This window comes from Citrobacter sp. RHB20-C16 (assembly GCF_013890155.1).
GTDB classification, from domain to species: domain Bacteria; phylum Pseudomonadota; class Gammaproteobacteria; order Enterobacterales; family Enterobacteriaceae; genus Citrobacter_A; species Citrobacter_A amalonaticus.
In genome coordinates this window covers 630,836-688,506 of sequence record NZ_CP057630.1, presented here as the reverse complement: position 1 = coordinate 688,506, position 57,671 = coordinate 630,836, and the positions used below count along the sequence as shown (strand labels likewise).

The 57,671-nt window shown below is 49.9% G+C and carries 53 protein-coding genes and 1 other RNA gene (2 of these 54 running past the window's edge); 33 read left to right on the top strand and 21 right to left on the bottom strand.

Features of this window, described 5'->3' with window-relative positions:
* The 3 genes in view from HVX64_RS03335 to ptuB are tightly spaced (at most 2 nt apart) and all read left to right on the top strand, a layout consistent with a single transcriptional unit that may run on beyond the window.
* Positions 1–530, top strand: the 3' portion of a protein-coding gene (locus tag HVX64_RS03335) for a retron St85 family RNA-directed DNA polymerase (protein ID WP_057950972.1). Its footprint begins 403 nt before the window's first position; the window shows 530 of its 933 coding nt (coding positions 404–933); the start codon falls outside the window, past its left edge; it ends in the stop codon at positions 528–530.
* Positions 527–2,182 carry a retron Ec78 anti-phage system effector ATPase PtuA gene (ptuA, locus tag HVX64_RS03330; RefSeq protein ID WP_181825233.1) on the top strand — a complete coding sequence of 552 codons (1,656 nt, stop codon included), beginning with the start codon at positions 527–529 and terminating at the stop codon, positions 2,180–2,182. Before HVX64_RS03335 ends, ptuA begins: the two co-directional genes overlap by 4 nt.
* A gap of 2 nt (positions 2,183–2,184) precedes the next feature.
* Complete coding sequence (gene ptuB / locus HVX64_RS03325; RefSeq protein ID WP_181825232.1) at positions 2,185–2,832, top strand: retron Ec78 anti-phage system effector HNH endonuclease PtuB; 648 nt, start codon at positions 2,185–2,187, stop codon at positions 2,830–2,832.
* Between the two features lie 297 nt (positions 2,833–3,129).
* On the opposite strand, the gene HVX64_RS03320 is transcribed toward ptuB, so the two are convergent.
* On the bottom strand, positions 3,130–4,446 hold the full coding sequence (locus HVX64_RS03320; protein ID WP_181825231.1) for a site-specific integrase: 1,317 nt from the start codon (positions 4,444–4,446) through the stop codon (positions 3,130–3,132).
* Between the two features lie 460 nt (positions 4,447–4,906).
* Between HVX64_RS03320 and HVX64_RS03315 the strand changes: the two genes are divergently transcribed.
* From HVX64_RS03315 to HVX64_RS03285, 7 genes are all read left to right on the top strand, one after another.
* Positions 4,907–5,533, top strand: a complete 627-nt coding sequence (locus tag HVX64_RS03315) for a hypothetical protein (RefSeq protein ID WP_052443889.1) — start codon at positions 4,907–4,909, stop codon at positions 5,531–5,533.
* A 419-nt stretch (positions 5,534–5,952) separates the two neighbouring features.
* On the top strand, positions 5,953–6,351 hold the full coding sequence (locus HVX64_RS03310; RefSeq protein ID WP_044255789.1) for a DUF1090 domain-containing protein: 399 nt from the start codon (positions 5,953–5,955) through the stop codon (positions 6,349–6,351).
* A gap of 574 nt (positions 6,352–6,925) precedes the next feature.
* Positions 6,926–7,462 (top strand): fimbrial protein, encoded by a 537-nt coding sequence (locus HVX64_RS03305; RefSeq protein WP_044255791.1) that lies wholly within the window; start codon positions 6,926–6,928, stop codon positions 7,460–7,462.
* Between the two features lie 111 nt (positions 7,463–7,573).
* Positions 7,574–8,257: a fimbria/pilus periplasmic chaperone gene (locus HVX64_RS03300; RefSeq protein WP_044255793.1), complete on the top strand. Its 684-nt coding sequence runs from the start codon at positions 7,574–7,576 to the stop codon at positions 8,255–8,257.
* 44 nt (positions 8,258–8,301) lie between these two features.
* The gene (locus HVX64_RS03295) at positions 8,302–10,899 is read left to right on the top strand and encodes a fimbria/pilus outer membrane usher protein (RefSeq protein ID WP_052443891.1); all 2,598 of its coding nucleotides are present in this window, start codon (positions 8,302–8,304) and stop codon (positions 10,897–10,899) included.
* Positions 10,899–11,411, top strand: coding sequence for a fimbrial protein (locus HVX64_RS03290; RefSeq protein ID WP_052443892.1), 513 nt, complete (start codon positions 10,899–10,901; stop codon positions 11,409–11,411). Before HVX64_RS03295 ends, HVX64_RS03290 begins: the two co-directional genes overlap by 1 nt.
* Positions 11,412–11,496: 85 nt before the next feature.
* Positions 11,497–12,513, top strand: coding sequence for a fimbrial protein (locus tag HVX64_RS03285; RefSeq protein WP_052443893.1), 1,017 nt, complete (start codon positions 11,497–11,499; stop codon positions 12,511–12,513).
* Positions 12,514–12,632: 119 nt separating this feature from the next.
* On the opposite strand, the gene HVX64_RS03280 is transcribed toward HVX64_RS03285, so the two are convergent.
* A complete protein-coding gene (locus HVX64_RS03280; protein WP_156135237.1) occupies positions 12,633–13,145 on the bottom strand; it encodes a LuxR family transcriptional regulator in 513 nt (170 codons plus the stop codon).
* 553 nt (positions 13,146–13,698) lie between these two features.
* On the opposite strand from HVX64_RS03280, the gene HVX64_RS03275 reads away from it, so the two are divergent.
* A complete protein-coding gene (locus HVX64_RS03275; RefSeq protein WP_052443894.1) occupies positions 13,699–14,604 on the top strand; it encodes a winged helix-turn-helix domain-containing protein in 906 nt (301 codons plus the stop codon).
* A 1-nt stretch (position 14,605) separates the two neighbouring features.
* The gene (locus HVX64_RS03270) at positions 14,606–15,064 is read left to right on the top strand and encodes a hypothetical protein (RefSeq protein ID WP_044255796.1); all 459 of its coding nucleotides are present in this window, start codon (positions 14,606–14,608) and stop codon (positions 15,062–15,064) included.
* A 211-nt stretch (positions 15,065–15,275) separates the two neighbouring features.
* Here the strand turns inward: HVX64_RS03270 and HVX64_RS03265 are convergent, their stop codons facing one another.
* Positions 15,276–15,614 (bottom strand): DUF1889 family protein, encoded by a 339-nt coding sequence (locus HVX64_RS03265; protein ID WP_071888470.1) that lies wholly within the window; start codon positions 15,612–15,614, stop codon positions 15,276–15,278.
* Positions 15,615–15,699: 85 nt separating this feature from the next.
* Positions 15,700–16,464 (bottom strand): siderophore-interacting protein, encoded by a 765-nt coding sequence (locus HVX64_RS03260; protein WP_156135238.1) that lies wholly within the window; start codon positions 16,462–16,464, stop codon positions 15,700–15,702.
* Positions 16,465–16,692: 228 nt separating this feature from the next.
* Here HVX64_RS03260 and HVX64_RS03255 point away from each other — a divergent pair, with 228 nt between their 5' ends.
* Positions 16,693–17,250 carry a PadR family transcriptional regulator gene (locus HVX64_RS03255; RefSeq protein ID WP_044255802.1) on the top strand — a complete coding sequence of 186 codons (558 nt, stop codon included), beginning with the start codon at positions 16,693–16,695 and terminating at the stop codon, positions 17,248–17,250.
* Here the strand turns inward: HVX64_RS03255 and HVX64_RS03250 are convergent.
* Positions 17,247–18,812 (bottom strand): methyl-accepting chemotaxis protein, encoded by a 1,566-nt coding sequence (locus HVX64_RS03250; protein ID WP_042998212.1) that lies wholly within the window; start codon positions 18,810–18,812, stop codon positions 17,247–17,249. The genes HVX64_RS03255 and HVX64_RS03250 overlap by 4 nt on opposite strands.
* 311 nt (positions 18,813–19,123) lie before the next feature.
* Positions 19,124–20,644 (bottom strand): PAS domain-containing methyl-accepting chemotaxis protein, encoded by a 1,521-nt coding sequence (locus HVX64_RS03245; RefSeq protein WP_044255805.1) that lies wholly within the window; start codon positions 20,642–20,644, stop codon positions 19,124–19,126.
* Between the two features lie 430 nt (positions 20,645–21,074).
* On the opposite strand from HVX64_RS03245, the gene ygjG reads away from it, so the two are divergent.
* Both ygjG and HVX64_RS03235 read left to right on the top strand, forming a co-directional pair.
* Positions 21,075–22,454 carry a putrescine aminotransferase gene (gene ygjG / locus HVX64_RS03240; protein ID WP_172740562.1) on the top strand — a complete coding sequence of 460 codons (1,380 nt, stop codon included), beginning with the start codon at positions 21,075–21,077 and terminating at the stop codon, positions 22,452–22,454.
* 176 nt (positions 22,455–22,630) lie between these two features.
* Positions 22,631–24,649 carry an NADPH-dependent 2,4-dienoyl-CoA reductase gene (locus HVX64_RS03235; protein ID WP_042998215.1) on the top strand — a complete coding sequence of 673 codons (2,019 nt, stop codon included), beginning with the start codon at positions 22,631–22,633 and terminating at the stop codon, positions 24,647–24,649.
* A 45-nt stretch (positions 24,650–24,694) separates the two neighbouring features.
* Here HVX64_RS03235 and rlmG read toward each other — a convergent pair whose 3' ends face one another.
* Positions 24,695–25,831 carry a 23S rRNA (guanine(1835)-N(2))-methyltransferase RlmG gene (gene rlmG, locus HVX64_RS03230; RefSeq protein ID WP_044255811.1) on the bottom strand — a complete coding sequence of 379 codons (1,137 nt, stop codon included), beginning with the start codon at positions 25,829–25,831 and terminating at the stop codon, positions 24,695–24,697.
* A gap of 83 nt (positions 25,832–25,914) precedes the next feature.
* Here rlmG and HVX64_RS03225 point away from each other — a divergent pair, with 83 nt between their 5' ends.
* The 4 genes from HVX64_RS03225 to sstT all read left to right on the top strand — a co-directional run bounded on the left by HVX64_RS03225 (position 25,915) and on the right by sstT (position 30,220).
* On the top strand, positions 25,915–26,418 hold the full coding sequence (locus HVX64_RS03225; protein WP_044255814.1) for a M48 family metallopeptidase: 504 nt from the start codon (positions 25,915–25,917) through the stop codon (positions 26,416–26,418).
* Positions 26,419–26,487: 69 nt separating this feature from the next.
* Positions 26,488–27,486, top strand: coding sequence for a Gfo/Idh/MocA family oxidoreductase (locus HVX64_RS03220; protein ID WP_044255817.1), 999 nt, complete (start codon positions 26,488–26,490; stop codon positions 27,484–27,486).
* A gap of 271 nt (positions 27,487–27,757) precedes the next feature.
* On the top strand, positions 27,758–28,723 hold the full coding sequence (locus tag HVX64_RS03215; protein WP_042998219.1) for a TerC family protein: 966 nt from the start codon (positions 27,758–27,760) through the stop codon (positions 28,721–28,723).
* A gap of 252 nt (positions 28,724–28,975) precedes the next feature.
* Positions 28,976–30,220: a serine/threonine transporter SstT gene (gene sstT, locus HVX64_RS03210; RefSeq protein ID WP_042998220.1), complete on the top strand. Its 1,245-nt coding sequence runs from the start codon at positions 28,976–28,978 to the stop codon at positions 30,218–30,220.
* A gap of 16 nt (positions 30,221–30,236) precedes the next feature.
* Here sstT and HVX64_RS03205 read toward each other — a convergent pair whose 3' ends face one another.
* The 3 genes from HVX64_RS03205 to uxaC all read right to left on the bottom strand — a co-directional run bounded on the left by HVX64_RS03205 (position 30,237) and on the right by uxaC (position 33,804).
* Positions 30,237–30,791 carry a YgjV family protein gene (locus HVX64_RS03205; RefSeq protein ID WP_044256070.1) on the bottom strand — a complete coding sequence of 185 codons (555 nt, stop codon included), beginning with the start codon at positions 30,789–30,791 and terminating at the stop codon, positions 30,237–30,239.
* Positions 30,792–30,889: 98 nt separating this feature from the next.
* Positions 30,890–32,377, bottom strand: coding sequence for an altronate dehydratase family protein (locus HVX64_RS03200; protein WP_042998221.1), 1,488 nt, complete (start codon positions 32,375–32,377; stop codon positions 30,890–30,892).
* A 14-nt stretch (positions 32,378–32,391) separates the two neighbouring features.
* The gene (gene uxaC, locus HVX64_RS03195; protein WP_044255820.1) at positions 32,392–33,804 is read right to left on the bottom strand and encodes a glucuronate isomerase; all 1,413 of its coding nucleotides are present in this window, start codon (positions 33,802–33,804) and stop codon (positions 32,392–32,394) included.
* 470 nt (positions 33,805–34,274) lie between these two features.
* Between uxaC and exuT the strand changes: the two genes are divergently transcribed.
* The 12 genes from exuT (at position 34,275) to HVX64_RS03135 (ending at position 42,220) form a co-directional block, all read left to right on the top strand.
* Positions 34,275–35,576 carry a hexuronate transporter ExuT gene (exuT, locus tag HVX64_RS03190; RefSeq protein ID WP_042998223.1) on the top strand — a complete coding sequence of 434 codons (1,302 nt, stop codon included), beginning with the start codon at positions 34,275–34,277 and terminating at the stop codon, positions 35,574–35,576.
* Positions 35,577–35,713: 137 nt separating this feature from the next.
* Positions 35,714–36,490: a transcriptional regulator ExuR gene (gene exuR, locus HVX64_RS03185; protein ID WP_042998224.1), complete on the top strand. Its 777-nt coding sequence runs from the start codon at positions 35,714–35,716 to the stop codon at positions 36,488–36,490.
* A 338-nt stretch (positions 36,491–36,828) separates the two neighbouring features.
* Positions 36,829–37,491: a DedA family general envelope maintenance protein YqjA gene (gene yqjA / locus HVX64_RS03180; protein WP_042998225.1), complete on the top strand. Its 663-nt coding sequence runs from the start codon at positions 36,829–36,831 to the stop codon at positions 37,489–37,491.
* A gap of 3 nt (positions 37,492–37,494) precedes the next feature.
* Positions 37,495–37,878, top strand: coding sequence for an EnvZ/OmpR regulon moderator MzrA (mzrA, locus tag HVX64_RS03175; RefSeq protein ID WP_042998226.1), 384 nt, complete (start codon positions 37,495–37,497; stop codon positions 37,876–37,878).
* Between the two features lie 148 nt (positions 37,879–38,026).
* Positions 38,027–38,395, top strand: a complete 369-nt coding sequence (locus HVX64_RS03170) for a DUF1090 domain-containing protein (protein WP_042998227.1) — start codon at positions 38,027–38,029, stop codon at positions 38,393–38,395.
* A gap of 33 nt (positions 38,396–38,428) precedes the next feature.
* Complete coding sequence (locus tag HVX64_RS03165; RefSeq protein WP_042998228.1) at positions 38,429–38,734, top strand: YqjD family protein; 306 nt, start codon at positions 38,429–38,431, stop codon at positions 38,732–38,734.
* Positions 38,735–38,736: 2 nt separating this feature from the next.
* Entirely contained in the window at positions 38,737–39,141 is a 405-nt protein-coding gene (locus tag HVX64_RS03160; protein ID WP_043001753.1) for a phage holin family protein, read from the top strand.
* On the top strand, positions 39,131–39,424 hold the full coding sequence (locus HVX64_RS03155) for a YqjK-like family protein (RefSeq protein WP_042998229.1): 294 nt from the start codon (positions 39,131–39,133) through the stop codon (positions 39,422–39,424). Before HVX64_RS03160 ends, HVX64_RS03155 begins: the two co-directional genes overlap by 11 nt.
* Positions 39,425–39,698: 274 nt before the next feature.
* Positions 39,699–40,091: a DoxX family protein gene (locus HVX64_RS03150; protein WP_042998230.1), complete on the top strand. Its 393-nt coding sequence runs from the start codon at positions 39,699–39,701 to the stop codon at positions 40,089–40,091.
* Positions 40,092–40,158: 67 nt separating this feature from the next.
* Positions 40,159–41,148 carry a glutathione S-transferase family protein gene (locus HVX64_RS03145; RefSeq protein ID WP_042998231.1) on the top strand — a complete coding sequence of 330 codons (990 nt, stop codon included), beginning with the start codon at positions 40,159–40,161 and terminating at the stop codon, positions 41,146–41,148.
* 123 nt (positions 41,149–41,271) lie between these two features.
* On the top strand, positions 41,272–41,637 hold the full coding sequence (locus tag HVX64_RS03140; protein ID WP_044255823.1) for a DUF805 domain-containing protein: 366 nt from the start codon (positions 41,272–41,274) through the stop codon (positions 41,635–41,637).
* A 223-nt stretch (positions 41,638–41,860) separates the two neighbouring features.
* Positions 41,861–42,220, top strand: coding sequence for a DUF805 domain-containing protein (locus HVX64_RS03135; protein ID WP_044255826.1), 360 nt, complete (start codon positions 41,861–41,863; stop codon positions 42,218–42,220).
* Positions 42,221–42,270: 50 nt separating this feature from the next.
* Here HVX64_RS03135 and yhaJ read toward each other — a convergent pair whose 3' ends face one another.
* Positions 42,271–43,167: a DNA-binding transcriptional regulator YhaJ gene (yhaJ, locus tag HVX64_RS03130; RefSeq protein WP_044255829.1), complete on the bottom strand. Its 897-nt coding sequence runs from the start codon at positions 43,165–43,167 to the stop codon at positions 42,271–42,273.
* Between the two features lie 104 nt (positions 43,168–43,271).
* Between yhaJ and HVX64_RS03125 the strand changes: the two genes are divergently transcribed.
* Together HVX64_RS03125 and HVX64_RS03120 are read left to right on the top strand one after the other, a co-directional pair.
* On the top strand, positions 43,272–43,973 hold the full coding sequence (locus HVX64_RS03125) for a pirin family protein (protein WP_042998235.1): 702 nt from the start codon (positions 43,272–43,274) through the stop codon (positions 43,971–43,973).
* A gap of 19 nt (positions 43,974–43,992) precedes the next feature.
* Positions 43,993–44,154 (top strand): hypothetical protein, encoded by a 162-nt coding sequence (locus HVX64_RS03120; RefSeq protein WP_164566090.1) that lies wholly within the window; start codon positions 43,993–43,995, stop codon positions 44,152–44,154.
* 92 nt (positions 44,155–44,246) lie between these two features.
* Here HVX64_RS03120 and HVX64_RS03115 read toward each other — a convergent pair whose 3' ends face one another.
* From HVX64_RS03115 to garK, 10 genes are all read right to left on the bottom strand, one after another.
* Positions 44,247–45,560 carry a serine dehydratase subunit alpha family protein gene (locus HVX64_RS03115; RefSeq protein WP_044255832.1) on the bottom strand — a complete coding sequence of 438 codons (1,314 nt, stop codon included), beginning with the start codon at positions 45,558–45,560 and terminating at the stop codon, positions 44,247–44,249.
* Positions 45,561–45,581: 21 nt separating this feature from the next.
* Positions 45,582–46,913 carry an amino acid permease gene (locus tag HVX64_RS03110; RefSeq protein WP_042998237.1) on the bottom strand — a complete coding sequence of 444 codons (1,332 nt, stop codon included), beginning with the start codon at positions 46,911–46,913 and terminating at the stop codon, positions 45,582–45,584.
* A 320-nt stretch (positions 46,914–47,233) separates the two neighbouring features.
* Complete coding sequence (gene tdcG, locus HVX64_RS03105) at positions 47,234–48,598, bottom strand: L-serine ammonia-lyase (protein WP_044255834.1); 1,365 nt, start codon at positions 48,596–48,598, stop codon at positions 47,234–47,236.
* Between the two features lie 85 nt (positions 48,599–48,683).
* A complete protein-coding gene (gene tdcE, locus HVX64_RS03100) occupies positions 48,684–50,978 on the bottom strand; it encodes a 2-ketobutyrate formate-lyase/pyruvate formate-lyase (RefSeq protein WP_044255838.1) in 2,295 nt (764 codons plus the stop codon).
* A gap of 33 nt (positions 50,979–51,011) precedes the next feature.
* Positions 51,012–52,220, bottom strand: coding sequence for a propionate kinase (tdcD, locus tag HVX64_RS03095; RefSeq protein ID WP_044255841.1), 1,209 nt, complete (start codon positions 52,218–52,220; stop codon positions 51,012–51,014).
* Positions 52,221–52,251: 31 nt separating this feature from the next.
* The gene (gene tdcC, locus HVX64_RS03090; protein WP_042998241.1) at positions 52,252–53,583 is read right to left on the bottom strand and encodes a threonine/serine transporter TdcC; all 1,332 of its coding nucleotides are present in this window, start codon (positions 53,581–53,583) and stop codon (positions 52,252–52,254) included.
* A gap of 34 nt (positions 53,584–53,617) precedes the next feature.
* Positions 53,618–54,607 carry a bifunctional threonine ammonia-lyase/L-serine ammonia-lyase TdcB gene (gene tdcB, locus HVX64_RS03085; protein WP_042998242.1) on the bottom strand — a complete coding sequence of 330 codons (990 nt, stop codon included), beginning with the start codon at positions 54,605–54,607 and terminating at the stop codon, positions 53,618–53,620.
* Between the two features lie 99 nt (positions 54,608–54,706).
* Positions 54,707–55,645: a transcriptional regulator TdcA gene (tdcA, locus tag HVX64_RS03080; protein WP_044255844.1), complete on the bottom strand. Its 939-nt coding sequence runs from the start codon at positions 55,643–55,645 to the stop codon at positions 54,707–54,709.
* A 1,027-nt stretch (positions 55,646–56,672) separates the two neighbouring features.
* Positions 56,673–57,049: RNase P RNA component class A (rnpB, locus tag HVX64_RS03075), an RNA gene on the bottom strand.
* Between the two features lie 32 nt (positions 57,050–57,081).
* Positions 57,082–57,671 carry the 3' portion of a glycerate 2-kinase gene (gene garK, locus HVX64_RS03070; protein WP_044255847.1) on the bottom strand. The gene runs 556 nt beyond the window's last position, so 590 of the gene's 1,146 nt are visible here — the last part of the coding sequence; its start codon lies beyond the right edge, outside the window; its stop codon occupies positions 57,082–57,084.

Here is a 57,671-nt window from a genome sequence, read left to right as displayed (position 1 = left end):
TCTTCTGGAAGCCTACAAAACGCAGTACACGGTTGGTGCTAAGCGTTGGCGCGCCTTCTTCCCCAATTATCTCGAATTTTTGCCTTTATGAATTCGACAAGCTCATACACGAAATCTGTCGAAGTTTGGATATTGTCTACACACGTTATGCGGATGATCTGACGTTTTCTTGTAACGTCCGAGATGTACTTGGCTCTATTCCTTCCATGATCGAAACTCTTTTAAATAAGCTTTTCAAAAAAAAGTTAAGGCTTAATCGTGGAAAAACCATTTTTTCCTCTATGGCACATAACCGCCATGTTACGGGCGTCACTCTTAATAACGAAGGCAAAATTTCTTTAGGCCGTGAACGCAAGAGGTTCATCAAGCATCTCATTAACCAGTACCGATATGGATTGATAGATGAATCTGACAAGGCCTATCTTGTTGGTCTACTGGCTTTTGCGAACCATATTGAGCCTGAGTTTATTATCAGAATGAACAATAAATACTCAACAGAAACGATGGATCGTTTAAGGAGGCATCTGTGACAAAACAACTGGAACGTAAAGCCAAAGGTGGGAGTTTACTCTCCGCCTTTGAACTTTATCAGCAAGAGAAAAATAATAACCTTCATGACCTAAATAATAAATCTGACCAATGGTTCGAGCTATGCTGGAATTACCTACAACAACCAGCCCACGATGGTAACCTCGATATATATCATCCTGAAAATCAGTTTTGCCTACGTTCAATGTCATTTACGGATTTCCGCCGATTTCCACAACTTGATATCAACTTTGAAGAAGACCTGACCATTATCATCGGTAATAATGGACAGGGTAAAACCAGTATTCTTTATGCTATTGCCAAAACTCTAAGCTGGTTCACAGCAAATATCCTCAAAGAAGATAGCAGCGGACAAAGGCTTAACGAATACTCGGATATCAGGAACGATTCAGATAACAATTTCTCGGATGTCAGTTCTAATTTCTTTTTTGGAAAAGGCCTTAAGAACATTTCCATTAGACTTTCACGCTCAACTCTTGGCGCATCTGAGCGTAGAGAGAGCATCATCAAACCTGCTAAGGAGGTTGCTGATGTCTGGCGGATTATCAATGAGAGGAGAATGGTTAATCTTCCTATTTTTGCACTCTACTCTGTTGAACGATCGCATCCTTTTAGCAAGCCAGCAAAAGAGAGCATTGAAAAACGAGAAGATCGTTTCGATGCATACAATCACGCCTTGACCGGCGCTGGACGCTTCGATCATTTTGTTGAATGGTTCATCTATCTTCACAAAAGAGCCGAAGCTCAAGGGGCATCGGCAATCGAACTGCTTGAAGAGCAGGTTAATCATCTGAAACAGTCAGTGGAAAATGGGCTGACTTCCATGGTACCACTCTTAGAAGAAACACAAAAAAAACTGCTTACGGCTCAGATGAGAAAAGAATCTCTCCAATCGGTTAACATGCTAACTGAGACGGCCCAAATGGATATTGTGTCCAGAGCTATTACCACTGTTGTCCCCAGCATAAGCCGAATCTGGGTTGAGACCGCATCAGGTGCGGACATTATCAAAGTTACCAACGATCTCCAGGATGTCACCATTGAACAGCTATCTGATGGGCAGAGGGTGTTTCTGGCTCTGGTAGCTGATCTCGCGCGGCGCATGATTATGCTTAATCCATTGTTAAAAAATCCACTTGAAGGCAGAGGTATCGTCTTAATTGATGAGATTGAACTGCATCTTCATCCGAAATGGCAGCAAGAAGTTATCATCGTTTTACGCACCGTATTCCCTAATATTCAGTTTGTCATCACCACTCATAGCCCAATAGTGTTATCCACTACTGAGATCCGCTGTATTCGAGAGTTCAAGCAAAACAGTGAAAGTGGAGAACTATTTCTTGACTCACCTCCAATTCAGACCAAAGGAAGTGAAAACTCAGAAATTCTTGAGCAAGTTATGGGAGTTTTGTCGACCCCGCCGAACATTGCAGAGTCTTATCTTGTCAGTAACTTTGAGAAATCAATTATTGATGATAGTGAGGAGTTGAGTGCCGAATCACGTCGCCTTTACAACAAAATCATTTCTCATTTTGGTCAGCATAGTTCTGAACTAAAAAAAGCAGACAGCTTGATACGCCTTCACCGCATGAAGAACAAAATCAACAAAGCCAAACGCGAGAAGGATAATTAAGGATGAAATCACTCAATCGCACCGCAGGCCCGGCGCATTTGCATCAGTTTAGGGCAGGACGCGATCCTTGGATGTCTGTTGAGCAAAGCAATATCTGGCCGCATCTGTTGGAAATGCAAGGTGAATTTTGTGCATATTGCGAGTGCAGTCTCAATCGAAAGCACATTGAACACTTTAGGCCCAGAGGGAAATTCCCCGCATTAACCTTTGCATGGGGCAATTTATTCGGATCTTGTGGCGACAGTTCAAAAACAGGAGGTTGGCAACGTTGCGGGATTTTCAAAGATAATGGTGCAGGGAATTACAATCCGGATCACCTCATCAAACCTGATGATGATAATCCTGACGATTATCTTTTATTTCTGACAACAGGGCATGTGGTTCCAGCCAAAGATATCTCCGGCACCAAATTATTAAAAGCACAAGAAACTATCCGTGTGTTTAATCTCAACGGAGATCCTTCGCTACTCGGCAGCAGGAAAAAAGCATTAAATTATATTATGGAAGAGGTAATACTTCTTCATGAGTCGTATGAAGATCTTGGGGACGAACTATGGCGTGAAATGCGTGACCAAGAAGTTCAAACGCTTGGGAGCAAAGAATTCAGCACTGCATTAAAACACGCATGGCTTCATAACAGTGAATATTAAATACAGCACCAAAGCAATACTTAACTAACTGATTAATAACATCATTATTTTTCCAAACATAACCAGATTGACGGGTCTACATCACATAAGAGAAATCTAAGGGGGTGAGATATACGCCCCTTCCCATTCGTAACTTACTGAATCATAGGAACCATCAACACATTTAAAGTTACTAACCTCCATTAAATTGTATTAGCCCAAGCCAGACTTCGCTTATTGCTTCTCGTCAACTACTACCCAACTTATTAACAAGAACTAGCCACCTGATACCACTCTTCTGCTGATTTTGACAAACTTTTACCTCCGTCCAAACAAGTTCACAACGTTGTTTTCCTGCTGCCGTTGATAGTTATTAACCCGATCTTCCCAGATCTCAAGCGCCCTGCGCTTTTCAGTCAGATAATCATAGCGGTCATAGTGTTTCGAGCTGACGTCATTTAAAGCGTGATTCTGAATGCGGTCACGGATCTCTTTACTGATCCCCGCCTCCCCCATCAGCGTTTTACAGGTCCGGCGTAAATCTCGCGCCGTGAAAACTTTAAACTCAGGATTAAAAGCCCGAAAATACATGATGGAACGGGCCAGGCTATCGGTACGTACCGGGCGCTCACCGTTGGTTGATAGCGGGAAAATATACGGACTGTTACTTTCCTTAGTCAGCTCTTTCACTGAGGCTAATTCTTGTAATGCCGATTCAGTCAGCGGGATCAGATGCTCGCGCTTGTTTTTCGATACATCAGCTATAACCAGTAACGTCTTTTGCTGCCAGTCAATCGCGCTCCACTGGCTGGCAATCATTTCAAACGGACGCTGCCCGCCAGCATAAACACAGAAGCGGATTAGATGCTGCATCAGCGGCCCAACGTTGGTGGCCTCTGCGAACTGCTCCATGACAAAACGCAACTCTTCCAGCGTTAACCATGTATCACCCACTTTTTCCGCCGAGGACTGCTTCGGTATGGCCGATACCGGATTAACTTCAAGCCCGAACGTAATGCCCACGTTGGTATTCATCGGATCGTTATCGGCTTTAAGCCCGTAGTTGAATGCCGCCATCAGGTAGGAACGAATTCGGTTCGCATGGACCACCGCATCACGCTGGATAATGCCTGAGAGGATGGTTTTGATCTGCAGAGGTGTTACATCCTTCGCTTTGGTTTCCCGAGAGATAACCGTGTAGCACTCTTTTTCAAGACGCTTCAGGACATCGGCCCAGGTCCGCTTATTGTCGAGCTTCATCTTGTTAACGTAGCCATGCACCAGTTCTTCAAACGATCCTTGAGAACGATGGATCTGCATGATGTGCTGTTCGGCTAGGCGCTGTTGCTCAAGCTCTTGCTGCGGCTCTTTTCCTTCAACAAGCCAGGCTCCGTACTTTTTCGCCAGCTCGTTAGCCGTCACCAGTTTCATCTCAGGCCAGATGCCTAACTGAATGAATTTTTCTTTCTTTCCTTTCTCAACGTAGTAACGGAAATAAAAAACCTTGCTGCCTGAAGGCTGAACCTTAACGCCAAGCCTGCCAGTACCACGTTGAGCACTGTTGCTCCACACGTAGTACGACGTACTTTTTGTCTTCAATCCACGTATAGCAGTCTCGGTAAGATTAGCGGCCATGAGGTTACCTTTCTAAGGATAAGCGTTACCTGACCCGATGCCCATTTTGGGTCAGGTAATGGGTCAGGTAACGATAGTACAATGGGGAGACGAGACAACCAATCAGAAACAAAAACAACATCATAACTAATTGATTATAGACAATTAAAAATACAATAAGCGTCAATAGCGAACGATTAGAAACATGCCGATTTTATGACTCATAATCGCTTGGTCGCTGGTTCAAGTCCAGCAGGGGCCACCAAATTTTAGATTTAAAATCATATAATTAAGCCACTTGAAAGAGTGGCTTTTTTGTTGGCAGTGGTCAGTATCCCCTTTTTGTCCCCTCACTTGCCCCCACAGTCATCTATCCCTTAGTTGTTAGCACTTCACCGAACCATGACGATTGAACGCTTTGCGCTTTTTTTACATACTGTTTCAATCTCATTTGCCAAAAATTTTTAGTCAGGATGACAATATGACTTCGTACAATGAACTGAAAGAATGTATCCGCCTTGAAGTCATTGGCCATGACAAATCCTTTTCATGGCGTAAAGCGTTACTTCGTACCCGACGCAACCAGAAGAAGCACTTCCTGTTCTGGTGGCGTATTGCTTCATGGCTCTATGGCCAGAATAGTCAGTTCAAAAAGCGCATTGCCCGCAGGATTGAAAACCGCCTCAAGTACCGGCACAGCGTTGATATTTCTCTGTCATGCAAAATCGGCAAGGGTTTAAACATTGCTCATCTGAACGGTATTGTCATTACTGACAATTGCGTGATTGGTGATTTCGCCGACCTGAAGCAAGGCATCACCATAGGGTTACGCACCGACAGTGCCGACGCGATGATACTCATTGGTGATCATGTTGATATTGGCTGTAACTCGTCCATTCTGGGCGGCAAGGTTACGATCGGAAACAATGTCACCATTGGAGCGCATTCACTGGTGCTTCAGAACATCCCCAGCGACACCGTTTATAAAAATAAGATCACGCCGGTGTATACATCCAAACTACCGCAGCCGGAATATCAGGAAAAGCAGCCATTTGTCACAAGTAATGCGATAAAGGTATCGCCTCGTGCCGCAGAAGCAGTGCTGTAATTTCTCTGAACAAATTTCAGTTGAGAAGATTTCATAAATTTACCCGCAGCCCACGCCAACTCTGCCAGTAAATCAATGGCTTTCAGCATCAGGATTGATACTCTCACGGCCATCAGTACCGACAGCAACCCTGACTGCATAGTCTGGATAACGGGGTAATTCAAAAACAGATTTCATAGAACCTGAATAAACCATCTCCTTTTATAAAAAAACGGCATTGCTTTATGTGAACCAATCGATATATATCGCGCAGAACTCTCTGAATCACGATAAGTAAAAAACAAAAACCATTATCAAAGAATTATCTCAATAGTATTATGTAAAATAGTCAGATTATTCTCGAGATATATCTCATTTTAATTGTTTGCTCACAACCTTATAATTCACCACAATATTTATACACAATAAGGGACAGCTTAATGCTATTTTTTAAAGGAAATACAGGTCTATTCTTTGCTGCTATACCTTTGCTAATGTGTTTTCCCCAAAACGTGACTGCAGGAGACCTGACTGGCTGTAGCGCCAAGAAACAGAAGATTCAAACGCAGATTAGCTATGCAAAAGCGCATCACAACACCCATCGGCTTTACGGATTAGAGAGAGCACTCAGGAGAGTCGAAGATCATTGTACTGATGAATCCTTGCGAAAAGATCGTCAACAGAAAATCAGAGAAAAGCAGCATAAAGTCAGTGAACGAAAGTTTGAACTGAAAGACGCAGAGCAAACCGGGGATCCGAAGAAAATCGCCAAAAAACGAAAAAAACTTGAACAAGCGCAAGAAGAACTCACTGAGGTTCAGGCAGCGTTGTCGAGGTAACCTTTATTTCAGCGAGAGCCCCCCTTCCGCCACGGCCAGGCCAAAGAGAAAGATATCGTAAACGCTAAATCTGACGGCTGAATATCTTCAGCTGGAAGGTTTTGCTTTCGCTGAAATAACGTTATCGCCTAAAAATCTGGGCATCAACTGCTTTACGAAGAATAATCGTGATAATTTTTAAATCATTGTGATTAATTAATTGTAAAAAATCATCATAAACACCTTATATTTTAATAAATTACTGCCAGCACCACTTAAAAATAGGATTATTCCGGACAACCTCGAGAGGCGTCTTATATTCATTCCCCTTTTACTGCTTTACTATAACCACCATAGGAAATGCCATAGCCTTTATTTCATAGTGTGCTTATTCAATAGTATTCCAGATACATCAACAGTTAATTTTATAACTGACAAGGTTAGTTCTCACTAGTTAACAACGTCCTGAGAACTTAGTAAGTCATATGATTTAAAAAATCACTGAGCAGCTATCGCTGTCCGCAGGAAATTAATCAATTTTGATCTAAATCATCTATTTTCATTATATTGAATTAATTAAAAAAGGAATTATTCCATGGTAAAAAAAAGCATTCTTCATACATTAATCGCCTCCTCTGCTTTAACCTTTGCAATAACCACTGCATATGCGCTTCCTGTCACCGGTGGCACAATTAATTTTACGGGCAAAGTTGTCGATGCCAGTTGTACCGTCTCAGCTGGCAGCAGCACCCAGACAATTACTATGGAACCGGTAAGCACAACCCGACTGAAAGTCGTCGGTGATACGGCCAATCCTACGGATGTGCCAATCGTCCTTGAAGAATGTAACACTAATACATCAAACACGGTACAGGTTCTTTTCTCAGGCAACAGCGTTTCCGGTGACTCGACGGTATTATCTTTAACTGATAATGGAAACTCAGCAAAACAGGTTGGGATCAAATTATATGATAGCGAGAACAATGAAATTAAGCTTGATGAAATGACCAGTCCATTCAGCTTAACAACTGGAGAAACAACTCTAAACTTCACTGCAAAATATTATGCTTTAGGTCAGGCAGAGGCTGGCGATGTAAATGCGACGGCAACTTTTACCATGATTTATCCTTAATCTGTCATTGTTTAAAACCTCAGTATCAATTAAGGGCATATTTATGCCCTTAATTGAATAGCAAGCCGCCAGTCTGAAAGATATTTTTCTTACAGTAAAAGGGAGCGTAATTTGAAAAGGTTTTTTTCACTGCTAGTTATAACTGCGTCTTTGCTCTTACTCGCCACCAGCTCTTCATTTGCCGGCGGCGTCGGGCTTGGCGTAACCCGTCTTGTTTATCCTTCAGAGGCCAGGCAAGTCTCTCTTTCCGTAAGAAACACAAATGAGAATATGGCGTTTCTTATTCAACCCTGGGCTGAAGATAGTCATGGCAACAAGACAAGTGATTTTATCATCACACCACCACTCTCGGTGCTTAAGCCCAAAAGCGAAAAAATGCTGCGCGTAATTTATGCAGGTCCTGTGTTGCCTACAGATAAAGAGAGTGTCTTTTGGTTGACGGTAAAAGCGGTCCCACCCTTAAATGAAGATAAAAGTGGAAATGTTCTACAACTGGCATCGGCAAACAGAATTAAGGTCTTTTATCGTCCGCAGACGCTAACGACAAGAGTGCAGGATGCGCCTGCTATGTTAAGTGTTAATAAAAATGTAAGGGAAATAGAATTAACCAATCCTTCACCTTATTTTTTAACATTGGTGAATTTATCGGTGAATGGCCGACATTTAAATCCATTGATGGTTCCGCCTAAAGACAGCGTAAAGATTAAAAACGACTCAGCCAGCAGTGGAGAGATAACATTTCAGACAATTAATGACTACGGCGCACAAACTAAAGCGATAACGCTACATTTCTAATCTGTCTGAATGATGTGATACCGACTATCAGGACTTGAAGTAATATGGATGCCGAACGTTCTCTCACCTATATAAAACCCTTATTTTTATCCACTGGGATAGTCTTATTTTTCTTTTTAACCACTGATAAAAGTCAAGCGGCAGGGTATAAATTCAATCCTGCATTCATCAGTGACAACACCAATATCATTGCTGATTTGTCATCATTTGAACTGGGGCTTGAAGTACAACCTGGATATTACAAAGTTGATATTTTCGTCAATAACAAATACCTCAAAACAGATACTTTACTGTTTCAGGTAAAAAATAAAGAAAATAGATCAATTCTGTCGCCATGTATGTCTCTTGCTGCGCTGAGTGAACTGGGAATGAACCCAGTCGTATTGCATAAAAATAAATCAAACCTCAGCACAGAATGCGTGGATTTTAGCCTGTGGCCGGAAGTCACAGTGGTATTTGATCAACAAATGATGAAAGTTACCTTCTCCATTCCGCAGGTTTTGTTAAATAATAAAGCGAGAGGGGCAATTGATCCTGAGCAATGGGAAAGTGGAATCACCACAGCAATGCTGAATTACACCTTTAGTGGCAGCGATTATCACTACCGCAGAAGCGCTAATTCCAGACAACGCAACTACTTTCTTGGTCTTAACGGGGGAATCAACTGGGGAGCATGGCGTTTCAGAAACCAACAAAACTGGATCTATAATACGCAAAACGGTGGCGAATGGAGCCATATCAACAGTTACTTACAACGTGATATTCGCTTCCTGAGAAGCCAGATAACACTGGGCGAAACGAATACCTCTTTCAATATATTCGACTCTGTCGGACTACGTGGCATTCAGCTTGAGTCAAAAGATTCCATGCTCCCCGACAGTCTGCAGGGATTCGCACCGACAGTTCGGGGGATTGCTAAAAGCAATGCTAAGGTGACAATTCGCCAGAACAATAACGTTATTTATCAGACGTTTGTTGCACCTGGCGCTTTTGCTATTGATGACTTATACCCAACGTCAGCAAGTGGCGATTTAAACGTTGAGGTCGCAGAAGAGAACGGTCAGTCGACAAATTATACTGTACCCTACTCCAGTGTGCCCAACCTGGTCAGAGAAGGACATGTGAAATATGCTCTCAGTGCAGGCCATTATCGCTCTGGTTTAAAAAACGAACAAAACACGCCATTTTATACGCAAGCCTCTTTATTCTGGGGTACGCCCTGGGGTTTGACGCTTTATGGCGGCATGCAATTATCAGAGCGATATACGTCTACTGCGCTTGGAATCGCCAGGAACATGGGGGCCTGGGGCGCTGTTTCTCTGGATATGACCCATGCTGAAAGTGAGTTGTCGAATAATAAAAAGTATCGCGGCAATTCACTGCTATTTCGCTATGCAAAGTCAGTTACCGACTTCGGGACAAACTTAAATTTTGCCGCTTACCGCTACTCTACCGATGGCTTCTACTCGTTAAGTGATACTACGTATAAAAAGATGAGTGGCGAAACTGTAGAATATAACACCGATGCGAATGGCAATCCGGTGGTGAATACTACGAATAGCTATAATCTGCGCTATGCCAAAAAGGCGATGTCTCAAATCCTGCTATCACAAAATTTACACGGATATGGCTCAGCCTATTTTTCGTTTAATCATCAGAATTACTGGCGCTCGGAGAAAAAGGCCACCAATATGCAGATCGGATACTCTGGAAATATTGGTAATCTTTCATATACATTATCCTATGCCCAGAACAAAAACCCCTGGAATGCGGAAAAAGATAAACTCGTAAACCTTGCGGTTTCTTTACCCATCTCAAGTTTATTGACGAGCGCCTATACAACCACGGCAAGAATAAACACCTCGATAATGAGTTCTGATAAGGGCGATTATAATGAAATTATCGGTCTTAGCGGTAATGCTCTGGATTATAATAAACTCAGTTATAATATCTATCAGTACCGCCAGCGCCATTCCACAGATGGCGGAAATATCGCCTTAAATTACAAAGGTCGCTATGGTATTACCGATCTTGGCTATAGCTACTCCAGAGAAAGTCAGTTTATGAAATATGGCTTTACCGGTGCAATGGCACTTCACGAGGATGGCCTGACCCTGGGACAACAGTTGGGAAACACTAACATTCTGGTTAAAGCCGAGGGTGCATCAGATGCTGAACTTGTGAACGGCACCGGTATCCAAACTGACGGACGCGGGTATGCGATTATTCCTTACGCTACCGCATATCGTGAGAATCGGGTTCAGCTGCGAGAAGAAACATTAGACCCAGACGTTGAGCTGGATGAAGCGGTTAAAACCGTCATCCCTTCCGAGGGAGCCCTGGTGCGCGCTACGTTTATAGCTCGGGTAGGGAAGAAAGTCATGTTCAGGATTGTGAAGGATGATCGCCAACCTTTACCGTTTGGAACCATCGTGAGTGCAGACGAGAGTGACGGCAATATAAGCAACGGCATTATTGATGATTCTGGCATTGTTTATATTAGCGGGCTGCCAGACGTAGGCCGATTAACTGCCAGATGGGGGAAGAAGCATGAACAAGTCTGTACTGCGGAATATGATATCAGGACAGTAAAAAATAATAACGTAACAGGTATTTATTCTACGTCGGTAAGGTGTAAGTAATGAAAATCACAATATCATCATGTGTTTTTTTTCTGGCATTCTGGATGCAAAACGCATTGGGATATGACGTTCTGCTTAATGTTACGGGCCACATTACTGCAAGCGGTTGTATTTTGGACAGCGAGTCTGAAATCATTGACATCGATATGAAAGATATCAATATCACGCAATTAGCGCAGTCCAGCAACCGTGTTCCAGTGATCCCATTCACTATCAGACTGAAGGACTGCGCGGCTTCTGTTAGCGGCGCCGTAGTGACCTTTTCCGGAGTCCCGGATAATACAAACAGTGATTTTTTAGCGCTTGCAGGAGGTGGTGCCAGTGGGGTGGCAATAAAACTTATGGATAAAGATAAAACGATCGTTCCGATAAACAGCACTTCTAAAAACTATTTACTCACAGACGGAAATACGATGGCATTACAATTCTATGCACAATACATCGCCACGGGTTCTCTCCTCAGTGCAGGAGATGCAAATAGTACGGCTACATATACAGTGACCTTTCCATGAGTGTTTTTTAACGCGTCATTGTATATCGCCATTTTAATAACACAAGGGCTAATTTCATTAGCAAAAAAAATGGAATCCGTCAGTAATGAAGATAATATTAAAAATATTTGTAACGATTTTACTTATTCCGTTCAGCTATTCGGTAAAGGCGATTACCGCCACTACACCCCAGATAATACTTTCCCCAGCGCCCATTATGGTTACCCAGAATGCCGATGCCTCCTCCTTTGGGCAGCAGATTGGGCCGACAACGACCGCCAGCATTGACAATGTATTTAGCTGCTCTAACTGGCTTTACCCATGTAAATCTGCGTCCGTAAAGCTGGACAGCGGCATTCAACCTTCTGGCGTGACGCTAACGGTAAATGGCGTGGTTTACGGTGTTTATGAAACAGGAGTACCCGGCATTGGTTTTACTATTGGCGTAAAGGACACCAAAGCATCTCAGTATATTCCCCTTACAGATAAAGAAAGCCAAACCTGGAGTGGGGCAGTTGGTCAGATAGGGTTTGATGTACAGATCAATTTCGTCAAAATCAGCGGACGCCTCGAAACCGGAGTAATCACGACGCCGGAAATTACCGCTGCAGTCATGACAGGCCACGAATCGGTTTCCGGCGTGGCTGCTACATCAAAAATAATCATTAGCCCCACTACGATATCAACGATTGCCAATGGGTGTGAGGTAGACCAGTCTTTAGTAAGCTTTCCTCTGGGAGAGGTCAGTGAGAATGTATTTAAAGGCGTCGGCAGCCACTCTGAAGGTATCTCATCCTCGATTACGTTGAACTGCGATGCTAATATAACTTTAGCCATGGTTATTACCGATCAATCCGATACTTCTAATACCAGTAATATTGTAGGATTGACTTCCGACTCTGACGCCAAAGGGATTGGTGTACAATTTTTTGTCAACAGTGAAGAACCTTTTCATTTAGGACCAGATAGCTCATTAAAAGGTACGACGGGTCAAGTTCAGCTTGTTACAACCCAGGATAAGGGAAATGTGGTGGTTCCTATAACGGCAAAATATGTACAAACTGGCAATATCACAGTTGGCAGCGCTAACGCAATTGCCAGTATTACATTCTCCTATCAATAGGCCACCATAATTAAACTACTGTAAACAGCATAACAAAATTATTCGAGAGAGAGAAAACCATTTTTTCTCAATTATTTTTCGATAGTACAAAACCATGCAAAAGATTGCATGGTTTGCTATCAGGTATTGTAGGTGCTGATACTATCCTTAAACTTTTGGATACACAGCTCGCTAAATGTTCGCAGACCATGTCGCCTGACTGCCTTCATTTTATATTCACTTATCGTCTTCACGGATAAGTTCAATGTTTTTGATATTTGGCTTTGCGAGTACCCTTTAAACAACAGATCGAGTACCTCATACTCCTTTTGAGTCCCTTTTAAAACATTGCCCCAGATATCTCCTAAAAAATAATCTTCTGTAATCTTCGGAGGTGCTTGCAACATAAACTTTATCGCTTCCCTTAAAAAAGAGTAGGATGTTCTTTTGCATACTACCAGGTCGGATAGATGATTAATAATTGGAGAGTAATTTTCCTTTCTGTCTGTCAGCGTCACCATAAAAATACTTTTACCTTCTTTCCTTTCCAGATGAATTTTCTTGGCATGCATGTTTATATTTGCGGCATCACCGTTAACAAACCAGACGTAGCAGTCACTTTCTTGATATATGTAACCCAGCGTTCTGTTCATTTCATTAATAATGTATTCAAATGTGATATTACTTAACTGACAGGGGTAATCAGATCGACTTAAGATCAAAGTATATCCTCCATACAAGGTGTGCGCATATAAAATAAAATCGATAATCGCTCAATGTTGTATTTCCGTTTTGAGCAATCTTTAGGACTTATCTTACTGGCGTTTTTAAAGTTTGTTCACTCATTTAATCTGAAGATTTATTCGTGAGTAAAATACAATATAAATAAGATCCCTTAAGAACTCATGAGATAAAATAAAACATTATAAAACAATAGGTTATTGTTTTATTAAGCCTTTCATTGCAAACATAATGAATATGGTTTTTATTTACATTTATACTGTTATTGAAGACGAAAATGTTAAGTTTCCTGCTATTTACAAGACCTTCTTTGCAGACCACCTTCTGATAGAAACATCGTTTTTGTCTTTGCATACAAAACACCAATGCTTAATCAACACGCATTCTTGTGTTTTATGATTTTTTATTCTATAATTTTTAACCTCTGAAATAATGACTACACTTAATAAACCAGTGTTCTAATGAATGAAACAAAAATACCTTATTAACGATATTGTTTATTTTTATCCTGCTAATCAATTACTAGAGCCCGTATCCGAGGATAAAAAAAGTGTATCTTTAAATGTCCCGGCGAGTAGATGTTTAAAACTTTTATTAGAAAAGAAAGGGGAAATTGTAACAAAATATGATTTTTCGCAGGACGTATGGGAAAGTAGAGGTCAATACACCAGCATAAATGCTCTCTATCAGAATATATCTTTAATACGTAAAGCATTACGTGAGGTTGGTATTTCACAGGATGTAATTCATACCATTCCTCGCGAAGGATTTAGCTTTTTAGGAACCGCTATTCTCCTGGAAGAGGAAGAAAGTATTGCAGATAGTTATATCAGTTCTGACCCTGTGGCCAAAGAGATCAGTATACCCGAGGTTTCTGTAAGTTATAACATGGATGTTATAAATCACATTTATTCTGTACAGGACACCTACTCGCAGAAAATTCATGACGACACCGAGAAGGATTCATCCTCAAAACAGAAAATGAATGCCAACCTATGGACAATTGTTCTCAATTGTATTGATAGTGCCTATCAACATAAATGGCGAGCAATATCATTCGCCTTATTATTGGCCTTATTATTTTATGTGCCATATTATTATACGCTTATACAAGATAACCGTAACTTCTTTTCCAATTATCGTCAAATTGGCGTTATAAATAACTGTACAATTATGAAAAGTTTGAATGACAAACTAAGGCAAAAAGAAGATTACTTATCTATTTTTACAGATAAAAATATTCACTGCGAATCGGAAAAGAGAGTTTATATAGCAATAGATACTCGTGGCACAAAAGTATTCATGCATATCTGTGATAAAAATACAAATAATACGGCCTCATGCTATTCCACTTTTTTCATCGAGCGTTAATATGAAAGCAAAGATCTGTTTTCTTTTTTTATTGGTCGCGATTGTTTTATCCCCTTTTTTTATATATCTATTTGATAATTATAATAAAAATAACTTCTCCTGTTGGGGCAACATCAGTTTTAAAAGGCTCGAGGGAACCTATTCTGTTAAGGTCAGATATGTGTTCAATGGCGATTCCGGGAAGGTCATTACTATCGGAGAATATAATGAGCCAGGATTACCAACGCGAAAAGTTACGCAGAATTTATCCTTTAAATTCACCAGGGAAGGCGATGAATACACAATGATATCAACACTCTCTTTACTGACTGCTTCTCAGGCCAGGCTTTTAAGCGGCGTAGTCCCTGATTTTTATCTCTATGAAGATCGTGGTTTACAGCTCTTCATACATAAACAGGGGAGCGATGGACTGGTTTTCAGAACTGCGGCTTTGCCAATATTTATCTGTACCTTACAGTAACACCGCGAAACGCTCATCTGGACAATAATCGGTGAAATCGCCTTATCCGGAATACTCAGTCCACAGGCTACTTCCCTCAGCATCTGTGACTCCAACACCTAATTCCTTCAGAGCAATGAGGGCTGGCGAGAAATCGCCGGCCCTTATTCTTTATTAAGCATAATGAAAGCTCTCACAGCAACGGTGAGAGCATCAAGGCAGGTTGTTGGCTTCACGCGCGCTCAACTTCGACCAGTTCCTGAAGCTGCTCACGCATGTACAATGAAAAATATTCAGGGTCTCTGATCAAAACCCGTTCACCGGCTTCAAACTTCTCAGCCCACTTAACCAGTTTTTGCGTAAATCCAGGGTTCCACCCCTCCCGCTCACCACGCGCAACGATATCCGACGCACTTGCCGGGCAGCCCAGCTCTTTCAAATATTTCAAAATTCCTTTCGCCGTGCTTTCATCCATAGGTTCTGGAGATGAGGCCGAGGTATTCATACCGTTGATGAAATCTAATGCTTTATCAATGACTGCAGGCATACTTTTATCCTTAAAATTTACCATGTAAAACACAAGACTACTCTATGACCTTAAACCGATTTCAGCCTCAAAGAAATCATTAAATTTCATTGTCCCGACGGCGCTCACTTTACTTGTTGTGCCAGTACGCCGCCACACGGACTAACTGCTGATCAAACGGTTCCTGCTCAAAGCGTTGGCTAAGGTTTTTCACCACCTTCCCTTCCCCGGTGATCCAGATGAAATAATCTTCTGTCGGCACGTCAATCTGCGCCAGTCGTGCGGCAACCGCCTGCTCATCGTGTCCCAGCCATTCAATGGAAAAATCGCCCAGATGCGCAAGGTAATCCTGATATGCCGGATCGGCGACGCTCACCAGCGCGCTCACCGTCGGTTTTACCGGTAAGCGACTCAGTGCCTCAAGACGACGCCGCAACGCTGGCATACCGGACTCATCACAAACATAGAGCTGGTAAGCATAGTCTTCCGGCACTACCAGCGAACCACGTGGTCCGCCGATGGTTAGCGTATCGCCTTCGCGCGCTTTCATAGCCCAACGGCTCGCCACACCGCCGTCGTGAATAAAGAAATCCAGCGCCAGCTCATGACGGGCTTCATCGTACAACGGTGTGTAATCGCGAGAAGCCGGACGCACGCCCTCGCCCCAGACAATCCCTTCCTCCGTTACGGTTGGCGGAACAAACCGGCCGCCGGGTTGCGGGAAAAACACCTTGCTATGGTCGTCAAAGCCGCGCGAGTTAAAGCCTTCCAGCGCATCGCCACCGAGGACAATACGCTGAAAACCCGTCCCGATACGTTCTACGCGCAAAACGGTAAGTTCGCGAAAGCGTAGTTCATTGCGCACGCGCTGAGGGTAACGTGAAGTTTTATCCATCATTTTTGACCTTCGTGTGATAATCAGATATATCTAAATGCAGTTTTCAAATGATAATGATTGTTAATAGCCAGAATTGCAAGTCATTTTTTGATAGCGTCTGCAGTGTTACTACCTTTAAATATTTATCATTTAAATTCATAGGATTAGTAAAATTATCAACACTACCCTTGTCAAAATCTTCATTTTAGATATAAATTAGATATATCTAAACAACAGGAGATTATCATGCGACATCATCATGAAGGTTGCTGTAAAGGCGAAGGGCATCATCACGGCGGTTGCGAACATCGTCACGGTAGAGGTGGCGGTGGTGGACGGCGTCAGCGCTTTTTTGGTCATGGGGAGCTGCGTCTGGTGATTCTGGATATTCTCTCCCGCGAAGCCAGCCACGGTTATGAGCTAATCAAAGCTATCGAGAATCTGACGCAGGGCAACTATACGCCGAGTCCTGGCGTGATCTACCCAACGCTGGATTTCCTCCAGGATCAGGCCTTTATTACGGTTAGTGAAGAGGATGGCGGGCGTAAAAAAATCACTCTCACTGACACCGGCGCACAATGGCTGGAAGAGAATCGTGAACATCTCGACCACATTCAGGAACGCGTCAACGCACGCAATGTCGGCTTTGAACTGCGTAAGAATCCGCAGATGAAACGAGCGCTGGAAAACTTCAAGGCAGTGCTGGATCTGAGAGTGAATCAGGGTGACATCAGCGACGCACAGTTAAAAAAGATCATTGGCGTGATCGACCGTGCGGCGCTGGAAATCACTCAGCTTGATTAAGCAGGCAAGGCGTCGCCGTCACGAACGCGGAACACTTTCACCATCTCTTTTAAGTGTAACGCCTGCTCATTCAGTGACGCCGCTGCCGCAACGGACTCCTCGACCAGACAAGAGTTCTGTTGGGTGGTGGCGTCAATCAGGCCAATCGCGCTGTTGATCTGCGAAATCCCCTCGGTTTGCTCACGACTGGCCTGGCCGATCTCCCGCAGGATCACATCCATCTCCTCGACGTTGTTGACCATGCCGTTTATCAGTCCGTTAGCCTTCTCGACCAGTTGCATCCCTTCCTGGGTCTGACCGGTGGAATCCTCAATCAGATGGCGGATCTCGCTGGCAGAAGATGCGCTCTTTTGCGCCAACTGGCGTACTTCCCCTGCCACCACGGCAAACCCACGGCCATGCTCACCGGCTCGCGCGGCTTCAACAGCTGCATTAAGCGCCAGAATATTGGTCTGGAATGCAATGGAGTCAATCAGGTTGATGATGTCCGACATACGGTTAGATGTTTCATTAATCAACCGCATTTTTTGCGTCACCTGATTCATCATCTCGCCATTGTTCTTCACAACGGTCGCCGCCCCCGCAGAGAGCTTCGTCGCTTCTCCGGTATGTTCGGCCGTGTTTTTTACCGTGGCGGTGATCTGCTCCATTGACGCGGCGGTCTGCTCAACGGAGCTCGCCTGTTCTTCGGTACGTGCAGCCAAATCCTGGTTCCCGGCGACGATCTGCGCTGCCGCGCTGGAGATATTCTCCGACCCGTTCTGGACTTCCTGGACGATCTCCAGCAGGCGAGTTTTCATTACCATCAGCGCATGCAGCAGTTCGCCGGTCTCATCTTTCTGCGTGGTGAGGATATTGCGGGTCAGGTCGCCCTCGGCAATCGCTTCGGCAAACTGCACCGCTTCATTCAGTGGCCGGGTGATGGAACGCACGATATACCAACCCATCATACAACCCGCGGCAATACCGATGAGCGCCAGCGCGATAAGCAACGCCCGGTTCGCGGTAAAGTCGCTTTCCACCTGCGCGCCAGCATGCAACATCTGCGTATCTTCAATGGCGATCAGTGCCTGAACTTTCTCTTTATAGGCCTGCTGTACATTGACCGTCGTGGTCATCATCTCCTGCATTGCCGCCTGTCGGTTATGGTTTTGCAGTGCCTGCAAAATGCGGAATCGGGAGGCGAGATATTGCTCGCGCACATCACGGATCCCGGAGATGACCTTTTTCGATTCGGCATTTAGCGGCGCAGCGTCCAGTTCATCCAGCAACACCGTAATCTGCTGGCTAATGGTGTCGAGCTTTTTCTGGGACGTCTGGGTCCACCGCCCCTCTTCGTCCATCAGCATCAACTGCTGCGTGCTGACAAAATCCTGAAAATGATCGATGAGCTTGTTGGCTTTTACCGTGATGGGATAGTCATTGGTAATGATGTTTTGCATACCGCTGTTGGCGCGGTCCAGGCTAAATAATGAAAGGCCTGAACTCACCATCATCAGTACAATAAACAATCCAAACGCGATAAATAATTTTGAGCGGATCTTCATGTTACGCAAAAACATATATTCTCCCTGGAGATAGTTTTTCTTCAGACAGATTCCTTTATCGGTAACAAACTCACTAACTTTATGATATTGATCGCTTTTTATTATCAATAACTGCCGGCAAATAGTTTTTGACGATGAATAAAGGCAGACCGATCGTTATATAAACGATTTTTTATGATGTCCAAATAGCCCAAAGACAGAAATGAAAAGATACGAATAAAATAAAAAAACCACCCGTAGGTGGTAATATTTAATATGTTATTAACATTATTATTACAATGACGCTTACCATTACCGGTAAGCGTTGATGCGGATAAAAGAAAGGATTAGTGCAACACCGTCACGGCATCCGCCAGACGGCTGGCACGGTGTTTAACCATGGCGGACACCTGCGCGCTCTCTTCAACCAACTCGGCGTTCTTCTGCGTGATGTCGTTAAGTTCGCCTACCGCACGCGTCAGACTGGTCAATCCGTCGGACTGTTCAAGCGTTGAATGGCTGATCTGCGCAATCAACTGAGTGACGTTTTGTACCTGAGAGACAATATCATCCATCGTACGTCCCGCGGCGTGGACCTGCTGAGAACCCGACTGCACTTTATCCGCACTGGCATCGATCAGCTTACGAATATCATTCGCCGCGCTGGCGCTGCGGCTGGCCAGATGGCGCACTTCACCCGCCACGACGGCAAACCCTTTGCCTTGCTCACCCGCCCTGGCCGCTTCAACTGCGGCGTTCAACGCCAGAATATTGGTCTGGAAAGCGATGTCGTTAATCAGCGTGGTGATGGTGCCAATGCGCTGCGTGCTGTTGGCGATGTCATCCATGGTTTTAATCACGGTGTCCATTGCTTCACCGCCCTGTGCCGCCGCGCTACTGGCGGCAATCGACAGCTTATCGGCGGCGAATGCGGTTTCTGAGTTTTGTTTTACCGACGCCGCCATTTGATTCATGGTGGTCACCGTCTGCTGGACGTTATCGACCGTCTGACGCGTATGCTTATTCAGATCGTCGTTGCCTTTCGCTAAGGCTTCGCTGCCGTTTCTGACGCTCGACACCTGGCTTGAAACGTCGTTAATTAGCCAGCGACACATCAGACCAAGTTGCCCGACAGCGCGTAGCGTCAACCCCAGTTCATCACTGCGATTCAGATGCGCCACGCTGTTTCGCTCACCGGTCGCCACCTTCAGCGCCTGCTTCGCGACATTCTCAATCGGACGAACAATCTGCCACTCAAACGCCGCTGTACCCAGTAGCATCACCAGCACACACATCAGTTGTGCAAGCCATGGCGCACCAGACAGGTGTAGCACCGCCGCCAATACCACGTAGATCAGCGCCATCACGCTGCGGACCCGCCAACGCACCGGCATTGCCGGTGGTTTCCCGAGCCATCCTTTACGCACAACCAGTCCTTTGTGGATCCGGCGTCGACAACGACCTTCATTGAGCGCCTTGTAAAGCGGCTCAACCGTGGCGATCTCCGCATCCGTCGCGCGGGTGCGAATTGACATGTACCCCGTCACGTTCCCCTCGCGCACCATCGGTACCGCGTTCGCCCGGACCCAATAGTGATCGCCATTTTTACGGCGATTCTTGACGATGCCGCTCCAGGGCTCACCCTGCTGCAGGGTGTACCACATGTCAGCAAAGGCTGCTTTCGGCATGTCCGGGTGACGCACCAGGTTGTGCGGTTGCGCCAGCAATTCATTGAGTGAGTAACCGCTAATATTGACGAACGTATCGTTGGCGTGCGTGATGTAGCTGTAGAGATCGGTTGTCGACATGAGGGTCGTATCGTCATCCAGCGGTGTATTTTGCTGGGTAACGTAGAGCTGAGAAGACATAGTCGCGTCCTGTGCAAGTTATCTGGTTGTTAACTTCTTGTCAGATGTTATTTCGGCGCTAACAGATTTATCTTTAGATGTTAAATTTGATTTAGATCGCAATTTGCGATTAAACCTCATATTTTGTACGAATTCTAATTGATTGATTTAAAATACTTTCACGTTGAAACTATAAAATCACACTGTGGGTCGCGCACTGTTATCGCGCAAATTTTGCACTATTTCTGCGCAATCGCCCCTTCTGACGCCGATCTCACACGGTCTTCATTTTGCACAAAAACCCAGCAAGTGTTAACAAATGAGATTAAATGTTGCGCAATAACAGTTCTCCCTGGTGTTTATCCCGATTTTCATCAGCGCCGCCGGGATGGCGCAATCCCTGCAATACTTAAATCGGTATCATGTGATACGCGATCTCCGGGAGCATATTTTGAACAGGTTACCTTCCAGCGCATCGGCTTTGGCCTGTAGTGCGCACGCACTGAATCTCATTGAGAAGCGAACGCTTGATCATGAGGAGATGAAAGCACTTAACCGAGAGGTGATTGATTACTTCAAAGAGCATGTCAATCCGGGATTTTTAGAGTATCGCAAATCTGTTACCGCCGGCGGGGATTACGGAGCCGTAGAGTGGCAAGCGGGAAGTCTGAACACGCTTGTCGACACCCAGGGACAGGAGTTTGTCGACTGCCTGGGAGGTTTTGGAATTTTCAACGTGGGGCACCGTAATCCAGTTGTGGTTTCCGCCGTACAGAATCAACTCGCGAAACAACCTCTGCATAGTCAGGAACTGCTTGACCCACTGCGGGCCATGCTGGCAAAAACCCTTGCTGCCCTGGCGCCCGGAAAACTCAAATACAGCTTCTTTAGCAACAGTGGTACCGAATCGGTCGAAGCGGCGCTGAAACTGGCGAAGGCGTATCAGTCACCACGCGGCAAATTTACCTTTATCGCCACCAGCGGCGCGTTTCACGGTAAGTCGTTGGGCGCGCTGTCCGCCACCGCCAAATCGACGTTCCGCAAGCCGTTTATGCCGCTGCTGCCGGGCTTCCGTCATGTGCCGTTCGGCAATATTGAGGCCATGCGTACCGCGCTCAGCGAGTGCAAAAAAACCGGAGATGATGTGGCTGCGGTGATTCTGGAGCCTATTCAGGGTGAAGGTGGCGTGATCCTGCCACCGCAGGGTTATCTCACCGCCGTACGTAAACTCTGCGACGAATTTGGCGCGCTGATGATCCTTGATGAAGTCCAGACCGGCATGGGGCGTACCGGCAAGATGTTTGCCTGCGAGCATGAGAACGTGCAGCCCGACATTCTCTGCCTGGCAAAAGCGCTGGGCGGCGGCGTGATGCCGATTGGCGCGACGATCGCCACAGAAGAGGTCTTCTCGGTACTGTTTGATAACCCCTTCCTGCACACCACCACCTTCGGTGGCAATCCGCTGGCCTGTGCGGCCGCGCTGGCCACCATCAATGTGCTGCTGGAGCAGAACTTACCGGCACAAGCGGAACAGAAAGGCGATATCCTGCTGGACGGTTTTCGCCAACTGGCGCGAGAGTTCCCTGACCTGGTGCAGGACGCCCGCGGGAAAGGGATGCTGATGGCAATCGAGTTTGTCGACAATGAAACCGGCTACAATTTCGCCAGCGAGATGTTCCGCCAGCGGGTCCTGGTTGCCGGAACGCTCAACAACTCGAAAACGATCCGCATCGAACCGCCGTTAACGCTGACCATTGAGCAGTGTGAGCAAGTGCTGAAAGCCACGCGTAAAGCGCTGGCGGCGCTGCGGGTGAGCATAGAAGAGGTGTAAACAGCTTGCCGGGTGATGAAACACCATTCTGGCCTGTGAACAAATGCCCCCTGCCCGGGGGCATTTTTTGAATCCCATCACAATCATCGCATTCCCCTTTTCCCTTTTCCCTGCCGACGACTAAATTAGACACTCATCCGACCACATAACAATAATTTTACATACTGGACAATCTTATGCGCTATCCGTCGCTGTTCGCCCCGCTTGATCTTGGTTTTACTCGGCTTAAAAACCGCGTGCTGATGGGTTCAATGCACACGGGACTTGAAGAGTATCCTGATGGCGCGGAACGCCTGGCCGCTTTCTATGCCGAGCGAGCCCGGCACGGCGTCGCACTGATTGTCACGGGTGGCATCGCCCCCGCGTCGTCTGGCGTCACGATGGAAGGCGGCGCGACGCTCAATGACGCCCGTGAGGTGCCGCATCACCGCATCATCACCGACGCGGTTCATCGTGAAGGCGGGAAAATAGCGCTACAGATCCTGCATACCGGGCGCTACAGCTATCAACCACAACTGGTAGCCCCTTCCGCAATTCAGGCCCCCATCAACCGGTTTACCCCGCACGCACTGAGCCACGAAGAAATTCTGCAACTGATAGAAGACTTCGCGCACTGTGCCCAACTGGCACGGGAGGCGGGTTACGACGGCGTGGAGGTCATGGGCTCGGAAGGGTACCTGATTAACGAGTTTCTCGCCCTGCGCACCAATCAGCGCGACGATGAATGGGGCGGTGATTATACCAATCGTATGCGCTTTGCCATTGAAGTGGTACGTGCGGTGCGTCAGCGGGTGGGGAACGACTTTATTATTATCTACCGCCTGTCGATGCTTGATCTGGTGGAAAAAGGCGGCACTTTTGCAGAAACAGTGCAACTGGCGCAGGCCATTGAAGCCGCAGGCGCAACGCTCATCAACACCGGAATTGGCTGGCATGAAGCGCGCATTCCCACTATCGCCACGCCGGTACCGCGCGGCGCCTTCAGTTGGGTAACGCGTAAGCTGAAAGGACACGTTTCGCTGCCACTGGTCACCACTAACCGGATTAACGATCCGCAGGTTGCCGATGAAATTCTGGCGCGTGGTGATGCCGATATGGTGTCGATGGCGCGCCCGTTTCTCGCGGATGCCGAACTGCTGTCGAAAGCGCAATCGGGGCGTGCTGATGAAATTAACACCTGCATCGGCTGTAATCAGGCGTGCCTGGATCAGATCTTCGTCGGCAAAATCACGTCGTGCCTGGTGAATCCCCGCGCCTGCCATGAAACCAAAATGCCTGTTGTTCCGGCTTCCACAATAAAAAATCTGGCTGTCGTCGGCGCGGGCCCGGCGGGTCTTGCCTTTGCTATCAATGCGGCGGCACGCGGTCATCATGTCACCCTCTTTGATGCGCTGGGCGAGATCGGCGGGCAGTTCAATATTGCCAAACAGATCCCCGGTAAAGAGGAGTTTTATGAAACGCTCCGCTATTACCGTCGGATGATTGACGTCACCGGCGTCACCCTGAAACTCAATCATTATGTTGCAGCAGACGATCTGCAGGCATTCGATGAGGTGATCCTCGCCAGCGGGATCGAGCCGCGCAGGCCGCCGATCGACGGCATCGATCATCCGAAGGTTTTAACCTACCTCGATGTCCTGCGTGACAAAACCCCGGTGGGGAATCGGGTGGCGATCGTTGGCTGCGGCGGGATCGGCTTTGATACCGCAATGTACCTGAGTCAGCCCGGCGAACCCACCAGCCAGAACATTGCCGATTTCTGTGTGGAATGGGGTATCGACACCAGCCTGCAACAGGCCGGCGGATTACGTCCGGAAGGCCCGCATCTGGCTCGCAGCCCGCGTCAGATTGTGATGCTCCAGCGTAAGGCCAGCAAACCCGGCGAGGGACTGGGAAAAACCACCGGTTGGATCCATCGCACCACATTGCTTTCACGCGGTGTGAAGATGATCCCGGCAGTCAGCTATCAGAAGATCGACGACACCGGTCTGCACGTGTTGATCGGTGGTGAAGCGCAGACGCTGGAAGTCGATAACGTCATTATTTGTGCGGGTCAAGAGCCGCGACGTGAGCTGGCAGAACCGCTGCATGCGGCGGGAAAGACGGTGCACTTAATCGGCGGCTGTGATGTAGCGATGGAACTGGATGCCCGCCGGGCCATTGCCCAGGGCACCCGTCTGGCGCTGGGAATTTAATTCATTGCCCGGTCACTCAGTGCGTGCCGGGCATGGGCAGTTCGCTTAGCGACGGCGGCCGACTTTCACCGCTTTGAGCACCACAAACTTATTGTTGGTCGCAACGGTGGCGCAGTTGCCGAAGATCTTCTTCAGCTTGTGGAAATAGTCGAGGTGACGGTTGGCGACGATATACAGCTCGCCGTTGATCTTCAGGCAGCGACGGGCGTGGTGGAACATTTCCCAGGCAATGTTATCCGTCAGTGCATGCTTCTGATGGAACGGCGGGTTGCACAGTACGGCGTTAAAGCGAAAAGGCTCAACCCCGGACAGCGCGTTGTTAATCATAAACTCACAGCGATCGATGGCTTCAGGCAGGTTAGTTTCCACATTCAGACGGCTGGACGCCACCGCCATTGGGGATTCATCGACAAACACCACGCTCGCCTGCGGATTTTTTTCCAGCAGCGTCAGACCAATTACCCCGTTGCCACAGCCGAGATCGACAATCTCCCCTTCCAGATTCTCTGGCAGGTGCTGCATAAAGAAACGTGCGCCAATATCCAGCCCGGTGCGGGAGAAGACGTTGGCATGGTTATGGATGGTCCAGTCGGTGCCTTCCAGTTTCCAGCTCAGCGTTTCCGGCGCATCAGCCAGAGCCGGCTCGCTGAAGGTGCAATTGATGAGACGCGCCTTTTTCCACGCCAGCGTGGTAGTCGTTGGACCGAGCACTTTCTCAAACAGCTCCAGCGTGGAGTTATGGATATCCCGCGCCTTCGCGCCAGCAATGATACGGGTTTGCGGGGTCACCACTTTTCGCAGCGCGCGCAACTGTTGCTCCAGCAGTGCCAGCGTTTTCGGCACTTTGATCAGCACCACGTCCGGCGCCTGCGGGTACTCTGCCGTGCTGTCGAGAAACTTGACGCTGGACTCCGCGAGGTCGTTATGGCGCAGGTTTTCCCGCGTTGCCAGTTCGCTTAAATACGAATCACCAATGCTGTACGGCGACTGCTCCGCCAGCGCACAGCTCAGCGCACCGAAGGTATCATTCAGGATCAGCACCGGGCCGCGAATCTCCGTATCGTCCACCTGTTGCAGCAGATAATCATCGGCCGCTTCCCACGCCAACAGTGGGTTAACGTCGTCCGTTTCCGGGAAACGTTTTAGTGTCAGTGAACGGAAACCGTTGTCTGTGTGGCTCATCGGCCCTCCTGAATGGTAAAATTTCGGCGTATCCCGTAAAAGGGTGCGTGAGTATACACTTTTTATGATTTGCATGGGTGACGATGAGCCAATTAACTTACCTCCAGGGCTACCCGGAGCACCTGCTTTCTCAGGTGCGCACGCTGATTGCCGAGCAACGGCTGGGCGCGGTGCTGGAAAAGCGCTATCCGGGAACGCATGATTTCGCGACGGATAAAGCGCTCTGGCAATACACCCAGGATCTGAAAAATCAATTTCTGCGTAACGCCCCGCCGATCAACAAAGTGATGTATGACAATAAGATCCACGTGCTGAAGAATGCGCTCGGCCTGCACACAGCGGTCTCTCGCGTACAAGGCGGCAAGCTGAAAGCGAAAGCCGAGATCCGCGTCGCCACCGTGTTTCGCAACGCGCCGGAACCCTTTTTGCGAATGATCGTCGTCCACGAACTGGCGCATCTGAAGGAAAAGGAGCACAACAAGGCGTTTTATCAGCTTTGCTGTCACATGGAACCGCACTATCACCAGTTGGAATTTGATACCCGCCTCTGGTTGACGCAGTTGTCGTTAAAGGAAACTGCGCAGTAGCGCACTGGCTTTGTCATAAAGGCGTGCTAAATTGACGACAAAATCCCTTTATGGAGCCTGAAGGCATTTATGATACGTTTCGCAGTGATTGGCACAAACTGGATCACCCGCCAGTTTGTGGATGCCGCCCATGAGACCGGCAAATATAAGTTAACCGCAGTCTATTCCCGCAGCCTCGAACAGGCGCAAACCTTCGCCAATGATTACCTCGTCGAGCATCTGTTTACCTCGCTGGATGCGATGGCGCAAAGCGAGGCGATTGACGCCGTGTACATTGCCAGCCCGAACTCGCTGCACTTTCCCCAGACCCAACTGTTTCTGAGCTATAAAAAGCATGTGATCTGTGAGAAGCCACTGGCGTCGAATCTGGCCGAAGTCGAAGCCGCCATCGCCTGTGCGCGGGAAAATCAAGTGGTGCTTTACGAAGCGTTTAAAACCGCCAGTCTGCCTAACTTCCTGCTGTTACAACAATCGCTGCCGAAAGTCGGTAAAATGCGCAAAGCGTTCCTCAATTACTGTCAGTATTCGTCGCGCTATCAGCGCTATCTTGACGGCGAAAACCCGAACACCTTTAACCCAGCCTTCTCCAATGGCTCGATCATGGACATTGGCTTCTACTGCCTGGCTTCCGCCGTGGCGCTATGGGGCGAACCGCACAGCGTACAGGCCTCTGCCAGTCTGCTGGAGAGCGGTGTCGATGCCCACGGCGTGGTGGTGATGGACTACGGTGATTTCAGCGTCACCCTCCAGCATTCCAAAGTGAGTGATTCCGTTGTCGACAGTGAAATTCAGGGCGAAGCCGGATCGCTGGTGATCGAAAAAATCTCCGAATGCCAGAAGGTTTGTTTTGTTCCGCGCGGCGGGAAAACCCAGGATCTTACCCAACCGCAGCACATCAATACTATGCTGTATGAGGCACAGGCGTTTGCAGCACTGGTGGACGCCAATGAAGTGAATCACCCTGGATTGTCCAACAGTCGCATCACGGCAAAACTGTTAACCGAGATTCGTCGCCAGACCGGCGTCACCTTCCCGGCAGACAATGCCAGCCGCGCAGCGACTGCGTAAAACATTGTAAAACAGATGTTACAGGCCATTGACGGAATGCGTGGCCTGTCATATTTTGTTACCTGCAAAGGGGAGTAACTTCATTGTCGGTCGATCGTCATTACGATGTGTGAAAAACCACATCCGGTCACCGGGCAACGACAAAGGAATGCGCTAACGCATTCTTTTTTTGTTGTAAGTGAGACCTTGCCGGAAGGCGAGGTCTATGCATAAAAAGCAGCGGCTGACGTCTTCCGACGTTGGCCGTTTTTTTTATGTGTAAGGAATGATGATGAATACTGTCGGCACACCGTTGTTATGGGGCGGATTCGCTGTTGTTGTGGTGATCATGCTGGCTATCGACCTCTTTTTGCAGGGGCGTCGTGGCGTACATACGATGACCATGAAGCAAGCGGCTGCCTGGTCCCTGGTCTGGGTCACGCTCTCGCTACTGTTTAACGCTGCATTCTGGTGGTACCTGGTACAAACCGAAGGCCGCGCCGTCGCCGATCCGCAGGCGCTGGCGTTCCTCACGGGTTATCTGATCGAAAAATCCCTCGCCGTCGATAACGTCTTTGTCTGGCTGATGTTGTTCAGCTACTTCTCAGTGCCGCCTGCCCTGCAACGTCGGGTACTGGTCTACGGCGTGCTGGGTGCCATCGTACTACGTACGATAATGATTTTTGCTGGTACCTGGCTGATTACGCAGTTCGAATGGATGCTGTATGTGTTTGGCGCTTTCCTGCTGTTTACCGGGGTAAAAATGGCGCTGGCGAAAGAAGATGACGCCGGCATTGGCGATAAACCACTGGTGCGCTGGCTGCGCGGGCATCTGCGCATGACGGATACTATCGAGAACGAACATTTCTTCGTGCGTAAAAAGGGTCTGCTGTATGCCACGCCGCTGCTGCTGGTGCTGATCCTGGTGGAACTGAGCGACGTTATTTTTGCGGTCGACAGTATTCCGGCTATTTTTGCTGTTACGACTGACCCGTTCATCGTTCTGACCTCTAACCTGTTCGCGATCCTGGGCCTGCGTGCCATGTACTTCCTGCTGTCGGGAGTTGCAGAGCGGTTCTCTATGCTGAAATACGGTCTGGCGGTGATCCTGGTGTTTATCGGTATAAAGATGCTGATCGTCGACTTCTACCATATCCCGATTGCGATTTCGCTCGGCGTGGTATTTGGCATCCTGGTCGTGACGTTACTGATCAACGCCTGGGTCAACTACCAGCATGATAAGAAACAGCAGGCGTAATTCTGTCGTGCCGGGCGACGCTAGCGCGTCCCCGGCCAATAGATAATCTGGCCTCTGCTTTTTGTAGAACATGTCACAATACTGTTAACACCAAGTTACAAAACATGACCGCAGCATGAAATCCAGCATATTTCGCTTCCCGAAGCGTTATCTTTCCTTATACTCAACCAGGCAAACACTTTGTTACATCCGGAAAGCGGCGTCCATAGAACGCGCGAAGGATGAGCAACAACACACTGTAAGGATCAAGAAATGACTACGCAACGTTCATCGGGGCTGCTACAGCGTTTGGCTCAAGGAAGCCTGGTTAAACAAATTTTGGTAGGTCTCGTACTGGGGATCATACTGGCATGGATTTCAAAACCGGCAGCCATTGCCGTTGGCTTGCTCGGCACATTGTTCGTCGGTGCGTTAAAAGCCGTCGCCCCGATTCTGGTTCTGATGCTGGTGATGGCGTCGATCGCCAACCATCAGCACGGGCAAAAAACCAGCATTCGCCCGATTCTGTTTCTCTATCTGTTGGGGACGTTTTCTGCGGCGCTCGCCGCGGTAGTCTTCAGCTTCGCCTTCCCTTCAACGTTGCATCTGGTCACCAGTTCGCATGATATCGTGCCGCCGTCAGGCATTGTAGAAGTACTGCGTGGCCTGCTGATGAGCATGGTCTCTAACCCTATTGATGCGCTGCTGAATGCCAACTATATCGGCATCCTGGTGTGGGCGGTCGGCCTTGGTTTTGCCCTGCGTCACGGCAACGACACCACCAAAAATCTGGTCAATGATATGTCGAACGCCGTGACCTTTATGGTGAAACTGGTGATCCGCTTTGCCCCGATTGGTATTTTTGGTCTTGTCGCATCGACCCTCGCCACCACCGGCTTCTCCACGCTGTGGGGCTACGCGCAACTGCTGGTTGTGCTGGTCGGCTGTATGGCGCTGGTCGCGCTGGTGATCAACCCATTGCTGGTATTCTGGAAAATTCGTCGCAATCCGTATCCGCTGGTTTTTGCCTGCCTGCGTGAAAGCGGCGTTTATGCTTTCTTCACCCGAAGTTCAGCAGCGAATATTCCGGTGAATATGGCGCTGTGTGAAAAACTGAATCTGGATCGCGATACCTATTCCGTTTCTATTCCGCTGGGCGCCACCATCAATATGGCGGGCGCGGCGATCACCATTACGGTGTTAACGCTGGCAGCGGTGCATACGCTGGGCGTTCCGGTGGATCTGCCCACCGCGCTGCTGTTGAGCGTGGTCGCCTCGCTGTGCGCCTGCGGCGCATCCGGTGTTGCAGGTGGCTCGCTGCTGCTGATCCCGCTGGCCTGTAATATGTTTGGTATCCCGAACGATATCGCCATGCAGGTGGTTGCTGTCGGCTTTATCATCGGCGTGCTGCAGGATTCCTGTGAGACGGCGCTGAACTCCTCCACTGACGTCCTGTTTACCGCGGCAGCCTGCCAGGCTGAAGACGAACGTCTGGCGAATAACGCGCTGCGTAGCTAAGCCTTAAACCCTTCCGTCATCTGGCGGAAGGGGTCTCTTCCTGTACGCTTTTCTCAATTTTGAATGGATCGATTCCCCGGCGTTTCATACGCCAGAAACGAATAATGTTCAGCCCGTTCATCACCAGAAAACTGCCTTCAATCAGCGTTCCGCCGATCGATCCCAGCCAGAAGTTGTGTACCACCCAACAGGCAGTCGCACACCACATCACGCAGCGCACCGTTAATCCTTTACAGCGGAACAGCGCCCAGGTACTGGCGAGCGTGCCGATGATGGGCAGAATTTCCATCGCATGCTGTAGTTTCACCAGCCCTAGCACCAGGGTGAGGATAATGAACAGCGCCATCACCCACAGTTTGCGGGTGCGCATCGACACCAGAGTACGCACGGTATTGAGTTCCGCGCTCATCCCGGCGGGCCAGGCGCCCATCAGAAAGAAGTGTACGCCTATCGTGGCGCTATAGACGGCAAGCTGGAGTCGGAAGCGGCGCTCATCGCGGTTGAAAAACGTCGTAATGCCAATCAGAAACGCGAGCACACCGACGCCCTGAGCCAGCCAATACGCGGTCATAAACGACATCAACTCCATTAACAATGCCTGATGGCGCTGCGCTTATCAGGCCTGCCAGCGTAGGCCTGATAAGGCGTTTTGCCGTCATTCGGCACTTTTTACAACGTTACGCCGCTTTTAAAGATAGCCAGTTCGCGGAAATCATTGCGTTCGTTGCAGGTCTGCTTACCGTTGGCGAAATCGACGATGGTATCAATGAACTCATTCAGCAGTTGCGGCATCGCTTTGCCGTGGATCAACTGGCCCGCATCAAAGTCGATCCAGTGCTTTTTCTTCGCCGCCAGTTCGCTGTTGGTGGCAATTTTCACCGTCGGCACAAATCCGCCGTAAGGAGTACCGCGACCGGTGCTGAACAACACCATGTGACAACCGGCACCCGCCAGCGCACTGGTGGCAACCGCATCATTACCCGGCGCGCTCAGCAGATTCAGACCGTGGGTTTTCAAACGCTCGCCGTAGCGCAGCACGTCAACCACCTGACTGGAACCCGCTTTCTGCGTGCAGCCCAACGACTTGTCTTCCAGCGTAGTGATCCCACCGGCTTTGTTACCCGGCGAAGGGTTTTCGTAAATCGGCTGATTGTGGGCGATAAAATACTGCTTGAAGTCATTGACCATGGTGACCAGTTTGCCGAACGTTTCTTCGTCGCGACAGTGACTCATCAGCAATTGCTCCGCCCCGAACATCTCCGGCACTTCGGTCAGCACGGTGGTGCCGCCGTTGGCAATTATGTAGTCAGAGAAGCGACCAAGCATCGGGTTCGCGGTAATCCCGGAAAGCCCGTCTGAACCACCACACTCCAGACCAAACTTCAGCTCGCTCAGTTTCCCCGGCTCGCGTTTGTCGTGGCGCATCACGTCATAAAGCTGATGAAGATGCTCAAGTCCCGCCTCCACTTCATCGTCCTGATGCTGACAAATCATAAAGTGCACACGCTCAGGATTGAAGTCGCCCAGCGTTTCGCGGAAGGCATCGACCTGGTTGTTTTCACATCCCAGGCCAATCACCAGCACCGCGCCGGCGTTCGGATGACGGACCATGTTTTGCAGCATGGTACGGGTGTTGATGTGATCGTCGCCAAGCTGCGAGCAGCCGTAGGTGTGGCTGAACAGGAAGACACCGTCAGTGCCCTCTGCATCATTCGTCTCTTTCAGAAAACGGCTCTGGATCTGGCGCGCAATCCCGTTGACGCAGCCAACGGTTGGCAGGATCCAGAGTTCGTTTCGTACCCCGACGTCCCCATTAGCGCGACGATAAATCTGCACGTCGCGATCCGCCGGTTGCGCAGGAAGATCCTGAAAATCGGGTTGATAGCGATACTCATCCAAATCGCTCAGATTGGTGCGAGTATTGTGGGCGTGAATATGTTCACCCGCCGCAATGTCCGTCAAAGCATGGCCGATAGGCTGACCATACTTAATCACGTACGCCCCTTTCCTGATGTCACTCAGCGCAAATTTATGTCCGCGAGCAATATCCTGGCGAAGCGTTACGGTGTGGTTGTCCACAGTGACTTCCGTTCCCTGCGCCAAATCAGCCAGCGCGACCGCAACGTTATCCTGCACATGGATTTTGATGTATTGCATATCAACCCCGGACCTTAGTTCAGTTCAATGCCGAAGTAATCACGCGCATTGTTAAAGCAAATGTTTTTCACCATCTCGCCCAGCAGTTGACTATCTGCCGGGGCTTCACCGGCCTGCACCCAGCGGCCAATCATCTGGCAGAGAATGCGACGGAAGTATTCGTGACGGGTATAAGACAGGAAGCTGCGGCTGTCGGTCAGCATGCCGACAAAGCGGCTTAACAGACCCAATTGCGCCAGTTGCGTCATCTGACGTTCCATGCCGTCTTTCTGATCGTTGAACCACCAGCCGGAACCGAACTGCATTTTGCCCGGCATCCCTTCACCCTGGAAGTTGCCGATCATGGTGCCCAGCACCTCGTTATCGCGCGGGTTCAGGCAGTAGAGAATGGTTTTCGGCAACAGGTTTTCTTCATTCTGTTTGCTGAGCAGTTTTGATAACTCTTCCGCCATCGGACGGTCGTTGATGGAGTCAAAGCCCACATCCGGCCCCAGCAGTTTGAACTGGCGCAGGTTGTTATTGCGCAGGGCGCCAATATGGTATTGCTGTACCCAACCGCGACGCGCATATTCCGCCCCCAGGAACACCAGCACAGCCGTTTTGAACTGCGCCACTTCATGTTCGTTCAGCGTCTCGCCTGCCAGGCGACGTGCCAGAATGCTATCCAGTTCAGCGTCGCTGGACTCTGCGAACAGCACCACATCCAGCGCGTGGTCGGAAACTTTGCAGCCGTGCGCCGCAAAATGATCCAGACGTTTGGTCAGCGCACTTTGCAGATCGGTAAAGCGGCGAATGTCGGTGTCCGACACTTCACCCAGTTTTGCCATGTAATCGTTGAAGGTCGCCTGCTCAATATTGAAGGCTTTATCCGGACGCCAGCTTGGCAAAACTTTCACGGAGAAGCTGCTGTCTTTTGCGACCGTTGCGTGATGCTCCAGCGAATCGATCGGATCGTCAGTCGTGCCGACCATTTTCACGTTCATCTGCTGCATGATGCCGCGTGCGGAGAATTCATCCTGCGCCAGCAGTTCGTTGCACTGATTCCAGATTTCGTCCGCAGTCGACGGAGAAAGCAGCTTACCTGTCACGCCGAATGGGCGACGCAGTTCAAGGTGCGTCCAGTGGTATAACGGGTTGCCGATCGTATGCGGAACCGTCGCCGCCCACGCGTCAAACTTCTCGCGGTCGGAAGCGTCGCCGGTACACAGGCGCTCAGCGACACCGTTAGTGCGCATCGCGCGCCATTTGTAATGGTCGCCTTTCAGCCAGATGTCATACAGATTCTTGAACCGGTAGTCTTCGGCGATTTGCTGTGGCGGCAGATGGCAATGGTAATCGAAGATAGGCTGGTCTTTCGCATAATCATGATACAGACGGCGGGCAAATTCAGTATCAAGTAGAAAATCTTCTGTCATAAACGGGGTCATTATCGTCTTCCTCTCAACGAGTGCGTCTGATTGCTTATGTAGCGATGCTGACAAAGTTATCACACCAATTTCCATAACCTGTAGATATTTTCGTGAGATAGATCAATAAATACCGACAAATTGTTTACCCTCGAAGTGGTAAACATCGCCTCAAGCCGCGCCAGCTCTGGCATCGCCTAATCGAAATAATAACCACGCTAAGATTCATACTTTTGTGATGGCACTCACCTTTTAAAGTTGTATGACAAGTTATCTTTCTGCCGTCGCGATACATAAGCCGACGGAATGCATAGTTACCGATGATTCATCATCGGATTGACCGGTACGGAAACCGAATTAGCAAAATTTATTTATGGCAACGTTCGGGCGTACCGGCTTTTTTTGGTTACCCCGTCGTAAACAGCATCCTCTGCCACAGGCAGGAAGATGACCGCGATCTTTGCGGAAATAACAAAACGATGAGGTTTTACATGCGTAAAATTAAAGGGTTACGTTGGTACATGATTGCGCTGGTGACGCTTGGCACCGTGCTGGGTTACCTGACGCGTAACACTGTGGCGGCAGCTGCGCCAACTCTGATGGAAGAGTTGCACATCTCCACCCAACAGTACTCCTATATCATCGCAGCCTATTCTGCTGCTTACACTGTCATGCAACCTGTTGCCGGCTATGTGCTGGATATACTGGGCACCAAAATAGGCTATGCAATGTTTGCCGTGTTATGGGCCGTTTTCTGTGGCGCAACCGCATTGGCAGGAAGCTGGGGGGGCCTGGCGCTGGCGCGCGGCGCGGTCGGTGCGGCAGAAGCCGCGATGATCCCGGCGGGGCTGAAAGCCAGTTCCGAATGGTTCCCGGCGAAAGAACGCTCCATTGCGGTCGGCTACTTTAACGTCGGCTCCTCTATCGGTGCGATGATTGCCCCGCCGTTGGTTGTCTGGGCGATCGTGATGCACAGCTGGCAGATGGCGTTCATTATCTCTGGTGCCCTGAGCTTCATCTGGGCCATGTCCTGGCTTATCTTCTATAAGCATCCGCGTGATCAGAAAAAACTGACGGACGAAGAGCGCGACTACATTATTAATGGCCAGGAAGCGCAGCACAAAAACAGCACCAAAAAGAAAATGTCACTCGTGCAGATCCTGCGTAACCGCCAGTTCTGGGGTATCGCCCTGCCGCGTTTTCTGGCAGAACCGGCCTGGGGGACGTTTAACGCCTGGATCCCGCTGTTCATGTTCAAAGTCTATGGCTTTAACCTGAAAGAAATTGCAATGTTCGCCTGGATGCCGATGCTGTTTGCTGACCTCGGTTGCATCGTGGGGGGTTACCTGCCGCCGCTGTTCCAGCGCTGGTTTGGCGTCAACCTGATTGTCTCACGAAAAATGGTCGTTACGCTGGGTGCTGTGCTGATGATTGGCCCAGGGATGATCGGTCTGTTCACCAGCCCGTACATCGCCATTATGCTGCTGTGTATTGGTGGTTTTGCTCACCAGGCCCTGTCCGGTGCGCTGATTACACTCTCTTCTGATGTCTTTGGACGTAACGAAGTGGCCACGGCGAACGGTCTGACCGGGATGTCTGCCTGGCTGGCGAGTACGCTGTTCGCCCTGGTGGTCGGTGCGCTGGCAGACACCATTGGCTTCAGCCCGCTGTTCGCAGTACTGGCCGTGTTCGACCTGTTGGGCGCGCTGGTTATCTGGACCGTGCTGCAAAACAAACCGGCCAGTGAAGTTGATTCTGGCCCGCAGTTTGATGAACCGGCAGCGCAAAGTTAGCCTGCCGACGGATAACGCATAAGCAATCTCAGCCGCCTGCTGGCACCCGCAGGCGGCTTTTTCGTTTCTGCGTATAGAGCCAAACTCGCGAAAGTGGTATAACAAATACAGTCTGCCGTATCATGCCTGGAGTGCATATGGAAATCACCGAACCACGACGTTTGTATCAACAACTTGCTGCTGATTTAAAAGAGCGCATCGAACAGGGCGTTTACCTGGTGGGTGATAAATTGCCTGCAGAGCGTTTTATTGCCGATGAAAAAAATGTCAGCCGTACCGTGGTTCGTGAAGCCATCATCATGCTGGAAGTCGAAGGGTATGTTGAGGTCCGTAAGGGGTCCGGGATTCATGTGATTTCCAACCAACCGCGCCACCAGCAGGTCACCGACGAGTCGCTGGAGTTTGCCAACTACGGTCCTTTTGAATTACTCCAGGCGCGTCAGCTTATCGAAAGCAATATTGCAGAGTTTGCCGCCACCCAGGTCACCAAGCAGGACATCATGAAACTGATGACGATCCAGGAACAGGCGCGCAACGAAAAATGTTTCCGCGACTCCGAATGGGACCTGCAATTCCACATTCAGGTCGCGTTAGCCACGCAGAACTCCGCACTGGCCGCTATCGTGGAAAAAATGTGGACTCAGCGCAGTCACAACCCGTACTGGAAGAAACTGCACGAACATATTGATGCGCGTACCGTCGATAACTGGTGCGACGACCACGATCAAATCCTGAAGGCACTGATCCGCAAAGACCCGCATGCGGCAAAACTGGCGATGTGGCAGCATCTCGAGAACACAAAAATCATGCTGTTCAATGAAACCAGCGACGATTTTGAATTTAATGCCGACCGTTATCTGTTTGCCGAAAATCCGGTCGTTCATCTCGATACGGCGGCTAACGCGACAAAATAAACGTTCTTGATTCGACAGGCGCGCCGTTGCGCCTGTCAGTAAGCGAAAGGTATAAAGTGTCAGCCTGTGTAAATCCTCTCGCCACCCTCTCCTGCGATCAGCAAAATCACATTTCAAGGACGTGTAATTTCTATAACGGACTACGTTGACCTTTGTTACAATTAGATGCAATTCGAATTTATGTTTGTCAGTGCTTGCTTACTTCATAACTTTTAACAGGGAATAGTTCAGGCCGCGGCTTTGCGCCGTCCGCACACCATGTAAAACACTAACAATGATGCGGCGTAGCAAACTGTTTAACCCGGCGTGACGTTAACCAATTCGACCTGGAATACTGAATGGAACTTTTGACTCAATTACTGCATGCCCTCTGGGCGCAGGATTTTGAAACACTGGCCAATCCTTCCATGATTGGCATGCTGTATTTTGTTTTATTTATGATTCTGTTTCTGGAGAACGGGTTGCTGCCAGCCGCCTTTTTACCTGGCGACAGTTTGTTGGTGTTAGTGGGTGTTCTGATTGCCAAAGGCGCCATGGGCTTTCCGCAAACCATTCTGTTGCTGACCGCAGCCGCAAGCCTCGGTTGCTGGCTCAGCTATATTCAGGGCCGATGGCTGGGCAATACCCGCATCGTACAAAACTGGTTATCGCACCTGCCAGCCCACTATCATCAACGCGCTCACCATTTATTCCATAAGCATGGTCTTTCCGCCCTGCTGATTGGTCGTTTTATCGCGTTTGTTCGTACCTTGCTGCCGACCATCGCTGGCTTATCCGGCCTGAATAATGCCCGCTTTCAATTTTTCAACTGGATGAGTGGCTTGCTGTGGGTGCTGATTTTAACCAGCCTGGGTTATTTGCTGGGGAAAACGCCGGTGTTTCTGAAGTATGAAGATCAACTGATGTCATGCCTGATGCTGTTACCCGTCGTGCTACTGGTTTTTGGCCTGGGCGGTTCACTGGTCGTCCTGTGGAAAAAGAAATACGGGAATCGAGGGTAAGGGATGCTGAAACCGCGTATAACCCTTAAACAACTGGCCTGGAGCACCGCGTTTCTGCTGACGTTGAGCGCCATGCTGTTGGTCTGGTCAACGGTTCGTCAGCAAGAATCCACGCTGGCGATCCGCGCCGTCCACCAGGGGGCCAGCATGCCGGACGGCTTCTCGATCTGGCATCACCTCGACGCTAACGGCATTCGTTTTAAAAGCATTACACCAAAGAACGACACTCTGCTCATCACTTTCGATTCCAGCGCCCAGAGTGCCGCCGCCAAAGCGGTGCTCGACAAAACGCTGCCGCGCGGCTACATCATTGCCCAGCAGGATGATAACAATCAGGCCGTCCAGTGGTTGTCACGTTTACGCGATACGCCACATCGGGTAGGGTAATCTCCAGGAATCCGAATCATATCACCCACTTTGGTGATTTCTGCGATTAATGTCTATGATTAATGAGGCGATGGGGTCACCCTGTCGCTTTATCACTGGATCATCGTTCCTGAATTCATGGGGACGAGTCACAATGGAAGGTTCAAGAATGAAATACCGCATCGCTTTCGCTATCTCCCTTTTCGCTCTCAGTGCTGGCAGCTACGCTAACACGCTTTGCCAGCAAAAAGAGCAGGATATTCAACGGGAGATCAGCTACGCCGAGAAGCACAATAACCAGAATCGCATCAATGGGCTAAAAAAAGCGCTCAGCGAAGTCAGGGCCCACTGTACTGACAGCAAGCTGCGTGCCGATCATCAGGAAAAAATTGCTGAGCAGAAAGAAGAGATCGCCGAACGTCAGCGCGACCTCGCCGAAGCGAAGCAAAAAGGCGATGCGGACAAAATTGCCAAACGCGAGCGTAAACTGGCTGAAGCGCGAGCGGAACTGAAAGAGCTCGAAGCTCGCGACTACTAAGTATCAGTACCACTTACTCACCTGGAGAAAACTATGTCGAAAGAAAACACATCGGAACATCTGCGCGCTGAGTTGAAATCCCTGGCCGATACGCTGGAAGAGGTGCTGAACTCCTCTGGTGATAAATCGAAAGAAGAGTTGAGTAAGATCCGCAGCAAAGCCGAGCGCGCGCTTAAAGAGAGCCGCTATCGCCTCGGTGAAACGGGTGATGCCATTGCTAAACAGACTCGTGAAGCCGCTGCGCGTGCTGACGACTATGTGCGCGAAAATCCGTGGACCGGCGTCGGGATTGGTGCGGCCGTGGGCGTCGTGCTGGGCGTTCTGCTGACGCGTCGTTAATGATGGCGGATCCTCATCACGCGCAAGGGCCCGGGAAAAGCGTTCTGGGTATCGGGCAGCGGATTGTCACTCTTCTCGTTGAGATGGTGGAAACGCGGTTACGTCTGGCCGTCGTCGAGCTTGAAGAAGAAAAGGCGAACCTTTTTCAGCTTCTGCTGATGCTGGGACTCACCATGCTCTTCGCTGCATTTGGTTTGATGAGCCTGATGGTGTTAGTCATCTGGGCCGTTGACCCGCAGTATCGGCTCAATGCGATGATTGCCACCACGGTCGTGCTGCTGGCACTGGCGCTGATTGGCGGGATATGGACGCTGCGAAAAGCGCGGCGCTCCACATTGTTACGCCATACGCGCCATGAACTGGCAAATGACCGGCAATTGCTCGAGGAGGAGAGCCGTGAGCGGTAAAGTCGAACGTGAACAACGTAAGGCCCGACTGCTTCGTGAGATCCAACAGCAACGGCTGGATCTTTCAGCCAGTCGTCGTGACTGGCTGGAAGCCACGGGCGCTTACGATCGTGGCTGGAACACCCTACTGAGTTTGCGCTCCTGGGCGCTGGTCGGCAGCAGTGTGATGGCCGTCTGGACGATTCGCCACCCTAACCTGCTCGTGCGTTGGGCAAAGCGCGGGTTTGGCGTGTGGAGCGTCTGGCGACTGGCTAAAAAGACGCTGCGCTCAACCGTTGCCTGAGGGTGCTTCGCTTATCCGACTCTCACATTCAATAGGTAGGCCGGATAAGGCGTAGCCGCCATCCGGCAACGGTACCAGGAGCGCTTCGCTTACCCATCCACAATATCACCCCACTACAAAATCAAATTTTTTGAAAAATATTGACAGTTTTCCTTGCTAACAATTCTCATTCTTCACGCTTATGATTCTCTCCATCGACAGCAATGACGCGGAATGCCGCGAAATTGCACCCAAAAAACAAACTCAGCAGTCTGTGTAGTTCCTGGAGAGAAGAATGAAAAAATTAGAAGATGTTGGTGTACTGGTAGCGCGTATTCTGATGCCAATCCTGTTTATTACCGCAGGTTGGGGAAAAATCACCGGTTACGCAGGTACCCAACAGTATATGGAAGCGATGGGCGTTCCGGGATTCCTGCTGCCACTGACCATTTTGCTTGAGTTCGGCGGCGGCCTGGCGATTCTGTTCGGTTTCCTGACCCGTACCACCGCGCTGTTTACCGCAGGCTTTACACTGCTGACCGCGTTTATCTTCCACAGCAACTTTGCGGAAGGCGTGAACTCACTGATGTTCATGAAAAACCTGACCATCGCTGGCGGCTTCCTGCTGCTGGGCATCACCGGTCCGGGCGCATTCAGTCTCGACCGTGTACTGAACAAAAAGTGGTAAGCGCTCTATAATGAATGAAAAAGAACGAGGGGATTTTCTCCTCGTTTTTGCTATCTGAGGGAAAAACATGGGACAACTGATCGACGGCGTCTGGCATGATACCTGGTATGATACCAAATCCACCGGGGGCAAATTTCAACGTTCGGTATCGGCATTCCGCAACTGGCTCACGGCGGATGGCGCGCCGGGTCCTTCCGGCGAAGGCGGTTTTGCGGCAGAAAAAGACCGCTATCACCTGTATGTTTCTCTCGCCTGTCCGTGGGCGCACCGTACGTTAATCCTGCGTAAGCTCAAGGGTCTGGAGCCGTTTATCTCCGTCTCGGTCGTAAATCCACTGATGCTGGAAAACGGCTGGACCTTTGACGATGATTTTCCGGCGGCCACAGGCGATACCTTATATCAGCACGAATTTCTGTATCAGCTTTACCTGCACGCCGATCCCCATTACAGCGGCCGCGTCACCGTGCCTGTTTTGTGGGATAAAAAGAACCATACGATTGTCAGTAATGAATCTGCTGAAATCATTCGCATGTTCAATACGGCGTTCGATGCGCAAGGGGCAAAAGCCGGGGACTACTATCCCCCAGAACTGCGCAACAAGATCGACGAACTGAACGGCTGGATTTATGACAACGTTAACAATGGCGTCTATAAAGCGGGCTTCGCTACCAGTCAGCAAGCCTATGATGACGCGGTAGAAAACGTCTTTACCGCGCTGGCGCGGCTGGAGCAGATCCTCGGTCAGCATCGCTATCTGACAGGTAATCGGCTTACAGAGGCTGATATTCGCCTGTGGACAACACTCATCCGCTTTGATCCGGTGTATGTCACACATTTCAAATGCGACAAGCATCGCATCAGCGACTATCTCAATCTGTATGGTTTCCTGCGCGATATTTATCAGATGCCAGGGATCGCGGAAACGGTCAATTTTGACCATATTCGCCACCACTATTTTCGCAGCCATAAGACGATTAACCCGACAGGCATTATCTCCATTGGCCCGTGGCAAGACCTCAAAGAACCACACGGGCGTGACAGCCGTTTCGCCAAGTGAACCCAGGCACCCTTCAGGGTGCCTGCTCAATTTACCCTTCAAATATTTACCCTCTCATCATTCGCAACTATTCTTTCTTTGATTGCTTTAAAAACAAGTGATTGACACACGATTGAGGTAAAAATGGATTGGTACTTAAAGGTTTTAAGAAATTATATCGGCTTTGGCGGACGCGCCCGGCGGAAAGAGTACTGGATGTTTATTCTGGTCAACGTCATTCTGACATTCGTTCTCGGCGTACTGGATAAACTCCTGGGCTGGCAGCGTGCCGGAGGAGAAGGCATTCTGACAACAATTTACGGAATTCTCGTCTTTTTACCCTGGTGGGCAGTTCAGTTTCGACGTCTGCACGACACCGATCGATCGGCCTGGTGGCTGTTGTTGTTACTGATCCCCGTCATCGGCTGGCTGGTGATCCTCATTTTTAACTGTCAGGACGGCACGCCCGGCGAAAACCGCTTCGGACCTGATCCAAAATCTCTCCCCTGAGAAAGTGAAAAGGCAGCGTTACCCGCTGCCTTGATCCTTTTATTTACGCTAACCTGTTGTTCTGGTTAGTGCCCAGATACTGATTCAGATTCAAAACATATTTCTTAAAACTATTAATAATAGATATATTTTTCCTGAGATTTTCTTAATTAATTAGAATGCAAATGACCTTCATAAAATACCATGCTATATTTTGCCCTCTTTTAATTAATAAGGATGTTATATGAATTGGTATTTGAGTGTAATAAAAAATTATACCGGTTTCAGCGGTCGCGCACGTCGAAAAGAGTACTGGATGTTTGCGTTAATCAACATGATCATCTGTGCAGTCCTGAATGTTATTCAGGCTGTAATCGGCATGGAAACACCCTATATCTCAATTATTTATAGCCTTGGCATTCTGCTGCCGAGCATTGCGGTGGCGATCCGTCGTTTACACGATACCGAGCGCTCCGGCTGGTGGTTGCTGCTCAGCCTGATTCCGATTATCGGAACAATCGTTATTATTGTATTCCTGTGTCAGAACGGTACTGCCGGTGCTAACCGTTTTGGTGCCGATCCTAAGCAAAACGAGATTAATTAATCCTTTTTCGGGGCAATCTTTTTGCCCCGATATCAGTCATCCGCAACGCGTTATTTTTTCATAAAGAGTTTGGGTATTTCACGGAGGCACCAGGCCTTTGCTTCTCCCATACTGTCTCGCCGCCAGGCCATAATGATGTCAATCTCGCTGGTCGATTCCGGGCTGACCACGCGCAGCCGTCCTTCTGCAATATCCTGTTCCACCAGCGGATACGGCATCGTCGCCACCCCTAATCCTGCCAGTAACGCCTGACGCTTATCTTCGATGGTGCTGACGGTAAGGCGCGCTTGCTTATCCAGCAGTTGCACGGTTAATACCGGACGTTCACGCGCGGTATCCGCGACCGCTACGCCGCGATACTTCACCCGCGTCACTTCCGACAGCGGTTCCGGCTCCTGATGAATCGGGTGATCCGGCGCGGCAACATAAACGTTCATCAGGGTATACAGCTTACGGGAGTTAATTTCTGACGATGAACGAAAGTGCATGTCCGGTGCCACAACAATATCCGCCCGGCCCTGTTCCAGGCGTTCCCACGCCCCCGCCAGCACCTCGGTGATCACTGAAAGCTGCGTATTGGCTTTAACAGCCAGTTTGTCGATCAGCGGGAAGAAGGCCGGGGTCGGCACCAGCGCCTCGGTCACAATAGTCAGATGCGTCTCCCACCCTCGCGCCAGCGCCTCAGCGTCTGTGGTGAGCTTATCTGCCGCCTCCAGCAGCACACGCCCTCTTTCCAGCAGCATGCGCCCAACGTTAGTGAATTTTGTTCGATGTCCGGAGCGGTCAAACAACACCACATCCAGCTCTTCTTCCAGCTTCTGCATGGTGTAGCTAAGCGCTGACGGCACGCGCCCCAGTTCATCCGCCGCTGCGGCGAAGCTACCGCGGCGATCTATCGCGTCCATTACGCGTAATGCCTCAAGCGTTAATGCCCTTTCTTTGGCCATGTCGTTCTCATTCAGGAAATTTGAACATACCGGGCAGAATATCTGGCTAACAATGCAGCGTCCAGCCCCTTAACATAAAAGGAAGTAAAGAGAGGTCAAGAACTATGATTACTACCCGAACAGCCAAACAATGCGGACAAGCAGACTACGGCTGGCTGCAGGCCCGTTATACCTTCTCCTTTGGACACTATTTCGACCCGAAACTGCTGGGCTACGCATCGCTGCGCGTGCTCAATCAGGAAGTACTGGCACCCGGCGCGTCCTTCCAGCCGCGCACCTGGCCAAAGGTAGACGTGCTCAATCTGATTCTTGAAGGCGTTGCAGAGTATCGTGACAGTGAAGGCAACCACGTTCAGGCCCAGGCGGGTGAAGCGTTGCTGCTCGCGGCGCAGCCGGGTATCAGCTACAGCGAACATAATATCAGCAAAGACAAACCGCTTACGCGTATGCAATTGTGGCTCGACGCCTGTCCTGAGCGCGAGAATGCTCTGGTGCAGAAGACAAAACTGACGAAAGTTAAACAGCAACTGATCGCCTCACCCGATGGTGAGAACGGCAGTCTACAGCTGCGCCAGCAGGCGTGGGTACACCATATTGAGCTGGATCAGGGCGAGTCGCTGAGTTTTCAGCTTCATGGCCCGCGCGCTTATTTGCAGTCCATTCATGGCACCTTTCACGCCGTCACCCACGATGAAGCGCGTGAAGCGCTGACCTGTGGCGACGGAGCCTTTATTCGTGACGAAGCTAACATAACGCTCGTTGCCGATACGCCGTTACGCGCTTTGCTGATAGATTTGCCGGTGTAATCGGTAACCGGAGTGGTGTATGAGTAAGAAAGCAAAAAAACAGGCCCCGACAGGGAAAGTGGCAACGGCAGAAACCAACACCGCGCCCCGTGCGTTTGACTACGAGGCGATGCTGACCGAGCTGGAAGCGATTGTCGCAGACGCCGAAGTTCGTCTTTCCGAGGAAGAAGCTGCCGCCTGAACCTCATTGCCGGATGACTGCGCAAGCGCATTATCCGGCCTACATATTCGTAGGCCGGATAGCGTCGCGCCTTCAGGCAGTCAGCCCTTCACTTAATGCGCTTTATGGGCCATGATCTCGATAATCTGTTTGTCCGTTTGCTGCATGGAATGACACGCCAACGCGCACAGGTTGGCAATAGACTGTTCCACGTCGTGCGCCACAATCCCTTCGTTACCCGTAACCGCCGTATCGTCCAACGCCATCAGCACCGCCTTCCACGCCGCAGAAGCACTGGTGGAGACCTTCATCGCGCAACTGTTAGATGCCCCATCGCAAATCATTCCGCTGACATCGCCAATCATGCTGCTGATCGCCATCGAGATCGTGCTGTAGCGCCCTTCGTCCACCAGCCAGGCCATCCCTGCCGCTGCCCCCATCGCGGCGGTCGTCGCGGCACACAGCGCCGACAGACGCGGGAGCTGATGGTGTATGTAGATCGCACTCAGATGGGAAAGCATCAGCGCACGCGCCAGTTTCTCCTCATCGGCGCCAAAGTGCTCGGCCACCACCATCACCGGTACCGTAGCGGTGATCCCCTGATTGCCGGAGCCGGAGTTACTCATGGCAGGTAGCGTCGCGCCGCCCATACGCGCATCCGACGCCGCGCTGGTTCGGATAAGGATCGCCGTCGAAAGATCGTTTGCCAGCAGACCGCGTGCGCACTGCTTTTGCAGCGTCGCACCGATATGCAGCCCCCAGGTTGCGCGCAGCCCCTCTTGTGACAGCGCGCCGTTGAGTCGGGCGGCGTCGAGAATAAAACGAATAGCGTCGAACGGTACGGTATTCACAAATGCCAGAATCTCTTCCAGCGTGGTCTCAGAAAGTACCGAGAGCGGCGATTCCTGCGCCTCATCGTCCGCGTTCGCTTGCTGAGTAAACTTCACGCCGGTATCGGTTTCGATCCGCACAATGTGAGTATGACCGCCGACAATGGTGACGCACGCCCAGCCGTCATGGCTATAGACCTTCGCGCGAGAAAACAGGATGTCATCACAGGGTTGCTGCAACATCACCGACACCTTGCCCGCTTTCAGCATCGCCTTCGCATCGGCAATGGCTTGCGCGGAGGCATCCTTCAGCACCTCCAGTCCGGCATTCGCATTCCCGCCCAATGCTCCCAGCGCGGCAGCGATGGGCAGCCCAACCATACCGGTTCCCGGCACCGTCACCCCCAGTCCGTTTTTCATCAGATTGGGCGAGACCCAGGCATCGATTCGCTCCACCGCGCCATGCAGTTCAGAGGCCGCAACCGCGGCCGCCAGCGCCAGAGAAACCGGTTCCGTACAGCCCAGCGCAGGTTTCACCTCTTCCTGTACTGCGCGGATGAAACGCTGCCACAACGGATTTTTTATAGTCTCAGACATAACAACAACCTTCAGGATAAATCAGGAAAAAGCCAGGAACGGAGATACGCACAGCAGCAAACCGGTGACGATAATCAGATACAGCGACACCCCTTTGTATTTGTGCAATGCAGGTACTTTGTAGACCAGCCAGGCGGGGATCAAACATCCCACCATGCCGAAAATAGGGCTACAAATCGACGTAAAGCTCAGAACCGGTGCGTTAAGCACAATAGCGCTCCAGGCCAGTAAAATGGCAAACACCATGATGCCGCGCTGTACCAGCGTTTCATTGATCTTCTCAGCCGGCAGTTTGCGGCGCAGAATGTTCATCGCAATCCCCTGCGTGGCTTCGCGAAAGCCGAGATAGACGCCAAAGAATGCGGTCATCACGGCGAAAATATTCAGGATGACACTCACAACTTTCACCCAACCGGCGCCCGCGCCGCTGATGAACTGTGCAGCAATCGCCAACGCGGAGATATTCTGCTCATAGGCTTTAACCGCTTCGTCGTGTCCCATTGCCAGCGTAAAGGAGACGGCATAGAAGAACACGGTGACAAACAAAATGCCGAAGGCAATATTCATGGCACGTAGCGCTTTATGACGCGCCACCTCAACGGATTTCTCACGGGAACGGTAGGAAATCACCATCGGGCTCAGGGTCTGGATAAACAGGATTGAGGTCAGGGTAAACGGCAGCGTGATAATCGCATTCTTCACCAACAGCGCCATCGGCGGCAGCGCGCCAATGTTGTATAAGTGCCACATCCCAACCATCGATACGCCCAGTGCCGCCACGACCAGCAGTTTGGTCAGCACCATGCCGGTAGAAATTTTGAACAGCAGCTTTTCGCCGCGTGAGGAGATGGCGACCAGGATGCAAATCAGCACCAGACCATAGAACGGGTTATCGGATAACAGTCCCTCTGTCACACCAAAAGTATGCAAATAGGAGGCGCTGTCGTTGGTGATTGCGGTGGAATAGACAAACATCCAGATAACCAGCATCACAAAATACAGTGCGCCTAACAGGATGCCCCAGTTTTTCCCCAGATACCCACTGATGACGCTGGGATAATCTTTGCACTCCGGGGATTCCGCCAGCGTGTTAATAAACAGACGCTGGAACAGATACATGGCGGGATAACCGATAACCGATGAGAGCAAAAAGACCCACAGCCCCATCAAACCGACCTGCACCGGGAGAAAAACAATCCCCGCGCCAATCGCCATCCCGATACTCATAATGACCCAGCCGGTGTCGATGCTGTCGAATTTAATCGCTTCCCGCCATTCGCTTTCCGTCATTCCCGCCCGGCGCGCCGGGGCGCTGGCGTCGAGCACTACGCTGTTGTTCGTTGCCGTTTCCATAAAATTCTCGCTCATTATGTAGGGTATATTTTTAATTTTTGTCGTGCCGCATCAAGGCGATACGCGGTACGGGGTTTGCAGGCGAGTCATTAGAATGAAAAAAAGGATACGCTCAGGCGCAGAGAAAAACGTCACAAAATAACCCTGATATTTTCTATTGGTTAAGAAAATCTTCCTACACAAGAAGAATTACGTGTCATTTTTTTCTAAATTTGAAGAAGATCACAACAAAAAAGCACACCGACGTGTGCTTTTAGATGGCTGACAATGGATAAAATGCCCGATGGCGCAGGTTTATCGGGCAAGCTTTCTGGCGTTCGCTAACTGCACACCACTTTGATCGCTAAACCACCGCGTGATGTTTCGCGGTACTTATCGTTCATGTCCTTACCCGTCTCGTACATCGTTTCGATGACTTTATCCAGCGAGACACGCGGTTCGGAGGTGCGGCGCAGCGCCATACGTGCGGCGTTGACCGCCTTGACTGCGTTGATCGCATTGCGCTCAATACACGGGATCTGCACCTGCCCGGCAACCGGGTCGCAGGTTAAGCCGAGGTTGTGCTCCATGGCAATTTCCGCCGCGATGCAAACCTGCGCCGGGCTACCGCCCAGCAGTTCGGTCAACCCCGCCGCCGCCATGGAACTGGCCACGCCGATCTCCCCCTGACAGCCAACTTCCGCCCCGGAAATTGACGCATTCATTTTGTACAATGCCCCAATGGCCCCTGCCGCCAGCAGATAGCGGGCAATGGAGTTGGCATTCAGCGGACGACGGAATTTATCGTAATAGGCCAGAACGGCTGGAATAATGCCGCATGCCCCGTTGGTGGGCGCGGTCACCACGCGTCCGCCCGCCGCGTTCTCCTCACTGACTGCGAGAGCAAACATGTTGATCCAGTCGATGACGTTCATCGGGTCGCTGGAGAGACTGTCACTGGAGACCAGCAGACGGCGTAACGCCACCGCGCGGCGCGGTACATTCAGCGGGCCGGGTAAGACGCCTTCGGTATTCATCCCGCGTTCTATGCCAGCGTGCATCACTTCCCAGATCTGAGCAAATCCGGCATCAATCTCCGCCTTGCTGCGCAGCGCCAGTTCGTTTTGCATCATCAGCCCGGAGACTGAAAGGCCATTGCGTTCGCACAGTTTCAGCAGTTCGCTGGCGGAATGAAAATCATAAGGGACCGGCGCTTCCACGTCATGCGCCTGACCAAAGCGCTCTTCATCCACGATAAACCCGCCGCCAATCGAGTAGTAGGTTTTACACAGCAGCGTTTCCTGGTTTTCCCAGGCGGTGATCCGCATTCCGTTCTCGTGCCTTGGCAGCGTTTCACCATGAAAAACAATGCTATCGGTAACCGGGAAATCGACGACATGTGTACCTTCAGCAACCGGCAAGCGGCCGGTACGGGTCACCTCGTCAATAAACGCGGGGATGGCGTCAATGTTGACGCTTTGCGGCGAGTTTCCGGCCAGCCCCATCATAATGGCGGTATCGGTCGCGTGGCCTTTTCCGGTCAGCGACAGTGAACCATACAGATCAACCGACATGCGCGTCGTGCGCGATAAGCTTCCACTGCTGACCAGTTGATCGATAAACCGTTTTCCTGCATTCATCGGCCCTACGGTATGAGAGCTGGAAGGACCAATACCAGGTTTGAAAATATCGAATGCGCTAATCATTTCTACACCCTCGGACTCGTTCAGTGGAGACCAGGTTTTCATACGCATAGTGAATCGGGGCGACCCGCAGACCGCCCCGATAACGTTACATCGCCTGGGTGAAAGTACGCGAAATGACGTCCTGCTGCTGCTCACGGGTGAGCGCGTTGAAGCGCACAGCGTAGCCGGAGACGCGGATCGTCAGGTTCGGATAGTTTTCCGGATGTTCAATGGCATCCAGTAACATCTCCTTGTTCATTACGTTAACGTTCAGGTGCTGACCGCCTTCCACGTTCGCTTCATGGTGGAAGTAACCATCCAGCAGCCCGACCAGGTTGGTTTTTCGCACCGGATCCTCTTTGCCGAGTGCCGCAGGCACAATCGAGAAAGTGTACGAAATCCCGTCCTTCGCGTAAGTGAACGGCAGTTTCGCCACGGAAGTCAGCGAGGCGACAGCGCCTTTACGGTCACGCCCGTGCATCGGGTTAGCGCCCGGCGCAAATGGCGTCCCCGCGCGACGACCGTCCGGCGTGTTACCGGTTTTCTGTCCGTACACCACGTTGGAGGTAATAGTCAGAATCGACTGCGTCGGTACCGCGTTCCGGTAGGTCGGCAACACTTTAATTTTCTTCATAAAGCGTTCAACCAGATCGCAGGCAATGCTATCCACGCGCTCATCGTTATTGCCGTACTGTGGATATTCCCCTTCAATCACGAAATCGACCGCCAGCCCGTTATGGTCGCGAACCGGTTTCACCGTCGCGTACTTAATTGCAGAGAGCGAATCCGCCGCTACCGACAGTCCGGCAATCCCGCACGCCATCGTGCGATAGACGTCACGATCGTGCAGCGCCATCAGCGACGCTTCGTAACTGTACTTATCGTGCATGTAATGGATGATGTTCAGCGCGCTGATGTACTGCACCGCCAGCCAGTCCATAAAGTGGTCCAGACTGTCCATCACCGTGTCGTAGTCCAGCACGTCGTCCAGCAACGGCGCGGTTTTCGGCCCCACCTGGATTTTCAGCTTCTCATCCACCCCACCGTTGATTGCGTACAGCAGCGTTTTGGCAAGATTGGCGCGCGCCCCGAAGAACTGCATCTGCTTACCGATAACCATCGGACTCACGCAGCAGGCGATCGCATAGTCGTCGCTGTTAAAGTCGGTCCGCATCAGATCGTCGTTTTCATATTGCAGTGACGAGGTGACGATAGAGACCTGTGCGGCATACTTTTTAAACGCGACTGGCAACGCTTCTGACCACAGCACGGTGAGGTTTGGCTCCGGTGCCGGCCCCATCGTGTGCAGCGTATGCAGATAGCGGAAGGAGTTTTTGGTCACCAGCGTGCGACCATCCAGCCCCATCCCGCCGATCACTTCGGTCGCCCAGATCGGATCGCCGGAGAACAGCGAGTCAAACTCAGGCGTACGCAGGAAACGCACCATCCGGATCTTCATGATGAAGTGGTCGATCAACTCCTGCGCCTGTTGCTCTGTCAGGATACCGGCATTGAAATCGCGCTCAATATAGATATCGAGGAACGATGCGGTGCGGCCCAGCGACATCGCGCCGCCGTTTTGCGATTTCACCGCCGCCAGATAGGCAAAGTAGACCCACTGTACCGCCTCCTGCGCATTACGCGCCGGGCGAGAGATATCACAGCCATATTTCGCCGCCATCTCCTGCATTTGCAGCAACGCACGACGGTGCTCCGCCAGCTCTTCACGCAGGCGAATCGTGGCTTCCAGATTCTGTCCCCACTCCAAATTTGACTGGAGATCGGCGAACTGCAGCTCACGCTCACGCACCAGATAGCGGATGCCGTACAGCGCCACGCGACGATAATCACCGATAATGCGCCCACGACCATAACCGTCCGGCAAACCGGTCAACACACCGGATTTACGGCAGCGCAGCATGTCCGGAGAATAGACGTCAAAAACGCCCTGGTTGTGGGTTTTACGCAGTTCGGTGAACAGGTACTCGAAGTTCGGATCCATCTCACGACCATAAGCATCGAACGAACTTTTGATCATGTTGACGCCGCCAAACGGATGCAGCGCACGTTTCAGCGGTTTATCCGTTTGCAGGCCGACAATCTTCTCCAGTTCCTGCTCAATGTAACCCGCATCGTGCGCAGTAATCGTGGTCGCAATATTGGTATCGAAATCGACCGGCGCATGGGTCGCGTTTTCGATACGAATGCCCGCCATCACCTTTTCCCACAATGCCGTAGTGGCAGGCGTTGCATCAGCAAGGAAGGATTCATCCCCTTCATAAGGCGTATAGTTGTGCTGAATAAAATCACGGACATTAATTTCTTCTTTCCAGTCCGTACCTTTAAAGCCAAGCCATGCTTCGGCATACAGCATATCGCTGGTATCGATATCTACCTTCATGAAAAATAATCTCTCTACAGAACAACAAATAAATTAGGCGTATTCCACGGCTGCGTTAATGCGGCCTAATTGAATCGCATCGAGCGCAATCATTTTTTCTTCGTTCGTCGGTATTACGGCGCAAATAACCCGGGCATCAGGGGTGGAAATAATGCGCTCGCCATGAGAATTCGGCAGGTTATTTCGGTCGCTGTCGATATTCACTCCCAATACCGTCAGATGCTCAACCACCAGACGACGAATTAATACTGAGTTCTCACCAATACCGCCAGTGAAAATAATGCCGTCCAGACGGTGTAACGAAGCGGCATGTCCGGCAATATGACGGGCAATGCGGTGAACAAAGGTTTTAATTGCCAGCTGTGCGCGCTCGTGTCCTTCATGCCAGGCTTTTTCCAGCACCCTTAAGTCGGACGACAGGCCAGAAATCCCGAGCAGACCGGACTCTTTGTTCACTACCCGCTCCAGATCGCTCAGAGTCTGTTGGGTTTCACTGGCGACCCACGCCATCGCGCCGAAGTCCACGTCGCCACTACGCGTGCCCATCATCAGCCCTTCCAGCGGCGTCATCCCCATTGACGTGTCGACGCTGTGACCATTACGGACGGCACAAATTGACGCACCGTTGCCGAGGTGGGCAATCACCAGGCCGGAGTCCTGTTCGGACAGCGCAAGCAGTTCATGCGCGCGTTGAGAAACATAGCGGTGCGACGTTCCGTGGAAGCCGTAACGCCGCACGCCCAGCTCTTCGAAATACTTCCACGGCAGGCCATACAGGTAAGCTTCTGGTGCCATGGTCTGATGGAAGCTGGTATCAAACACCGCCACCTGCGTGACGCCGGGGAACAGATGCTGTGCGGATTCAATCCCGCTCAGATTGGCGTAATTATGTAATGGTGCCAGTGGTGAAACACGGCGAATATTGTCAATGACCTCATCAGTAATAATTGCTGACTCGGTAAAAATATTTCCGCCGTGGGCAATACGGTGGCCAATTAAGGCCACGCTGTCATTTAAATTACGTTTTTCCAGTTCAAACACAATCGCCTTTAATGCGCCTTCGTAGCTGTGGTGAGCCAGCGTCACTGGCTCACCTCCATTTACCGATAAGAACGCATTTTCCGAGTTAATACCATCCGCAATGCCTGCCATTAATACGTCGCAGTTATTTGCATCCAGTACTGAAAACTTAATTGAAGACGATCCACAATTAATAACCAGAACTATCGGAAACTCATTCATTTCACTACTCCGCTCATCCTGAGCTTAAGGATTAAAACAGTTTGTACACGATGTTCAGAATGGTCAGCAGACCGATGACGGTGACAAACACGTTATCCAGACGACCGCGATATTTCGCCAGTGACGGTGCCTTACGAATGGCATACATCGGCAGCAGGCACAGCAGTGAGGCAATAATCGGCGCACCCATCGCTTCAATCAGGTCCAGAATGTTCGGGTTGGCGTAAGCCACAATCCAGGTGGACCCCATGATGAAGATCATGCTGATGGTGTTGAGTTTGCCGGAGGAAACCTTCGTTTTATCGCCTTTGTAACCGAACTTCAGCACCAGACCATTCAGCCCTTCCAGCGTGCCCAGGTAGTGACCGAAGAAGGATTTGAAGATGGCAACCAGCGCAATAATCGAGGCGCCATATTCCAGCACGATGGCGAAAGTCGACTTCGTTCCGGACAGGGAAGCGAAGTGGTTTGCCAGATAAGACAGTACCGGAATGTTCTGTGCTTTCGCATCTGCCATGTTTGCCGGAGAGAGCGTGAACAGGCAGCTAAAGGCGAAGAACATAACCACAGCGACCATCAGCATGCTGGCGCGAGAGATGATCTGAGAACATTTCTGCTCGGTGTATTCACGGCCAAAATCTTTCTCATATTCTTCACGTTTAGAGACCACGAAAGACGAAACGATCGGCGAGAAGTTGAACGAGAACACCATGATAGAAATCCCCAGCCACACGGTGACCAGAATGCCATCGTGACCGGTTAAGGCGATATTACTGATATCGACCTGGTCGATCACCGCAGAGTTCCAGTAAGGGATCAGCGACAGCGAGATCAGCACCAGGCTGGCAATGAACGGCCATACCAGGTAGCTCATCACTTTAACCATCAGATCCTTACCAAACCAGATAACGAACGCCATCAGCAGCAGCAGGAACAGCGCCACAAAACCACGGTTCAGCGCCGGCAACTGTAACTGGTTTTCCCAGAACGTCATGAACGTGTTGGTAATGGTGACGCCATAAATCCACAGCAGCGGACAAATCGCGAAGAAATAGAGGAACGTGATGACCACGCCGCCCGTCTTACCAAAGTGCTCTTCAACCGTTTCCGTGATGTTGCCGGACGGGTTTGACCCGGACAGACACAGACGCGCCAGCGCACGGTGGCAATAAAAAGCGATGGGGTACGCCAGTACCAACATCAAAAGAATGGGGATTAAGCCGCCAAATCCTGCGCGGATGGGGAAGAACAACACCCCGGCGCCGATGGCTGTACCAAATAAACCCAGTGTCCAGGTGGTGTCTGATTTACGCCAGGACGACTGTTTTGTCTGGCTGGATACAATGCTGTCAGAAGTACTCATATCCTATCCTCAACGAAGAGATTAATAGCCGGATTTACGCGTCTGCTAAACCCGTAATTTGCGATACACGAGAAAGATCGATATTGCCGCCAGAAATAATGCTGACCGTTTTTCTGTTCTGGATATAGGCATCTAATTTCCCGCTTAATAAAGCAGCACATGCCAGTGCACCAGCACCTTCTGTCACCACTTTGTTGCGTTGAATTAAAGCAATCATGCTGTTACGAATTTCGTCTTCGCTGACCAGGACAATGTCATCCACTAATTCACGCACAATTTCGTAAGTTAATTTACCCGGGCGGGAAACATCACAACCATCCGCCAGGGTGCCGGTCGTTCGGTGCGTGGTTATTTCTCCAGCCTGATAAGACGCCGCCATGCCGTGTACGTTTTCAGACTGCACACCAATCACTTTAATGGTCGGGTTAATAGATTTAATGGCAATAGCAATACCGGCGATTAAACCGCCGCCGCCGATAGGAACAATCACGTTATCGACGTCATACAGGTCTTCCATAATTTCCAGACCGATAGTACCCTGGCCGGCAATCACTTTCGGATCGTCATAAGGCGGGATAAAAATACGCCCTTCCATTTCGACAATCTCACTGACTTTGGCGATAGTGTCGTTGAAGTTATCGCCGTGCAGCACTACTTCCGCCGAGTAGTCACAGGTGGCGGCCACTTTCGATTTCGGCGCCCCCTTCGGCATCACCACTTTGCCATCAATACCCAGCATCGCGCAGGAGAGAGAAACCCCTTGAGCGTGGTTACCCGCTGAACAAGCGACAACGCCTTTACGTTTTTCCGCATCCGTCAATGAACTGAGTTTGTTAAATGCGCCACGAATTTTAAATGAGCCGGTACGCTGCATGTTTTCAAACTTAAGGAATATTTCCCCTTTGCAGCGCTCACTAAAATAGTTTGAGCGAGGCATGCCTGTTTTATATATTTTCCCCGCCAGTCGTTTTTTTGCTTCGAGGATATCTTCAATGGCAACCGGGAGATCGTAAGTAATGTGCATTGTAACCTCTTACCTGATAGTAAAGTAATAGATAGCCGTAACCAACGTCTGATATTAAGAACGATGGTATGAATTGAGGATTAAATTAAATTTAATCGGTTAGTTAATTTCAATTAATTGCTTTCGTCTGCAACCTTTATAAGATGAATACTCTTTGGCTAATTCAACCAAAACCGATGCGGCTTTTTTAATACGATAGTTTTTTGACCATATTGCGGCATAGCGAGCAATGGGTAACGATTCTTCCACAGGGAGAGTAATAAACTGGTTCGAACCAAAGGGTGCGGCCATATCGCACGGAATCACTGTCAGAAAATTAGCATTGAGAACAAGATTGTAAATGGTCACAACGGAGTCGGTTTTAACGATGTTTTCGATGCTAATGCCATTTCTTTGCAGGGTGGTGAGGAGTTCGCTGTAGTAGCCCATATTCGTTTGTGGCAACACCCACTGTTCGTTCTGCAACGATTCCAGTGTGGTGGTGCCGGTGCATGTTCGGGACTTATTCGCCACCAGCACGAACTCCGACTCAAAAAGCGGTTCGACGTGCAGATCCTGCAATTTCATTTCATCGCTGAGCGTACCAATCGCAAAGTCCAGTCGCCCGTCGCGGATCGCCGGCAGGAATGAGGAGAGTTGCGCCTCATACATGGAGACCTGTGATTTTGGGTAGACCTCTTTGAACTTCTGGATCATATCGGACATAAAGGTAAAGCCAATCAGCGAAGGAAACCCGAATGAGATATCAACCACCGTGTTGTCGGTCATGCTGTTCATCTCATTCACCATGTTCTTCATCTCACGGGTGATGGATTCGGACCATGAGAGTAAAACCTGCCCTGCCTGAGTTAAGGTGACGCCGGTATTTTTGCGAACCACCAACTCAACGCCAAAATAAGCTTCAATATCGTTAATAATTTTACTAACAGCTGGCTGAGTTAACCCTAACTCTTTTGCCGCAGAACCGATAGAACCGCTTCTGATTACTTCCTGAAAGACCACCAACTGCTGTGTTTTTGGGAGAGCAAACGTATTCATATCGACCTGCGTTAATAACCTTGTTGACGGCGTGAAGTGTAACAAATTACATGAAGCAGGATATGTGCGACCACTCACAAATTGCCTTCACCTATATTTCAAGTGGTTATTTGTAAATAAATAAACCTTTTGTATTCAATTAGTTATATAAACATCATGTCACTTTAGTCTGATTTTTGTCAAAAAAATAGGGGGGGATAACAATATTTTATGGCGATAACACGCGTTATTTTCCCCTCATATCTAAAAATGAGGAATGACGATATTTCAAGCAATTATCGTGCAGTTAATGGTCAATTTGTTCATTAAATTTAATGCGCAATCCCTCAAATTTAATTATGTTTAAAACATAAATTGGATTAAATAATGTTATACATCACATTTTTTAGCCCTGTTTGTTTATAAATAAACATTGAATTTATCAATAATTAAATATATACACACAAACAATTATCATTCACAACAATATATTAACACTGAGTTTCTCTGTTTTTGTAGCGCGTAATTTTGTGAAGTCGATCGATTGCTTTTTGTTTCTATCGAGATATTCATAGAAAGTAGCGTTTTGTGTTGTATGTCACATAACAAGAAATTTCTTAATAGCCGCAGGTTCCAGAACGCTGCCGGATGGCGATGCGACGTATCTTATCCGCCCTACAGGTTCCCGTTCCCCTTCACCGTTCACAGGCCTGATAAGCGAAGCGTCATGACCGGTAAGCCGCTTTCTTCCAGGTATAGCGTCGTGGACAGTCATTCATCTACATCATCTGCAAAGCAAAAACCCGCCGAAGCGGGTTTCTACATGAAAGTGGTGAAGCTGACCGGTAAGCCGCTTTCTTTCAGGTGTAGCGTCGTGGACAGTCATTCATCTACATTATCTACAAAGCAAAACCCCGCCTGGTGGCGGGGTTCTTAAAGTGGTGAAGCTGACCGATAAGCCGCTTTCTTTCAGGTGTAGCGTCGTGGACAGTCATTCATCTACATTATCTACAAAGCAAAACCCCGCCTGGTGGCGGGGTTCTTAAAGTGGTGAAGCTGACCGATAAGCCGGGTTCTGTCGTGGACAGTCATTCATCTAGGCCAGCAATCGCTCACTGGCTCAAGCAGCCTACCCGGGTTCAGTACGGGCCGTACCTTATGAACCCCTATTTGGCCTTGCTCCGGGTGGAGTTTACCGTGCCACGGACTGTTACCAGCCGCGCGGTGCGCTCTTACCGCACCCTTTCACCCTTACCTGATCCCACTTGCGTGGGCCATCGGCGGTTTGCTCTCTGTTGCACTGGTCGTGGGTTTCCCCCCCAGGCGTTACCTGGCACCCTGCCCTATGGAGCCCGGACTTTCCTCCCCTCCGCCTGTCTCCCCCGAAAGGGACGACGACGAAGCGGCGACTGTCTGGTCAGCTTCGGCGCGCAGTATAGAGGGTTTGCACGCCCTTGTCACCCTGCACTGCGCATTCCCACCGCCAGCGTCGCCGCAATGTTTCGCGACGCCCGGTAAATGTTGTCAAATGCGCCGCGAAAGGCCTCTTCCAGCGTGCCAATACTGGTCAATACGCTGAATACAGCATCGATACCATATTGATGCACCACGCCGACATCCCGCGTCAGGCTGCCCGCAATGCCAATCACCGGCTTGTGGTATTTCTTCGCCACGTTAGCCACGCCCACCGGCACTTTGCCGTGAATGCTCTGGCTGTCGATGCGCCCTTCACCGGTAACAACCAGCGTACAGTCGTGAATATGCTCTTCCAGATTAAGCGCCTGGGTGACGATCTCAATCCCGCTTTTCAACTCCGCGCCGAGGAATGCCATCAGCGCTGCCCCCATGCCGCCCGCCGCACCTGCGCCTGGGACGTTTTTCACATCCACACCCAGTGATTTTTTAATAATATCCGCGTAGTGAGCCAGATTGCGGTCCAGTTCGAGGATCAGCGGTTCCGTCGCCCCTTTTTGCGGGCCAAAGATCCGAGAAGCTCCCTGTTCGCCCACCAGCGGATTGGTCACATCACAAGCAACGCGAATAACAC

Coding starts and splice junctions, on each gene's coding strand:
- ptuB (WP_181825232.1), top strand. CDS start 2,185: ATGAAATCACTCAATCGCACCGCAGGCCCGGCGCATTTGCATCAGTTT.
- HVX64_RS03320 (WP_181825231.1), bottom strand. CDS start 4,446: ATGGCCGCTAATCTTACCGAGACTGCTATACGTGGATTGAAGACAAAA.
- HVX64_RS03315 (WP_052443889.1), top strand. CDS start 4,907: ATGACTTCGTACAATGAACTGAAAGAATGTATCCGCCTTGAAGTCATT.
- HVX64_RS03310 (WP_044255789.1), top strand. CDS start 5,953: ATGCTATTTTTTAAAGGAAATACAGGTCTATTCTTTGCTGCTATACCT.
- HVX64_RS03305 (WP_044255791.1), top strand. CDS start 6,926: ATGGTAAAAAAAAGCATTCTTCATACATTAATCGCCTCCTCTGCTTTA.
- HVX64_RS03295 (WP_052443891.1), top strand. CDS start 8,302: ATGGATGCCGAACGTTCTCTCACCTATATAAAACCCTTATTTTTATCC.
- HVX64_RS03290 (WP_052443892.1), top strand. CDS start 10,899: ATGAAAATCACAATATCATCATGTGTTTTTTTTCTGGCATTCTGGATG.
- HVX64_RS03285 (WP_052443893.1), top strand. CDS start 11,497: ATGAAGATAATATTAAAAATATTTGTAACGATTTTACTTATTCCGTTC.
- HVX64_RS03280 (WP_156135237.1), bottom strand. CDS start 13,145: ATGAACAGAACGCTGGGTTACATATATCAAGAAAGTGACTGCTACGTC.
- HVX64_RS03275 (WP_052443894.1), top strand. CDS start 13,699: ATGAAACAAAAATACCTTATTAACGATATTGTTTATTTTTATCCTGCT.
- HVX64_RS03270 (WP_044255796.1), top strand. CDS start 14,606: ATGAAAGCAAAGATCTGTTTTCTTTTTTTATTGGTCGCGATTGTTTTA.
- HVX64_RS03265 (WP_071888470.1), bottom strand. CDS start 15,614: ATGGTAAATTTTAAGGATAAAAGTATGCCTGCAGTCATTGATAAAGCA.
- HVX64_RS03260 (WP_156135238.1), bottom strand. CDS start 16,464: ATGGATAAAACTTCACGTTACCCTCAGCGCGTGCGCAATGAACTACGC.
- HVX64_RS03255 (WP_044255802.1), top strand. CDS start 16,693: ATGCGACATCATCATGAAGGTTGCTGTAAAGGCGAAGGGCATCATCAC.
- HVX64_RS03250 (WP_042998212.1), bottom strand. CDS start 18,812: ATGTTTTTGCGTAACATGAAGATCCGCTCAAAATTATTTATCGCGTTT.
- HVX64_RS03245 (WP_044255805.1), bottom strand. CDS start 20,644: ATGTCTTCTCAGCTCTACGTTACCCAGCAAAATACACCGCTGGATGAC.
- HVX64_RS03235 (WP_042998215.1), top strand. CDS start 22,631: ATGCGCTATCCGTCGCTGTTCGCCCCGCTTGATCTTGGTTTTACTCGG.
- rlmG (WP_044255811.1), bottom strand. CDS start 25,831: ATGAGCCACACAGACAACGGTTTCCGTTCACTGACACTAAAACGTTTC.
- HVX64_RS03225 (WP_044255814.1), top strand. CDS start 25,915: ATGAGCCAATTAACTTACCTCCAGGGCTACCCGGAGCACCTGCTTTCT.
- HVX64_RS03220 (WP_044255817.1), top strand. CDS start 26,488: ATGATACGTTTCGCAGTGATTGGCACAAACTGGATCACCCGCCAGTTT.
- HVX64_RS03215 (WP_042998219.1), top strand. CDS start 27,758: ATGAATACTGTCGGCACACCGTTGTTATGGGGCGGATTCGCTGTTGTT.
- sstT (WP_042998220.1), top strand. CDS start 28,976: ATGACTACGCAACGTTCATCGGGGCTGCTACAGCGTTTGGCTCAAGGA.
- HVX64_RS03205 (WP_044256070.1), bottom strand. CDS start 30,791: ATGACCGCGTATTGGCTGGCTCAGGGCGTCGGTGTGCTCGCGTTTCTG.
- HVX64_RS03200 (WP_042998221.1), bottom strand. CDS start 32,377: ATGCAATACATCAAAATCCATGTGCAGGATAACGTTGCGGTCGCGCTG.
- uxaC (WP_044255820.1), bottom strand. CDS start 33,804: ATGACCCCGTTTATGACAGAAGATTTTCTACTTGATACTGAATTTGCC.
- exuT (WP_042998223.1), top strand. CDS start 34,275: ATGCGTAAAATTAAAGGGTTACGTTGGTACATGATTGCGCTGGTGACG.
- exuR (WP_042998224.1), top strand. CDS start 35,714: ATGGAAATCACCGAACCACGACGTTTGTATCAACAACTTGCTGCTGAT.
- yqjA (WP_042998225.1), top strand. CDS start 36,829: ATGGAACTTTTGACTCAATTACTGCATGCCCTCTGGGCGCAGGATTTT.
- mzrA (WP_042998226.1), top strand. CDS start 37,495: ATGCTGAAACCGCGTATAACCCTTAAACAACTGGCCTGGAGCACCGCG.
- HVX64_RS03170 (WP_042998227.1), top strand. CDS start 38,027: ATGAAATACCGCATCGCTTTCGCTATCTCCCTTTTCGCTCTCAGTGCT.
- HVX64_RS03165 (WP_042998228.1), top strand. CDS start 38,429: ATGTCGAAAGAAAACACATCGGAACATCTGCGCGCTGAGTTGAAATCC.
- HVX64_RS03160 (WP_043001753.1), top strand. CDS start 38,737: ATGGCGGATCCTCATCACGCGCAAGGGCCCGGGAAAAGCGTTCTGGGT.
- HVX64_RS03150 (WP_042998230.1), top strand. CDS start 39,699: ATGAAAAAATTAGAAGATGTTGGTGTACTGGTAGCGCGTATTCTGATG.
- HVX64_RS03145 (WP_042998231.1), top strand. CDS start 40,159: ATGGGACAACTGATCGACGGCGTCTGGCATGATACCTGGTATGATACC.
- HVX64_RS03140 (WP_044255823.1), top strand. CDS start 41,272: ATGGATTGGTACTTAAAGGTTTTAAGAAATTATATCGGCTTTGGCGGA.
- HVX64_RS03135 (WP_044255826.1), top strand. CDS start 41,861: ATGAATTGGTATTTGAGTGTAATAAAAAATTATACCGGTTTCAGCGGT.
- yhaJ (WP_044255829.1), bottom strand. CDS start 43,167: ATGGCCAAAGAAAGGGCATTAACGCTTGAGGCATTACGCGTAATGGAC.
- HVX64_RS03125 (WP_042998235.1), top strand. CDS start 43,272: ATGATTACTACCCGAACAGCCAAACAATGCGGACAAGCAGACTACGGC.
- HVX64_RS03120 (WP_164566090.1), top strand. CDS start 43,993: ATGAGTAAGAAAGCAAAAAAACAGGCCCCGACAGGGAAAGTGGCAACG.
- HVX64_RS03115 (WP_044255832.1), bottom strand. CDS start 45,560: ATGTCTGAGACTATAAAAAATCCGTTGTGGCAGCGTTTCATCCGCGCA.
- HVX64_RS03110 (WP_042998237.1), bottom strand. CDS start 46,913: ATGGAAACGGCAACGAACAACAGCGTAGTGCTCGACGCCAGCGCCCCG.
- tdcG (WP_044255834.1), bottom strand. CDS start 48,598: ATGATTAGCGCATTCGATATTTTCAAACCTGGTATTGGTCCTTCCAGC.
- tdcE (WP_044255838.1), bottom strand. CDS start 50,978: ATGAAGGTAGATATCGATACCAGCGATATGCTGTATGCCGAAGCATGG.
- tdcD (WP_044255841.1), bottom strand. CDS start 52,220: ATGAATGAGTTTCCGATAGTTCTGGTTATTAATTGTGGATCGTCTTCA.
- tdcC (WP_042998241.1), bottom strand. CDS start 53,583: ATGAGTACTTCTGACAGCATTGTATCCAGCCAGACAAAACAGTCGTCC.
- tdcB (WP_042998242.1), bottom strand. CDS start 54,607: ATGCACATTACTTACGATCTCCCGGTTGCCATTGAAGATATCCTCGAA.
- tdcA (WP_044255844.1), bottom strand. CDS start 55,645: ATGAATACGTTTGCTCTCCCAAAAACACAGCAGTTGGTGGTCTTTCAG.